At 58.5% G+C, this 46,059-nt stretch carries 40 protein-coding genes and 3 tRNA genes; 6 read left to right on the top strand and 37 right to left on the bottom strand.

Going from position 1 to position 46,059, the window contains the following annotated elements; genetic code table 11:
- Positions 1-158 precede the first annotated feature (158 nt).
- Together AO068_RS19750 and htpG are read right to left on the bottom strand one after the other, a co-directional pair.
- Positions 159-887, bottom strand: coding sequence for a dienelactone hydrolase family protein (locus tag AO068_RS19750; RefSeq protein ID WP_058409235.1), 729 nt, complete (start codon positions 885-887; stop codon positions 159-161).
- A gap of 90 nt (positions 888-977) precedes the next feature.
- On the bottom strand, positions 978-2,885 hold the full coding sequence (htpG, locus tag AO068_RS19755) for a molecular chaperone HtpG (RefSeq protein ID WP_058409236.1): 1,908 nt from the start codon (positions 2,883-2,885) through the stop codon (positions 978-980).
- Between the two features lie 313 nt (positions 2,886-3,198).
- Between htpG and AO068_RS19760 the strand changes: the two genes are divergently transcribed.
- A complete protein-coding gene (locus AO068_RS19760) occupies positions 3,199-3,459 on the top strand; it encodes a lipoprotein (RefSeq protein ID WP_002552985.1) in 261 nt (86 codons plus the stop codon).
- A 108-nt stretch (positions 3,460-3,567) separates the two neighbouring features.
- On the opposite strand, the gene brnQ is transcribed toward AO068_RS19760, so the two are convergent.
- The 10 genes from brnQ to sdhC all read right to left on the bottom strand — a co-directional run bounded on the left by brnQ (position 3,568) and on the right by sdhC (position 16,698).
- The gene (brnQ, locus tag AO068_RS19765) at positions 3,568-4,881 is read right to left on the bottom strand and encodes a branched-chain amino acid transport system II carrier protein (RefSeq protein WP_058409237.1); all 1,314 of its coding nucleotides are present in this window, start codon (positions 4,879-4,881) and stop codon (positions 3,568-3,570) included.
- A 371-nt stretch (positions 4,882-5,252) separates the two neighbouring features.
- Complete coding sequence (gene sucD, locus AO068_RS19770) at positions 5,253-6,134, bottom strand: succinate--CoA ligase subunit alpha (protein ID WP_003316562.1); 882 nt, start codon at positions 6,132-6,134, stop codon at positions 5,253-5,255.
- Complete coding sequence (gene sucC / locus AO068_RS19775) at positions 6,134-7,300, bottom strand: ADP-forming succinate--CoA ligase subunit beta (RefSeq protein ID WP_003316561.1); 1,167 nt, start codon at positions 7,298-7,300, stop codon at positions 6,134-6,136. Before sucC ends, sucD begins: the two co-directional genes overlap by 1 nt.
- Positions 7,301-7,508: 208 nt before the next feature.
- Positions 7,509-8,945, bottom strand: a complete 1,437-nt coding sequence (gene lpdA, locus AO068_RS19780; protein WP_004664698.1) for a dihydrolipoyl dehydrogenase — start codon at positions 8,943-8,945, stop codon at positions 7,509-7,511.
- A 170-nt stretch (positions 8,946-9,115) separates the two neighbouring features.
- Positions 9,116-10,336 carry a 2-oxoglutarate dehydrogenase complex dihydrolipoyllysine-residue succinyltransferase gene (gene odhB / locus AO068_RS19785; RefSeq protein WP_044323471.1) on the bottom strand — a complete coding sequence of 407 codons (1,221 nt, stop codon included), beginning with the start codon at positions 10,334-10,336 and terminating at the stop codon, positions 9,116-9,118.
- Positions 10,337-10,377: 41 nt separating this feature from the next.
- Positions 10,378-13,209, bottom strand: a complete 2,832-nt coding sequence (locus AO068_RS19790) for a 2-oxoglutarate dehydrogenase E1 component (RefSeq protein ID WP_058400463.1) — start codon at positions 13,207-13,209, stop codon at positions 10,378-10,380.
- Between the two features lie 259 nt (positions 13,210-13,468).
- Complete coding sequence (locus AO068_RS19795) at positions 13,469-14,173, bottom strand: succinate dehydrogenase iron-sulfur subunit (protein ID WP_003343563.1); 705 nt, start codon at positions 14,171-14,173, stop codon at positions 13,469-13,471.
- A gap of 12 nt (positions 14,174-14,185) precedes the next feature.
- Positions 14,186-15,958: a succinate dehydrogenase flavoprotein subunit gene (gene sdhA, locus AO068_RS19800; protein ID WP_002552976.1), complete on the bottom strand. Its 1,773-nt coding sequence runs from the start codon at positions 15,956-15,958 to the stop codon at positions 14,186-14,188.
- Positions 15,959-15,961: 3 nt separating this feature from the next.
- Positions 15,962-16,330, bottom strand: a complete 369-nt coding sequence (sdhD, locus tag AO068_RS19805; protein WP_003382006.1) for a succinate dehydrogenase, hydrophobic membrane anchor protein — start codon at positions 16,328-16,330, stop codon at positions 15,962-15,964.
- Positions 16,324-16,698: a succinate dehydrogenase, cytochrome b556 subunit gene (gene sdhC, locus AO068_RS19810; RefSeq protein ID WP_002552975.1), complete on the bottom strand. Its 375-nt coding sequence runs from the start codon at positions 16,696-16,698 to the stop codon at positions 16,324-16,326. The genes sdhD and sdhC overlap by 7 nt, the downstream gene beginning before the upstream one ends.
- Positions 16,699-17,060: 362 nt before the next feature.
- Here sdhC and gltA point away from each other — a divergent pair, with 362 nt between their 5' ends.
- Positions 17,061-18,350: a citrate synthase gene (gltA, locus tag AO068_RS19815; protein WP_002552974.1), complete on the top strand. Its 1,290-nt coding sequence runs from the start codon at positions 17,061-17,063 to the stop codon at positions 18,348-18,350.
- A gap of 67 nt (positions 18,351-18,417) precedes the next feature.
- Here the strand turns inward: gltA and AO068_RS19820 are convergent, their stop codons facing one another.
- The 9 genes from AO068_RS19820 to AO068_RS19855 all read right to left on the bottom strand — a co-directional run bounded on the left by AO068_RS19820 (position 18,418) and on the right by AO068_RS19855 (position 25,659).
- Positions 18,418-19,029, bottom strand: a complete 612-nt coding sequence (locus AO068_RS19820) for an START domain-containing protein (RefSeq protein ID WP_058409238.1) — start codon at positions 19,027-19,029, stop codon at positions 18,418-18,420.
- Between the two features lie 57 nt (positions 19,030-19,086).
- The gene (locus AO068_RS26205; protein WP_044321013.1) at positions 19,087-19,344 is read right to left on the bottom strand and encodes a YkgJ family cysteine cluster protein; all 258 of its coding nucleotides are present in this window, start codon (positions 19,342-19,344) and stop codon (positions 19,087-19,089) included.
- A 94-nt stretch (positions 19,345-19,438) separates the two neighbouring features.
- Positions 19,439-20,080 (bottom strand): translation initiation factor 2, encoded by a 642-nt coding sequence (locus AO068_RS19825; protein WP_080394997.1) that lies wholly within the window; start codon positions 20,078-20,080, stop codon positions 19,439-19,441.
- A gap of 117 nt (positions 20,081-20,197) precedes the next feature.
- Positions 20,198-21,637 (bottom strand): aminotransferase-like domain-containing protein, encoded by a 1,440-nt coding sequence (locus tag AO068_RS19830; protein WP_058409239.1) that lies wholly within the window; start codon positions 21,635-21,637, stop codon positions 20,198-20,200.
- Between the two features lie 217 nt (positions 21,638-21,854).
- On the bottom strand, positions 21,855-22,670 hold the full coding sequence (locus tag AO068_RS19835; protein ID WP_011168312.1) for an OmpA family protein: 816 nt from the start codon (positions 22,668-22,670) through the stop codon (positions 21,855-21,857).
- Positions 22,667-23,020, bottom strand: a complete 354-nt coding sequence (locus AO068_RS19840) for a DUF4398 domain-containing protein (protein ID WP_004658957.1) — start codon at positions 23,018-23,020, stop codon at positions 22,667-22,669. The genes AO068_RS19835 and AO068_RS19840 overlap by 4 nt, the downstream gene beginning before the upstream one ends.
- A 10-nt stretch (positions 23,021-23,030) precedes the next feature.
- Entirely contained in the window at positions 23,031-23,858 is an 828-nt protein-coding gene (locus tag AO068_RS19845) for a substrate-binding periplasmic protein (RefSeq protein WP_058409240.1), read from the bottom strand.
- A gap of 121 nt (positions 23,859-23,979) precedes the next feature.
- Positions 23,980-24,909 carry an electron transfer flavoprotein subunit alpha/FixB family protein gene (locus tag AO068_RS19850; RefSeq protein WP_058400456.1) on the bottom strand — a complete coding sequence of 310 codons (930 nt, stop codon included), beginning with the start codon at positions 24,907-24,909 and terminating at the stop codon, positions 23,980-23,982.
- Positions 24,910-25,659 carry an electron transfer flavoprotein subunit beta/FixA family protein gene (locus AO068_RS19855; protein ID WP_058400455.1) on the bottom strand — a complete coding sequence of 250 codons (750 nt, stop codon included), beginning with the start codon at positions 25,657-25,659 and terminating at the stop codon, positions 24,910-24,912.
- Positions 25,660-26,178: 519 nt separating this feature from the next.
- Here AO068_RS19855 and AO068_RS19860 point away from each other — a divergent pair.
- Positions 26,179-27,834: an electron transfer flavoprotein-ubiquinone oxidoreductase gene (locus tag AO068_RS19860; protein ID WP_058409241.1), complete on the top strand. Its 1,656-nt coding sequence runs from the start codon at positions 26,179-26,181 to the stop codon at positions 27,832-27,834.
- 47 nt (positions 27,835-27,881) lie between these two features.
- Here the strand turns inward: AO068_RS19860 and AO068_RS19865 are convergent, their stop codons facing one another.
- Complete coding sequence (locus tag AO068_RS19865) at positions 27,882-28,775, bottom strand: AraC family transcriptional regulator (protein WP_058400453.1); 894 nt, start codon at positions 28,773-28,775, stop codon at positions 27,882-27,884.
- 179 nt (positions 28,776-28,954) lie between these two features.
- On the opposite strand from AO068_RS19865, the gene AO068_RS19870 reads away from it, so the two are divergent.
- Positions 28,955-30,007 carry an NAD(P)-dependent alcohol dehydrogenase gene (locus AO068_RS19870; RefSeq protein WP_031594913.1) on the top strand — a complete coding sequence of 351 codons (1,053 nt, stop codon included), beginning with the start codon at positions 28,955-28,957 and terminating at the stop codon, positions 30,005-30,007.
- Between the two features lie 11 nt (positions 30,008-30,018).
- Here AO068_RS19870 and AO068_RS19875 read toward each other — a convergent pair whose 3' ends face one another.
- The 9 genes from AO068_RS19875 to leuC form a co-directional block, all read right to left on the bottom strand.
- Positions 30,019-30,828, bottom strand: a complete 810-nt coding sequence (locus AO068_RS19875; protein ID WP_058409242.1) for an IclR family transcriptional regulator — start codon at positions 30,826-30,828, stop codon at positions 30,019-30,021.
- Positions 30,829-30,904: 76 nt separating this feature from the next.
- A complete protein-coding gene (locus tag AO068_RS19880) occupies positions 30,905-32,215 on the bottom strand; it encodes an MFS transporter (RefSeq protein ID WP_002552961.1) in 1,311 nt (436 codons plus the stop codon).
- 232 nt (positions 32,216-32,447) lie between these two features.
- A complete protein-coding gene (dgoD, locus tag AO068_RS19885) occupies positions 32,448-33,626 on the bottom strand; it encodes a galactonate dehydratase (RefSeq protein WP_255872618.1) in 1,179 nt (392 codons plus the stop codon).
- A gap of 23 nt (positions 33,627-33,649) precedes the next feature.
- On the bottom strand, positions 33,650-34,285 hold the full coding sequence (locus AO068_RS19890; protein WP_058409243.1) for a 2-dehydro-3-deoxy-6-phosphogalactonate aldolase: 636 nt from the start codon (positions 34,283-34,285) through the stop codon (positions 33,650-33,652).
- Between the two features lies 1 nt (position 34,286).
- Positions 34,287-35,291: a 2-dehydro-3-deoxygalactonokinase gene (locus tag AO068_RS19895; protein ID WP_058409244.1), complete on the bottom strand. Its 1,005-nt coding sequence runs from the start codon at positions 35,289-35,291 to the stop codon at positions 34,287-34,289.
- Between the two features lie 179 nt (positions 35,292-35,470).
- Complete coding sequence (gene asd / locus AO068_RS19900) at positions 35,471-36,583, bottom strand: aspartate-semialdehyde dehydrogenase (RefSeq protein WP_002552957.1); 1,113 nt, start codon at positions 36,581-36,583, stop codon at positions 35,471-35,473.
- Positions 36,584-36,653: 70 nt separating this feature from the next.
- Positions 36,654-37,736: a 3-isopropylmalate dehydrogenase gene (gene leuB, locus AO068_RS19905; protein ID WP_004658980.1), complete on the bottom strand. Its 1,083-nt coding sequence runs from the start codon at positions 37,734-37,736 to the stop codon at positions 36,654-36,656.
- Between the two features lie 147 nt (positions 37,737-37,883).
- A complete protein-coding gene (leuD, locus tag AO068_RS19910; protein ID WP_005732380.1) occupies positions 37,884-38,525 on the bottom strand; it encodes a 3-isopropylmalate dehydratase small subunit in 642 nt (213 codons plus the stop codon).
- Positions 38,526-38,535: 10 nt separating this feature from the next.
- Entirely contained in the window at positions 38,536-39,960 is a 1,425-nt protein-coding gene (leuC, locus tag AO068_RS19915) for a 3-isopropylmalate dehydratase large subunit (protein WP_002552954.1), read from the bottom strand.
- Between the two features lie 145 nt (positions 39,961-40,105).
- Here leuC and AO068_RS19920 point away from each other — a divergent pair, with 145 nt between their 5' ends.
- Both AO068_RS19920 and AO068_RS19925 read left to right on the top strand, forming a co-directional pair.
- Positions 40,106-40,975, top strand: coding sequence for a LysR family transcriptional regulator (locus AO068_RS19920; protein WP_002552953.1), 870 nt, complete (start codon positions 40,106-40,108; stop codon positions 40,973-40,975).
- A gap of 70 nt (positions 40,976-41,045) precedes the next feature.
- Positions 41,046-43,238, top strand: coding sequence for a putative bifunctional diguanylate cyclase/phosphodiesterase (locus AO068_RS19925; RefSeq protein WP_058409245.1), 2,193 nt, complete (start codon positions 41,046-41,048; stop codon positions 43,236-43,238).
- Between the two features lie 45 nt (positions 43,239-43,283).
- On the opposite strand, the gene AO068_RS19930 is transcribed toward AO068_RS19925, so the two are convergent.
- From AO068_RS19930 to AO068_RS19955, 6 genes are all read right to left on the bottom strand, one after another.
- Complete coding sequence (locus AO068_RS19930; RefSeq protein WP_058400450.1) at positions 43,284-43,727, bottom strand: Hsp20 family protein; 444 nt, start codon at positions 43,725-43,727, stop codon at positions 43,284-43,286.
- A gap of 130 nt (positions 43,728-43,857) precedes the next feature.
- Positions 43,858-44,823: a tRNA dihydrouridine synthase gene (locus AO068_RS19935; protein WP_058409246.1), complete on the bottom strand. Its 966-nt coding sequence runs from the start codon at positions 44,821-44,823 to the stop codon at positions 43,858-43,860.
- A gap of 29 nt (positions 44,824-44,852) precedes the next feature.
- Positions 44,853-45,314, bottom strand: a complete 462-nt coding sequence (locus AO068_RS19940) for an acyl-CoA thioesterase (protein WP_054076471.1) — start codon at positions 45,312-45,314, stop codon at positions 44,853-44,855.
- 418 nt (positions 45,315-45,732) lie between these two features.
- Positions 45,733-45,808: transfer RNA gene (locus tag AO068_RS19945), tRNA-Glu, on the bottom strand.
- A gap of 46 nt (positions 45,809-45,854) precedes the next feature.
- Positions 45,855-45,930 (bottom strand) — tRNA-Ala (locus AO068_RS19950).
- Between the two features lie 52 nt (positions 45,931-45,982).
- A tRNA-Glu gene (locus tag AO068_RS19955) sits at positions 45,983-46,058 on the bottom strand.
- Between the last annotated feature and the right edge of the window lies 1 nt (position 46,059).

A 46,059-nucleotide genomic window follows, 5' to 3' on the forward strand; every position in this document is an offset into this window, starting at 1 on the left:
GAGCGTCCAGACCGGCATGCCCACGCGGAGCATGGGCACGATAGTGTTCTTCGGTACATCTGCAGGAACGATGGATCTTCAGAACACCGCTCGTTCCTCACGCTCTGCGTGGGCACGATAGTGTTCTCCGGCACGCCCTAGGCGCGATAGGTATCCATTCAGCCGAACACTTCTTTCAGCAAATCATGCATCGACTTGAACGCACGGCTCGACACTTTGGCGTCGTACATCATCATGCCCGGCACGTTGGCGTGCGGATCGGTGAAGGAATGGAATGCCCCGCCGTAACTGTGCAGTTGCCAGTCCACACCTGCGGCGTTCATTTCCTCTTCGAAAGCAGGCAATTGCTCTTTTGGCACCAGCGGGTCCGACGCACCGTGGAGAACCAGTACCGAGCCCTTGATGCTCTTCGCATCAGCCGGGTTGGGCGTGTCCAGGGTACCGTGGAACGAAATGGCAGCCTTCAGCTCGGCCCCGGTACGTGCGAGCTCCAGCGAGCAGCAGCCACCGAAGCAGAAACCGAATGTTGCGATCTTGCTTGAGTCCAGAGACACATCCGCCTGGCTCAACAACTGGTCGAGGCCTGCCTGCATACGCTTGCGCAGAAGACCGCGATCATTCTTGAGCGGCGTCATGGCAGCGCCCGCCTCGTCATTGTTACTCGGGCGAATCTGCTGACCGTAAAGATCAGCCAGCAGCACTACATAACCCTTCGCAGCGACCGCTTTGGCGATGTCTTCAGCACCCTGGCTAACACCCATCCAGTTAGGCGCCATCAACAGGCCTGGCTGTGCAGCGCTAGCTTTCGGGTCGTAGGCAAGACGGCTTTCATAAGTCTGGCCATCGATCTGATAGACCACAGAACGAATTTCGATATTGCTGCTCATTACTGACTCCTGATCGTTAGGGAGATGAAAAACGTGTCGCGGGAACTGAAACAAAAAACCCGCCGAGGCGGGTTTCTTGTCAACCGGCTATCAAACCGACAGTTCTACCAACAGCTTGTTCAGACGACGCACATACGCGGCTGGATCCTTGAGGCTGTCACCGGCGGCCAGCGCCGCCTGATCGAACAGGATGTGCGACAGATCGCCGAAGCGTTCTTCGCTCTGCTCTGCATCAAGCTTGCCGATCAGCGGGTGGGCCGGGTTGAATTCGAAGATTGGCTTGGAGTCCGGAACCTTCTGACCGCTGGCTTCCAGAATCTGACGCATCTGCAGCCCCATGTCCTGCTCGCCAATGGCCAGAATCGCAGGTGAATCGGTCAGACGATGGGAAACACGCACTTCGCTTACAGACTCACCGAGCGCCGCTTTCAGGCGCTCGATCAGGCCCTCTTTGTCCTTGGCGATCTCTTCCTGAGCCTTCTTGTCCTCTTCGGAGTCAAGACTGCCCAGATCAAGGTCGCCACGCGCCACATCCACAAAGCCCTTGCCGTCGAAATCGCTCAGGTAGCTCATCAGCCACTCGTCGATACGGTCGGTCAGCAGCAGCACTTCGATGCCTTTCTTGCGGAAGACTTCAAGGTGCGGGCTGTTCTTGACCTGCGCGTAGGATTCGCCAGTGAGGTAGTAAATCTTGTCCTGACCTTCCTTGGCACGCGCCAGGTAATCGGCCAGAGAAACACTTTGCTCGCCGCTGTCGTCGGAGGTCGATGCAAAGCGCAGCAAGCCGGCGATCTTTTCCTTGTTGGCGAAGTCTTCCGCCGGACCTTCCTTGAGCACCTGACCGAAGTTTTTCCAGAAGCCCTTGTACTGCTCGGGCTCGTTCTTCGCCAGTTTCTCGAGCATGTCCAGCACGCGCTTGGTCAGCGCCGACTTCATCGAGTCGATGATCGGGTCTTTCTGCAGGATTTCGCGGGAGACGTTCAGCGACAGGTCATTGGAGTCGACCACACCCTTGATGAAGCGCATGTACAGCGGCAGGAACGACTCGGCCTGATCCATGACGAAGACGCGCTGCACATAGAGCTTCAGGCCGCGCGGTGCTTCACGCTGATACAAATCAAACGGAGCACGCGCAGGCACGTACAGCAGCGACGTGTACTCCAGCTTGCCTTCGACCTTGTTATGGCTCCAGCTCAGCGGGTTCTCGTAGTCGTGCGCGACGTGCTTGTAGAACTCCTGATATTCCTCATCCTTCACCTCGGTGCGAGAACGGGTCCAGAGGGCGCTGGCGCGGTTGACGGTTTCCCACTCCGGTGCCGGTGCCTCCTCGCCCTCGGCTGCCGGAGCCTGCTCTTTGGGCAGCTCGATCGGCAAAGCAATGTGGTCGGAGTACTTCTTGATGATGTTACGCAGGCGGTAGCCGTCAGCGAATTCCTCTTCACCGCTTTTCAGGTGCAGAACGATACGCGTACCGCGCTCGGCCTTGTCGACGTTTGCAACTTCAAACTCGCCCTCACCTTTGGAGGACCAGTGCACACCCTCACTGGACGGCGAACCGGCACGACGGCTGAACACCTCGACCTGATCGGCGACGATGAATGCCGAATAGAAACCCACGCCGAACTGACCGATCAGGTGCGAGTCCTTCTTCTGGTCGCCCGACAGGTTTTTCATGAAGTCAGCGGTGCCGGACTTGGCGATGGTCCCCAGATGGGTGATCACATCTTCACGGCTCATACCGATGCCGTTGTCTTCAAGGGTAACGGTCTTCGCGTCCTTGTCGAAGCTCACGCGAATCTTCAGCTCGGCGCCGCCTTCCAGCAGCTCCGGCTTGGACAACGCTTCAAAACGCAATTTGTCGACCGCGTCAGACGCGTTCGAGATCAATTCGCGAAGGAAAATTTCCTTGTTGGAATACAGCGAATGGATCATGAGGTGCAGCAGTTGCTTTACCTCGGTCTGGAAGCCCAGGGTTTCCTTTTGAGTTTCCACACTCATAATCATCAAACTCCGATCTGGATGGTATAAGCCGTCACGGTCAGGCAGCAGCCTGTGTGACAGCGGGTAGTCATCAAGGTGGGGGCTGGGTCGGGGATTTCAAGAGCCAATGATGCGCGGAACGCGTTTCATGCGCCGGATAACACACGCATTGCGTTGGTGGGGGCTGGCCAGAACTGTCCGCAATCGGTACAGCGCCATCGGCCTGTAACGACCGCGAAACAACGGCTTTCAATATTGTCATCACGGGTGGAACTTAACTCACGAGCGCAGGCTCTTAGCCTCGTGAACACTCAATAAGGAGAAACACCCCATGCGTAAATCTTTAGCCTATGCCTTGATGCTTTCTGCCACCCTGGGCCTTGCCGCCTGTGACAAAAAGTCCGAAAACACTCAGCAAGATGCCAACAAGGCAGCTCAGCAGTCCCAGGAGTCGATGGAAAAGGCTCAGGAAAAAGTGAATGACGCGGCCAAGGAAAGCCAGGAAGCCGCTCAGAAGAACGCTGAAGCCGCTCAGCAGCGTACCAATGAGAACGCCAACAAAGCGCCAGAAGCAGCGCCAGCCACCAAGTAAGGCTGAAACGCTTACAGAACTAAAAAAGCCCGCTCAAAGCGGGCTTTTTCATTTAACTTGTCTTACCTGACACCTGACGTCAGTTCGACATTGCATCGTGTACCGACTTCAAGCCAGCGCCTCGCTGCGCTTGCCCATGAGCCTGTCAACGGCCACAGCGCCCGCCAGCGTGACTACCGAGGGCACCAGCCACGCCAGGCCTTGATCACTCAGCGGCAGACTGGTCAGAACACCCGGCAGATAGTCAGTAAAACCGGCACCCTTCAGCGCATCGATCAGGCCAAAGATGAGTGATACCAGCATCACCGGTGCAACAACCCGTCCCTGGCTCTGCCAGAGGCCTTTGCAGAAGCTCAGCGCCACCAGCACGATGCACGGTGGATAGATGGCGGTGAGCACCGGAATCGAAAACTGGATCAGCTTGGTCAGCCCCAGGTTGGATACCAGCAGCGAGAACACCGCCAGGATGATCACCAACGTCCGGTAGGACAGCGGCAGCACCTTGGCAAAGTACTCAGCACAGGCACAGGTCAGGCCTACCGCTGTCACCAGACACGCCAATGAAATCAGCACGGCGAGAAAACCGCTGCCCAATGAACCGAAGGTGTGCTGCACGTAGGCATGCAGAACCGCCGCGCCGTTGCTTGCGCCTGCCGCGACCGCATGGCTGCCGGAACCCAGGCGAAACAGGCTGACATACACCAGCGCCAGCCCGACACCGGCAATGAGCCCGGCAATGATCGCGTAGCGCGTGATCAGACGCGGTGACTCGACACCACGAGAGCGGATGGCATTGACGATGACAATCCCGAAGACCAGCGCCCCAAGGGTGTCCATGGTCAGATAACCATTGATGAAACCCTGGGAAAACGGCGCAGCGGCATAGGCGGGCTCAGCCTCGCCTATTCCGCCTGCGGGTAATGCGAATGCCGCGATCCCCAACACTGCCAGGGCGATAATCTTGAGCGGTGCCAGAAAGCGCCCGACCGTGTCGAGCAAGCGCCCCGGGTACAGCGAAACCCAGAACACCACCAGAAAATACACCAGGCTGTAGAGGAACAACGCGACTGGAGTGTCACCGGTCAGAGGTGCCAGGCCGACTTCAAACGAGACCGTCGCGGTACGCGGGGTCGCAAACAACGGGCCGACCGCCAGATAGCAGACTGCGGCGAGCGCCCCGCCGGCAATCTTGCCGATCGGGCTGCTCAGGGCATCCATTGCTCCCCCTACCCTGGCCAGAGCAATCACCGTAACGACCGGCAGCCCGACCGCCGTGACCAGAAAGCCCAGCGCCGCCATCCAGACATGTGGCCCGGCCTGCAGGCCGACAATAGGTGGGAAGATGATATTGCCAGCCCCGACAAACAGGGCAAATGTCATAAAACCGAGTGCCAGGATGTCCTGGCCTTTCAACACTTTCATTACGAGGGACCACACGGAATCGAAATAAGGGATGGGACGTCACCCATGAATGGGGCAGACGCAGCCCGTCGGCGTAAGACGTGGCAGTACCTTGCGAAACGCCCCTCGTGAGGGCAACGCAAAAACGGCGGACAGGGTAGCCAACTTCGACCGAAAATGCACTGTCTCAGGGCGCGACAGCCGACGACGCACCGTTTGTTGGCGGATGGAAAGCCCCAGACAGTTGGAAATGCCGGCAATGAGAGGTCCAGGTGAACCAGACCGGGTAAGGCGAACCTTTTCAGGCGCCCAAACAAAAGCCACCCGAAGGTGGCTTTTGTCGATTGCTCGAATCAGGCAAGCGAGCTTACCTGATCAGCAAACAGTGAAGCTTACTTGGTTGGCCAGCCAGTCAGCTCGGCCAGGGCCTTGCCGATGTCTGCCAGGGAGCGCACGGTTTTTACACCAGCGTCCTGCAGTGCAGCGAATTTCTCGTCTGCAGTACCTTTACCACCCGAGATGATTGCACCGGCATGGCCCATGCGCTTGCCCGGAGGAGCAGTCACACCAGCGATGTAGGAAACAACCGGCTTGGTCACGTGCGCCTTGATGTAGGCAGCGGCTTCTTCTTCAGCCGAACCGCCGATCTCGCCGATCATGACGATCGCCTCGGTCTTCGGGTCTTCCTGGAACAGCTTCAGGATATCGATGAAGTTCGAACCAGGGATCGGGTCACCACCGATACCTACACAGGTGGACTGACCGAAACCGGCGTCAGTGGTCTGCTTCACAGCTTCGTAGGTCAGGGTGCCGGAACGCGACACGATGCCTACTTTGCCTGGCAAGTGAATGTGACCTGGCATGATGCCGATCTTGCACTCGCCCGGAGTGATGACGCCTGGGCAGTTAGGGCCGATCAGGACCACACCCAGCTCGTCGCACTTGACCTTGGCTTCCAGCATGTCGATGGTCGGGATGCCTTCGGTGATGCAGACGATCAGCTTGATGCCGCCGAACGCTGCTTCAAGGATGGAATCCTTGCAGAAAGGAGCCGGAACGTAGATGACGCTGGCAGTAGCGCCAGTGGTGTCTACGGCTTCTTTCACAGTGTTGAACACTGGCAGGTTCAGGTGCGTGGTGCCGCCCTTGCCCGGAGTCACGCCGCCAACCATTTTGGTGCCGTAGGCAATGGCTTGCTCGGAGTGGAAGGTACCTTGCGAACCAGTGAAACCCTGGCAGATAACCTTGGTGTCTTTATTGATCAGGACGCTCATTACTTGCCCTCCGCGGCTTTGACAACTTGTTGAGCAGCGTCGGTCAGGCTGGTCGCAGCGATGATGTTCAAACCGCTTTCTGCCAGTACTTTAGCGCCCAGTTCAGCGTTGTTACCTTCAAGGCGAACAACAACCGGGATTTTCACGCCGACTTCTTTCACTGCACCGATGATGCCTTCGGCAATCATGTCGCAACGAACGATGCCGCCGAAGATGTTGACCAGTACTGCAGCGACGTTAGCGTCGGACAGGATGATCTTGAACGCTTCGGTAACGCGCTCCTTGGTGGCACCGCCGCCAACGTCAAGGAAGTTTGCAGGCTTGCCGCCATGCAGGTTGACGATGTCCATGGTACCCATGGCCAGGCCAGCACCGTTGACCATGCAACCGATGTTGCCTTCCAGCGCAACGTAGTTCAGTTCGAACTTGGCGGCGTGAGCTTCGCGAGGATCGTCCTGCGAAGGATCGTGGAAGCCCTTCAGCTTTGGCTGACGGTACATGGCGTTGGCGTCGATGTTGATCTTGGCGTCCAGGCAGTGCAGATCGCCGTCAGCCTTGATCACCAGCGGGTTCACTTCCAGCAGGGCCAGGTCGTGGTCCTGGAACAGCTTGGCCAGACCGGTGAAGATCTTGGCGAACTGAGTGACCTGCTTGCCTTCCAGACCCAGCTGGAATGCCAGATCGCGACCCTGGAACGGCTGAGCGCCGACCAGTGGGTCAATCGTGGCCTTGAGAATCTTTTCAGGAGTGTCGTGAGCGATCTTCTCGATGTCCACGCCACCTTCGGTGGAAGCCATGAACACGATACGACGGCTGGAACGATCGACCACAGCGCCCAGATACAGCTCTTTGGCGATGTCGGTGCACGATTCGACCAGGATCTTGGTCACTGGCTGACCATTGGCGTCAGTCTGGTAAGTCACCAGGCGCTTGCCCAACCACTGTTGGGCGAACGCTGCAGCGTCTTCCTTGCTGCGAACCAGCTTTACGCCGCCCGCTTTACCGCGACCACCTGCGTGAACCTGGGCTTTGACGACCCACTCGGTTCCGCCGATCTTGTCGCAGGCTTCTGCTGCTGCTTCCGGGGTGTCTACCGCGTAACCCTTGGATACTGGCAGGCCGTACTCAGCGAACAGCTGCTTACCCTGATACTCGTGAAGATTCATGCTTATTACCGTCTTCGTTTAGGTACTGCGCATTCGGTGCTGCACGTCGGCGTGCCGCACCACCTGTGACCGCTACTCCGGGTGGACTCCGCAAGTGCCGTGGGACACTCGTGAAGCCGCCTGAGAGGTCGAGTCCGGCGCAGATTCCGCGGTAAGCCCTGCTTGCAAGGCCAACGACGGGCACTGCGCCGTGGTTTCTCTTGTTGTCTTAGCGTTTCTTGCGATTCTGGATATGGATGGCGCCGCCATTCACAGCCAGTGCAGCTTCATGCAGCGCTTCGGACAGGGTCGGGTGCGAGAAGACCATCATGCCGATGTCTTCTGCGCTGCTACCGAATTCCATCGCGATTGCGCCCTGCTGTACCAGCTCGGCAGCGCTTGGACCAATAACGTGAACACCCAGTACGCGGTCAGTCTTGGCATCGGCAATGATCTTGACGAAGCCGCCGGTGTCGTTGGCTGCCATGGCACGGCCGCTGGCCGCGAACGGGAACGTACCGACATTGACTTCAACGCCTTCGGCCTTGAGCGTCTGCTCGGTCTTGCCGACCCAGGCGATTTCCGGGTGGGTATAGATAACCGACGGGATCAGGTTGTAGTTCATCTGAGCCTTGTGGCCCTTGATGCGCTCGACAACCATGATGCCTTCTTCCGACGCCTTGTGTGCCAGCATCAGGCCACGCACCACGTCACCGATGGCGTACACGCCAGGAACGCTGGTGGTGCAGTAGTCATCAACGTAGATGAAACCGCGCTCGTCCAGATCAACGCCGCTATCCGATGCCAGCAGGTCAGTGGTCACGGGACGACGGCCAACGGCAACGATCAGACGATCAAAGGTAATCGACTGCTCGCCAGCGGCGTCGGTGTAGCTGACCACCACTTCTTCGCCTTCGACCTTGGAACCGGTCACGCGAGCGCCCAGCTTGATGTCCAGACCTTGCTTGGTGAAGGTTTTCAGCGCTTCCTTGGAAACTGCCTCGTCGGCCGCCGGAATGAACTTGTCCAGTGCTTCCAGAACAGTGACCTGAGCGCCAAGGCGAGCCCATACAGAGCCCAGCTCCAGGCCGATCACGCCAGCGCCGATGACGCCCAGACGCTGTGGAACCTGTTGGAATTCCAGAGCACCGGTCGAGTCGACGATGACTTTCTGATCAACCGGAGCTGGCGGAATGTCGATAGGACGCGAGCCCGAAGCCAGAATCACATGGTCCGCTTCGATGATTTCAACGGTGCCGTCGGCAGCCGTCAGCTCGACCTTCTTGCCAGCCAGCAGTTTGCCGTGGCCTTGCAGAGTGGTCACGCCATTGGCTTTGAACAGGCTGGCAACGCCGCCGGTCAGGCCTTTGACGATAGTCGACTTGCGACCGATCATGGCCGGCACATCGATATTCACTTCAGATGTCGAGATGCCGTGCACGCTGAAGCCGTTCTTGGCTTCATAGAACTTCCAGGAGCTGTCGAGCAGCGCCTTGGAAGGAATGCAACCAACGTTGAGGCAGGTACCACCGAGGGCCAGTTTGCCCTCCTTGTCCTGGTACTTCTCGATGCAGGCAGTCTTGAGACCAAGTTGCGCAGCCTTGATGGCGGCAACATAACCGCCAGGGCCTGCGCCAATCACTACCACGTCGAATTTCTGGGACATAACAAAGAGTTCCTCTTTAGCTGCGAGCTTTTAGCTGCAAGCTGCAAGTCGATCCGCGATCAGGCAAAAACGACTTGCGACCTATTAATCAGGTGAAACACACCAGCCCCGGCTGCGCGCTTTTTCGCTTCTGACTTGAAGCTCGAAGCGTGCAACCCAGGACTGCCTCATCAGATATCCAGCAACAGACGAGCCGGATCTTCCAGCAGGTTCTTGATGGTCACGAGGAAGGTTACCGCTTCCTTGCCGTCAATCAAACGGTGATCGTACGACAGTGCCAGATACATCATCGGACGAATCACTACCTGACCGTTGACTGCCATCGGGCGCTGAAGAATGTTGTGCATGCCCAGAATTGCAGCCTGTGGCGGGTTGACGATCGGCGTCGACATCATCGAACCGAAAGTACCACCATTAGTGATCGTGAAGGTGCCGCCGGTCATCTCGTCGATGGACAGTTTGCCATCACGGGCCTTCTTGCCGAAGGTGGCGATGCCGCCTTCGATTTCAGCCAGGCTCATGTGCTCGGCGTTACGCAGAACCGGTACAACCAGACCACGGTCGCTGGACACTGCAACACCGACGTCGGCGTAGCCGTGGTAGACGATGTCGGAGCCGTCGATCGACGCGTTGACAGCCGGGAAGCGCTTCAGCGCCTCGGTAGCAGCCTTGACGAAGAACGACATGAAGCCCAGACGTACGCCGTTGTGCGACTTCTCGAACAGGTCCTTGTACTTCGAACGCAGTGCCATGACTTCGGTCATGTCGACTTCGTTGAACGTGGTCAGCATGGCCATGTTCGACTGGGCTTCGACCAGACGCTTGGCAACGGTTGCACGTACACGAGTCATCGGCACGCGCTTCTCGGTACGGTCGCCAGCAGCGACAACCGGTGCGGCAGCGGCAGCAGGTTTGGCGGCAGGAGCAGCGGCTGGAGCGGATTTCTTCGCTTCAACGGCAGCGACCACGTCTTCCTTGGTGATACGGCCGTCTTTACCGGTGCCCTTGACGCTCGCCAGGTTGATGCCGTTTTCCTCAGCGAGTTGACGCGCAGCAGGCGCGGCAATCGGGTCTTCTTCGCCAGCGGCAGCCGGTGCAGCGGCAGGTGCCGAGGCAGGCGCAGCAGCAGGTGCTGGAGCAGCAGATGCCGTGGCACCATCATTCAAAGTGCCAAGCACTTCGTTGGAGAGGACGATAGCGCCCTCTTCCTTGGTGATCGAGCCCATCACGCCGTCAGCTTCGGCCAATACTTCCAGGACAACCTTGTCAGTCTCGATGTCGACCAGCATCTCGTCCCGTTTTACCGCATCACCCTCTTTTTTGTACCACTTGGAAATGGTGCCATCGGCAACGGATTCCGGGAAAGAGGGGGCTTTGATCTCGATAGCCATTATCTGTAATTCCTTAATTCGGTTTCTAATGCTCGAAGGCGTTAAACAGTGAAGGCATCTTGCAACAGTTTTTCCTGCTGCTCGGCGTGCATCGAAGCGTAACCACAGGCTGGAGCGGCAGAGGCGTCACGACCGGCGTACTCGAGAACGAGTTCACGTTTGTGGTTGCCCATGCTGCGGCGCAGATGGTGCTGACTGCTGTACCAGGCACCCTGGTTCATCGGTTCTTCCTGACACCAGACCACATGCTGCAGGTTGGTGTACGGCGCGATGGTTTCCATCAGGTCGTCTTCAGGGAACGGGTACAGCTGCTCGAGACGAACGATGGCGATGTCTTCACGCCCTTCGGCACGGCGTTTTTCCAGCAGGTCGTAGTAAACCTTGCCGCTGCACAGCACCAGACGCGTGACCTTGGCCGGATCGAGGGTATCGATTTCCGGAATGACGGTCTGGAACGAGCCTTCGGCCAGATCTTCCAGGGTCGAAACAGCCAGTTTGTGACGCAGCAACGACTTGGGAGTCAGCACGATCAGCGGCTTGCGCAGCGGGCGGATGACCTGACGACGCAGCAAATGGTAGATCTGCGCCGGAGTTGTTGGTACGCACACCTGAATGTTGTGCTCGGCACACAATTGCAGGTAACGCTCAAGACGTGCCGACGAGTGCTCTGGCCCCTGCCCTTCGTAGCCGTGAGGCAACAGCATGGTCAGACCGCACAGACGGCCCCACTTGTGTTCACCGCTGGTGATGAACTGGTCGACAACCACCTGGGCACCGTTGGCGAAGTCGCCGAACTGCGCTTCCCAGATAACCAGTGCATCCGGCTGGGTGGTCGAGTAACCGTATTCGAATGCCAGCACGGCCTCTTCCGACAGGAACGAGTCGTACAGGTCGAAACGCGGCTGACCGGAGTACAGATTCTGCAGCGGGATATAGGTCCCGGCGTCTTTCTGGTTGTGCAGTACGGCGTGGCGGTGCGAGAACGTACCGCGACCGATGTCCTGACCTGTCATACGGATCGGGTGACCTTCGAACGCCAACGTGGCGTACGCCATGGTTTCGGCGTAACCCCAGTTGATCGGCAAGCCACCGGCCTGCATCTTCTGACGGTCTTCGTAGATCTTCTGAACCTGACGCTGCACGACGAAGCCTTCCGGCAGTTCCATCAGCTTGGCGGACAGTTCCTGCAGGGTCTTGAGATCGAAGCGGGTGTCGTGACGCGCAGTCCAGGCGTGGCCCAGATACGGACGCCAGTCGACGAACAATTCCTTGTTCGGCTCCTTGACCAGGCTTTTCACTACGTGCAGACCATTGTCCAGCGCGCTGCGGTAATCATCAACCTTGGCCTGAACACGGGCCTCATCGAGAATGCCGGTCTTGATCAGATGCTCGGCATACAGCTCGCGGGTGGTGCGCTGCTTGGTGATCTGCTGATACATCAGAGGCTGAGTGCCGCTAGGCTCGTCAGCTTCGTTGTGACCGCGGCGACGGTAGCAGACGAGATCGATCACGATATCGCGCTTGAACTGCATGCGGTAATCGATCGCCAGCTGGGTCACGAACATCACGGCTTCCGGATCATCACCATTTACATGGAGGATCGGCGCCTGGATCATCTTGGCAACGTCGGTGGCGTACTCGGTCGAACGCGAGTCCAGCGGGTTGCTGATGGTGAAGCCCACCTGGTTGTTGATGACGATGTGGATCGTGCCGCCCGTCTTGAAGCCGCGAGTCTGCGACATCTGGAAGGTTTCCATGACCACGCCCTGACCTGCAAAGGCCGCGTCGCCGTGGAGGGAAATCGGCAGAACCTTGTCGCCATTCGGATCGTTGCGACGATCCTGACGCGCACGCACCGACCCCTCGACCACCGGAGAAACGATCTCCAGGTGAGACGGGTTGAATGCCATGGCAAGGTGAACCTCACCGCCTGCGGTCATGACGTTGGAAGAGAAGCCCTGGTGGTATTTGACGTCACCGGAACCCAGCTCCACTTTTTTCTTGCCTTCGAACTCGTCGAACAGGTCGCGCGGGTTCTTGCCGAAGGTGTTGACCAGTACGTTCAGACGGCCGCGGTGGGCCATACCGATCACGACTTCCTTGGTGCCATAGGACCCGGAACGCTGAATCAGCTCGTCGAGCATCGGGATCAGGCTTTCGCCACCTTCCAGACCGAAGCGCTTGGTACCCGGATATTTGGTACCCAGGTACTTCTCGAGACCTTCGGCTGCGGTGACACGCTCGAGCAGATGGCTCTGGATATCAGCCGAGAACGCTGGACGGCCGCGAACACTCTCAAGACGCTGCATGAACCAGTTGCGCTGCTCGGAATCCACGATGTGGGTGAACTCGGAGCCGATGGTGCGACAATATGTCTGCTGCAACGCTTCATGAATTTCGCGTAGGCTCGCTTCCTCTTTGCCGATGAACAGGTCGCCGGCACGGAAGGTCGTATCAAGATCGGCATTGGTCAAGCCGTAATGATTGATCGACAGATCCGCAGGCGCAGGGCGCTGCCAAAGGCCCAACGGATCGAGCTGAGCAGCCTGGTGGCCACGCATCCGATACGCCTGGATCAGTCGCAGCACTTCAACCTGCTTCTTCTCGTGTTCGCTGCTCACACTGCCGGCGGACACCGGTTGAGCGCGGCGCTGGTTTTTGGCCAGCAACACGAAATGATCGCGAATAGTCGAGTGCGATACATCAGTGGCAGAGCTGCCGTCTGCTGGCAACTTCTGAAAGTAGGTGCGCCATTCTTCTGGCACAGCGTTAGGGTCGTGCAGGTAAAGCTCATAGAGCTCTTCCACATAGGCAGCGTTACCACCGGATAGGTGGGCACTGTTCCACATGCGCTGCATCACGCTTTCTTGCATGCTTGGTCACCCTCGGTAAGGGGACACCACCGGCGAAGACACCAGAGCAATCCTGAAATAGTCGTGTGCAGCGACTGTATCAAGTCACCAGGGATCACGCAGATAGTCCGGGTACCAGCCCGGATGCCCCTGCTGGTCTCATTTCTTCAAAATAAGAGCGGCAGCTTTGCGAGCTACTGCTCAGGTTAAAACTACGGCGCCGGTTGAAGCCTGCGCCGCAGCCACTTCAGTGCAACGGTGTAACAGATAAAACGATGAATCAGACGCCGTTTTGCAACAACATGTTGCGCACGTGACCGATAGCCTTGGTTGGGTTAAGGCCTTTCGGGCACACGTTGACGCAGTTCATGATGCCGCGGCAGCGGAATACGCTGAACGGATCATCAAGCGAAGCCAGACGCTCACTGGTGCGGGTGTCACGGCTGTCAGCCAGGAAACGGTAGGCTTGCAGCAGCGCAGCAGGACCCAGGAACTTGTCGGGGTTCCACCAGAAGGACGGGCAGGAAGTCGAGCAGCAAGCGCACAGAATGCACTCGTACAGACCATCGAGCTTTTCGCGCTCTTCCGGAGTTTGCAGACGTTCGATGGCCGGAGCCGGCGTGTCATTCTGCAGGAACGGCTTCACCTTCTCGTACTGCTTGTAGAAGATGCTCATATCGACGACCAGGTCACGAATAACCGGCAAACCAGGCAGCGGACGTACGATCAGCTTGTTCTTGGCAACGACAGCCGACAGCGGCGTGATGCAGGCCAGACCGTTCTTGCCGTTGATATTCATGCCGTCGGAACCGCACACGCCTTCACGGCATGAGCGACGATAAGAGAACCCTTGATCCTGTTCTTTGACCAGGGCGAGCACGTCCAGCACCATCAGGTCCTTGCCACCGGTATCGACCTGAAACTCCTGCATGAACGGCGCGGCGTCCTGCTCAGGGTTGTAACGATAAACACTGACTTGCAACATATCGGCCACCCCTTAATAAGTCCGAATCTTGGGTTCAAAAGTCGGAACAGTCTTCGGCGAGAAGTTCACGGCACGTTTGGTCACGCGCTTGTCACCCGGGAAATACAGGGTGTGGCACAACCAGTTCTCGTCATCGCGATCTTCAAAGTCTTCACGGGCGTGAGCGCCGCGGGACTCTTTACGATGCTCTGCGGCGATCGCCGTGGCTTCGGCAACTTCCAGCAGGTTTTGCAGTTCAAGCGCTTCGATACGGGCGGTATTGAATGCCTGGCTCTTGTCGTTGATCTTGACGTTGGCGATACGCACGCGCAGGTCAGCCAGCTGAGCAATACCCTTCTGCATGTATTCGCCGGTGCGGAACACACCGAAGTAGTTCTGCATGCAGCTTTGCAGCTCTTTACGCAGCGTGGCGACGTCTTCGCCGGTAGTGCGCTCGTTCAGGCCGGCAACGCGTGCCAGCGCAGCATCGATGTCGGACTCGGAGGCACGGGCGTAGTCGATACCTTCGCTCAGCGCTTTCTCCAGGTGGATACCCGCAGCGCGACCGAACACCACCAGATCGAGCAACGAGTTGCCGCCCAGACGGTTGGCACCGTGAACCGATACGCAAGCCACTTCACCTACCGCGAACAGACCCGGAATGATCTGATCGACACCGGCGGCGTCCTGAGTGATCGCCTGACCATGAATGTTGGTGGCAACGCCGCCCATCATGTAATGGCAGGTAGGAACTACCGGAATCGGCGCTGTTGCAGGGTCGACGTGAGCGAAGGTCTTGGACAACTCCATAATGCCTGGCAAACGGCTGTGCAACACTTCTTCGCCCAGGTGATCGAGCTTGAGCATTACATGGTCGCCATCCGGACCACAGCCGTTACCAGCAATGATTTCCTTGACCATGGAACGTGCCACAACGTCACGACCGGCAAGGTCCTTGGCGTTCGGAGCATAACGCTCCATGAAACGCTCGCCGTGCTTGTTGATCAGGTAACCGCCTTCACCGCGGCAGCCTTCGGTGACCAGTACACCTGCACCGGCAATGCCGGTCGGGTGGAACTGCCACATTTCGATGTCCTGAACCGGGACACCGGCGCGCAGTGCCATACCGATACCGTCACCGGTATTGATCAGGGCGTTGGTGGTCGAAGAGTAGATACGACCTGCACCGCCGGTTGCCAGCACGGTAGCGTTGGCACGGATGTAGGAAGTTTCGCCGGTTTCAATGCAGATGGCGATGATGCCGACAAAGGCACCGTCCTGATTCTTGACCAGATCCACGCCGTAGTATTCGTTGAGGAATACGGTGCCAGCCTTGAGGTTGGCCTGATACAGGGTGTGCAGCAGTGCGTGACCGGTACGGTCGGCAGCAGCACAGGTACGTGCAGCCTGACCGCCCTTGCCGAAGTCCTTGGACTGACCGCCAAACGGACGCTGGTAGATGCGACCCTGTTCGGTACGGGAGAACGGCAGACCCATGTGCTCGAGTTCGAAAACAGCTTCAGGGCCTACGGAACACATGTATTCGATAGCGTCCTGGTCACCGATATAGTCGGAACCCTTGACGGTATCGTACATGTGCCAGCGCCAGTCATCGTTCGGATCGGCAGAGGCAATTGCGCAGGTGATGCCACCTTGGGCAGAAACGGTGTGCGAGCGTGTCGGGAACACCTTGGTGACCACGGCAGTCTTGTGACCGCCCTGAGCGAGCTGCAGAGCAGCGCGCATACCGGCACCGCCACCACCAATGATGATGGCGTCGAAGGAAAGCGAATTTATGTTAGCCATGAATCAGATACCCCAAAGAATCTGCACGCCCCAGACGAAGTAGGCGAACATCAGAACGCCGCATACCGCCTGAAACAGAAAACGTACTGCAGTGGCAGACTTGCCCAGCGCCATCGGCGTCAGGTAGTCGGTCGCGATGGTCCACATGCCGACCCAGGCGTGAGCGCCAAGGGCAACGAGGGCCAGCAGACTGAAGATACGCATTCCGTTGTGTGCGAACAGATCATGCCATTGGGCGTAACTCAGACCCGGATGAAAGACCATGTATCCGATCAGGAATATGAAATAAGCCGCGAGCACGACCGCAGAAACACGCTGAGCCATCCAGTCATAGAGGCCCGAACGCGAAAGGTTGGTGACGTTGGTTACCATATCCATACTCCCGCCAGAAGAATCAGTACCACGGAAACCGCGATAACGATTTTGGAGCCCAGCTTGCCGCCTTCGAGCGTCTCGCCTACCCCGGAGTCCATGATGAGGTGACGGATACCGGCCACCATGTGATACAGCAGGGCAGACAGAAGCCCCCAGATGATCAGCTTGGCCAGCGGGCTGGTCAGACACGCCTTGACTTCACCGAACCCTTCTTCGGACGCCAGCGACTTGTCCATTGCATACAGCATGATTGCAATACCGACAAAGAGGATGACACCGGAGATGCGGTGAAGGATGGACGTGTAAGCGGTGACTGGGAGCTTGATGGTCCTTAGGTCTAGATTTACAGGTCGTTGGCTATTCACGGCTTTTTTTCACACTGAAGAGCCCCTAACAATCAGGGCAAGTTGTTGGGAAGTGCACTGGTCAGGTACCCACCACCCAGGAAGTGACGACCCCCTTGAAACAGGCCAAAAAGCCTTTGGCGGTCGGACGCCGAGTATAGACAGTTAGGTTACTAATGACAACGCGCAGACTTACCGCCAATGGCGCATTGCGTTGCCGGGACAAAAGGCGTAAACGGCAGGAAACGGTCTGAAAAAATCCACGGCGGGCCCTTGCGGAACACGACTTTAGGCAAATTGACTTTAGAATTTATCTCACTATAGTGATGCGGGCCCTGCGTGGGGGGCCTGTCTGATGATTTGAAGCATAAATAGGAGGCCACATGGCTGACAAAAAAGCGCAGTTGATCATCGAGGGCGCTGCCCCCGTCGAGCTGCCAATTCTGACCGGTACAGTGGGTCCGGACGTGATCGACGTACGCGGCCTGACCGCCACCGGCCGCTTCACATTTGACCCTGGTTTCATGTCCACGGCCTCTTGCGATTCGAAGATCACCTACATTGATGGTGACAATGGCATTCTGCTGCACCGCGGCTACCCGATCGAACAACTGGCCGAGCAGTCCGATTACCTCGAAACCTGCTACCTGCTGCTCAACGGCGAACTGCCGACCGCCGAACAGAAAGCCCAGTTCGTGGCCGTGGTCAAGAACCACACGATGGTTCACGAGCAACTCAAGACCTTCTTCAACGGCTTTCGTCGCGATGCCCACCCGATGGCCGTCATGTGCGGCGTAGTCGGCGCCCTGTCAGCGTTCTACCACGACTCGCTGGACATCAATAATCCGCAGCACCGCGAGATTTCTGCTGTACGCCTGGTCGCCAAGATGCCGACCCTGGCAGCGATGGTCTACAAGTACTCCATGGGTCAGCCCATGATGTACCCGCGCAACGACCTCAGCTACGCCGAAAACTTCCTGCACATGATGTTCAACACCCCGTGCGAGATCAAACCGATCAGCCCGGTGCTGGCCAAGGCGATGGACAAGATCTTCATCCTTCACGCCGACCACGAGCAGAACGCCTCGACGTCCACTGTACGTATGGCAGGTTCTTCGGGTGCCAACCCGTTTGCCTGTATCGCTGCCGGCATCGCCGCGCTATGGGGCCCGGCACACGGCGGCGCCAACGAAGCGGTACTGACCATGCTGGATGAAATCGGTGACGTGTCGAACATCGACAAGTTCATCGCCAAGGCCAAGGACAAGAACGATCCGTTCAAGCTCATGGGCTTCGGTCACCGCGTCTACAAGAACCGTGACCCACGCGCCACCGTAATGAAGCAGACCTGCGACGAAGTACTGAAAGAGCTGGGCATCACCAACGATCCTCAACTTGAACTGGCCATGCGCCTCGAAGAGATCGCCCTGACTGACCCATACTTCATCGAGCGCTCGCTGTACCCGAACGTCGACTTCTACTCGGGTATTATCCTCAAGGCTATCGGCATTCCGACCAGCATGTTCACCGTAATCTTCGCTCTGGCGCGGACCGTCGGCTGGATTTCGCACTGGAAAGAAATGCTCTCCAGCCCTTACAAGATCGGTCGCCCTCGCCAGCTCTACACCGGCAATGTGCAACGCGACATCGTCGCCCTGCAAGACCGCAAGTAAGCGTTACACGCAAAAACAAAGGGCTGCCACTGGCAGCCCTTTTTTGTGCGTACTGCATACTGCAAGATTATTGCGTTTGCGCGGCCCGCTCTCTGAGCGCTTTCAGCGTGTTGAACGGCGCGTCGACAACAAACTTGTTGGCCAGCATCGATGGCACGCTACCACCGGGCTCGGTGTGAACCTGATAAGTCACCTCGGTCTGGTTTGGCCCCTTGGGCACCATCTTCCAGAACCCCTTGACCTCGGTCACACGCACGAAACCCTTTTCCTCGGGAACGTACTTGGGCTGCTCCTCAAGATTCCGGGTAATACTGCCGTCAGCCCCCTCCAGAGTGGTGATCAGCAACACCGAGTCACGGGGCGTCACCGGCCAGGGCGTATTGAACTGGCTGTAGGTCCAGGTCTTGTTACCTTCGTGCTTGAGTATCTTCTGCAACTTGCACTCATGAATCCAGGCGCAGGCCCCGGCAACATCCTCTTGAAGCGCACGCAGCTTGCTCACGCTGGCATTGATCAGCGCAATGCCCTGGTAGGCCTTGTAGTCGGACCCAGGCACGTCACTCAACGAAACTTTGATGCCATCCTCGTTCTTGACCACTTTCCAGTCGTCAGCCTGCGCCGTTCCGGCAAGCATTACAGTAAAACCACAAGCAACAGCCATGCGATACAGCGGACTCATTGTTTTATTCCTTGTTTTGAAGTTCCGACAAAGCACTTGCGCCCAAAAACAGCCCTTTCATGCCACTGCAGTAGCTTTTTCCCACCAACCAATAAGGCGAATGGCATCCGCCTGATCGACTCCGCAAACATCTTCCGCCGCCTTGAACTGACTGCATACCGCAGGTCGCTCGGGCCTGCCGAACAAGGCGCACAGAAACTCGACCGACAAGTGCAGGCATCGCTCACCTGCAGGTTTTCCCTCAGGCATGCCAGGTATGGGAGACGTGATAGAAGGCGCTATGCAGCACGCACCACAATCGGAACGGCAGTCCATGACCAGACACCCTTACTGAAAAATAGAAAAAGAGGAAGGATATTAACCGTCAAAACGTCTGTTTGAAAACGCTGTATCGGACGATAGGCAGGGCTTACTGCTTGAATTTGAAATCCAGCGCAGCACCTTCCACATCGCGACGGTTTTCGTTGCGCATCTGCAATTGCATTTCGTTGGTCAGCAATCGACCTTCAAGCTCAAAGGGACCCGGATTGGCCGAAGACCCCTTGTCGCTGAACATCTGCGGCAATATCGGCTTGCGCTTGCTGGTAATCACATTGGCGGGCGGGTCCAGCTCCTTGACAAGCTCGGGCGGCAAACTCAGGTCGAGCTTTGGCGACTTGATGCGCACATCCTTGGCACTGGCCGTTTTGGCGTCTTTGGCGTTCTTGCGCTTGCTGACAGGCGCCTTGGCCGCCACTACTTTCGAAGGCGATTTTTCAGAAACTGCCGCCTTGGCCACCGGAGGCGCTGAGGGTTGTGATTTTTCCTTGCCCACCACTACCGGCACCACCGGGACACCTGGCATCAACTGATGCATGGTATCGGGTGCCTTTATCTGTTTTGCATCCGTCGCCACCGCCTCCACAGGAGCCTCGGTCTTCAAGTGCACTTCAGGCGAGACCGGAGCAGTAATAACCGCCTCGGTTTTGGGCTTGGGCACAGGGGGATCCTGAGCATCACAACCACTCAGAAGCACGACGACAAGCAATCCCAGACAGCGAAAAACATTCATAGGCAAAAAGTCAGGCAAGACAGTGGCAAATAGCCGGAAAAAGAAACACATGCTGTGCTTTTGAGGCCAACCTGACAAGCCAAGAGTTCAAAACAATTGACAAAAAATCTTTACAACTCAGTACACATGTACCGCTTCCTGACACAACTGCTTGGCCAGAATACCCAGCGTCATCAGTGCCCGCTCAGCCTCTTTGTTCCAAGGCATCCCGCAGTTGAGGCGGATGCAGTGATTGAACTGCTCGGTATTACTGAAGATCAACCCCGGCGCGATACTGATACCCTGCTCCAGCGCACGAACATGCAGCTCCTGAGTATTGACCCGGCCCGGCAGACTCACCCACAGAATGAACCCACCCGCAGGGCGACTCATCTGCGTGCCATCAGGGAAGAACTGCTGCACCGCCAATTGGAAGGCGCTGAGATTCTTGCGGTATTCCAGGCGAATGAAACGCAAGTGCCGATCGTAGCCGCCGTTTTCGAGGTATGCGGCGACCGCCATCTGCGTAACACTGCATGCAGAATGCGTGCTGAAAGTCTGCAGACGTTGAATTTCTGCCTGGTATTTGCCAGCAATGATCCAGCCGATGCGCACACCGGGCGACAGCGTCTTGGAAAAGCTGGAACAGTAAATCACCCTCCCCAGCCGATCGAACGCCTTGAGCGCCTTGGTCCTCCCGACTTCGAACATCAACTCACCGTAGACATCGTCTTCAACCACTTGAATATCGAAGTCCGAGGCCAGACGCAGCAGGTTCTTCTGCCGCTCCTCCGGCATGGTGCCGCCCAGTGGGTTGCTCAGGCGTGAAGTCAGTACCAATGCTTTGATTGACCATTGATTGGCCGCCAGTTGCAGGGCCTCCAGGCTGATGCCGGTGGCCGGATCGCTGGGGATTTCAATCACTTTCAAGCCCAGCAGATCGGCAAGTTGCAACAATCCGTAATAAGCAGGCGACTCGGCAGCAATCAGGTCACCCGGCCGGGTCAGCACACGCAGGGTCATTTGCAGTGCGTCCACGCAACCATGAGTGATCACCACCTCGGACGGGTCGACCACCACACCAGCGTCGCGCATACGGATGGCGACCTGCCTGCGCAGCGGCTCGAAACCCGGACTGAACATATAGCTGAAGGCCCGCGGGCTGTGAAAACGCGTCACTTTCGCCAATTGCTGATGCAGCGCGCGCACCGGCAGGTGGTCCACATGAGGCACAGCGGCACCCAGGGCGAACACGCCCTCGCGGCGGGATTCTTCGAGCACTTGCTGGATGATGCTGCTGCGCGTGACCAGACCAGGCCGCTCGACCCGCGCGATATCCGGGGTCGAAGCTGTCAGCGCGGGCGTTTGATGGACGTAGTAGCCGGATTGAGGACGCGCCCGGATCAGCCCCTGGTCTTCAAGGTTCGCGTAAGCCTGCAACACCGTCGCATGGCTGACGTTGAGCTGCGAACTCATTTTGCGAACGGACGGCACACGCTCGCCGGGCTGATACACACCACGGCGGATGTCTTCGGCCAACTGCTGAGCGATACGCTGGTAGAGCAAGAGATTGGTCATGACACAGCCTCGAAAAGACCGGTGATTTATTGTTTTTAAAAATACAGATACGGAATAACCGGCACAGTCCAGAAGTGTACGGGAACAGTTTACATTCAAGCCAGCGATCGCGACCTCTGCATGAAAATAAACGCGGCTGAAAACGCCATATGCAAAGCCTTTAAAGCCAAAAAAGCCCGAGGCCGTTTCCGGCGTCGGGCTTTTTGAGAGGTCTTTATCAGCGCGCTGCGCCTAACTGACCTTTTTCATCGGAAAAAACAATTTCCACACGGCGATTTTGCGCGCGCCCTCGCTCGGAGGCGTTAGCGTTCACCGGGAACTGCTGACCATAGCCCTCGACATGGATACGTTTTTCGTCGACACCCAGGTCCATCAGAACGTCTGCGACCGCTTGTGCACGATCCTTCGACAGCTTCAGATTCTCCTGACGGTCACCTGTGCTGTCGGTATACCCCTCGATCCGGACCACTCGACGCGGATTGATCTGCAAGAACTGCACAACCTTGAGAATGGTGCGACTGGCCGAGCTTTTCAGCTCGGCGTGCCCGGCGTCGAACAGCACATCTCCCAACGTCATGACCAGCCCGCGATCGGTCTCGGTGGTTGCCAGACTGAGGATCTGATCTTCCAGCCAACGCCCCTGCTGCTGGGCGCTGGCCAGCTTGGCTTCACGCAGCGCCAATTGCAGACGCTGGCGCTCCATGTCCATTTTCGCCAGGCGCTCCTGGCTCAGCATCAAATTGCTGTGCTCACGCGCGATCTCGCTATAGCGGCTGCTGAGGTAGGCGTAGTGAGCGACATCGGCACCGCTCCCCAAGTAACTGGACAGACGCTCGGCGCGAGCCAGAGATTCGCCAGCGCGAATGACATCCTTGGGCGCGCTGCGCAACACATCGGTATCTTCCTTGACCTTCTGGAAATCGGCACTGGCCTGTTGCAAGGCCTGCCCGCTGTCCTGATGACCGGCACACCCGTAAAGGCCAGCCGAACCCAGCAACAGGCACACACTCAGTACACGCGGAAGACGGTTCATTGTGCCTCTCCCAGTTGCTTGCGTAACCGGTTGAGGCGGGTATTCAACTGATTGACCTGCTCCTGACTCTTGAGGGTGAGCACTCGGGCCTCTGCCAGCCGGGCATCAAGCTCGGCCTGCTCGGCTTTCATGCGCGCGTCCTTGTAGGCGTGGGTCGCCATGGAGGCGCGAGCTTCGGCAAAGCGGGCCAGAGCGACTTCCATCTCGGGCTGATCATCACCCGCGCCAACGGCTTTGGCCTGCTCCAGCGCCTGCTCGGTCAGCTTGAACTGCTCGGTCGGTAGCGGGTCGCTGGCGCAGCCAGCCAGCGTGGCGATGGCCATGACGGCGATTGAAAAACGAATACTCACAAAAACATCCCTACTTGTCTGGTGCGCTGGCGCTGGCAGGTTGCAACAGTTGGGCTTTCCACAACTCCAGGTTGTGCCTGATGACATCACCCGCAAGGCCGGAGGCGGCCGATTCTGTCATCTTTTTCGCCAGTTGTCCGCGCAACCATGGTTCGTTGCAGGCCGAATTGAACGACAACGCCAGATAAAACCCGGGCGTATCGACCGGCAAGGGTTGCGCAGCCAGGTCTGCAGAAAGACCCAGCGTCTGCACCATGACCATCCCGGCGTAACGTCCGGCAAGCACGTAATCCACCTCACCCAGCGCCAGCTTCTGAAAAGCCGGGGTCAGGCCTGGCAGGCGTGTCAGGGTCAAATGCTGCTTGGCCGCAGCCTCGAATGAAGGCGTCAATCGGGTCTTTTCCGACATGGCGCCAGGATGATCGTGCAGCTCGGCCAGGGTATTGAACGGTACGCTGTGATCGTGACGCGTCCAGACCATGATGTCGTTCTGCACAATCGGCGGATGAATGTAATCAAGCGACTCAAGCTGCGCTGCATTGAACGGCGCGTCCGCCAGCAAGTCCATGCGCCCGGTGCGCACCTCCTCAAGTGCCTGACTGCGCTTGCCGCCGTACAGGAACTCGACCTTGATACCCAGCTCACCTGCCGCCTGTGTCAGCAGATCGGCATTGGCGCCCATCAGATGACGTGGGTCCTGAGGATCACGCCACAGATAAGGCGGCGCGTCCGGACTGCCGGTCACAATCAGACGCTCGCACTTGCTGGCAGCGAATGACAGCGTAGGCAGCATGATCAGCCCGAGAAAAAGCGAAGACAGCAGCCGGGGGTGCACCATGAAAAGTCCTTTTGATACCCGATAAAAAAACCCGCTCGATCCGGGCCTATGTACCGCAAGCAACCTGCCGGCACACAACCCCCGAACGGAACGGGTTCTCTTTATAGTGGAAGCGCGTGGCTTAAACCAGCTTCTCCAGCTCGGGAATGGCTTCGAACAAATCAGCCACCAGCCCGTAATCGGCCACCTGGAAGATCGGAGCTTCCTCATCCTTGTTGATCGCAACGATCACCTTGGAGTCTTTCATGCCGGCCAGATGCTGAATGGCACCGGAAATACCGACAGCAATATACAGCTGAGGCGCAACGATCTTGCCGGTCTGGCCGACCTGCATGTCGTTGGGCACAAAACCGGCATCGACCGCAGCACGGGAAGCCCCCACTGCAGCACCGAGCTTGTCGGCCAGCGTGTACAGGTGCTTGAAGTTGTCGCCGTTCTGCATGCCACGACCGCCGGATACGACGATCTTGGCTGCCGTCAGTTCTGGACGATCGGATTTGGCCAGTTCTTCGCCGACGAAGCTGGACTTGCCCGCATCGTGAGCAGCCGAAACCGCTTCAACAGAAGCCGAACCACCCTCGGCAGCGACCGGATCGAAACCGGTGGCACGCACGGTGATGACCTTGATCGCGGCAGTGGACTGCACGGTGGCAATGGCGTTACCGGCGTAGATCGGGCGGGTGAAGGTGTCGGCCGAGACCACCGAAACGATCTCGGAGATCTGATCGACATCCAGCTGCGCGGCAACGCGCGGCAGGATGTTCTTGCCGTTGGAGGTTGCAGCAGCCAGAACGTGACTATGACCCGCAGCCAGTTCTACGACCAGTGGCGCAACGTTTTCAGGCAATTGATGTGCGTAGGCAGCGTTGTCGGCCACCAGCACTTTCGCCACGCCGGCAATTTTGGCGGCGGCGTCGGCAACGGCGCTTACGCCTGAACCGGCAACCAGCAAGTGGATGTCACCGCCGATCTTCTGCGCGGCAGCCAGGGTATTGAGCGTAGCCGGGGCTACGGTCGCATTGTCGTGTTCAGCGATAACCAGGATCGTCATTTAGATTACCTTCGCTTCGTTTTTCAGTTTCTCGACCAGTTCAGCCACCGATTTGACCTTGATGCCCGCGCTGCGTGCAGCCGGTGCTTCAACCTTGAGGGTCTTGTTGGTCGATGCCGTGGAAACGCCCAGTGCATCCGGGGTCAGCACTTCAAGCGGCTTTTTCTTGGCTTTCATGATGTTGGGCAGCGAAGCGTAGCGCGGCTCGTTCAGACGCAGGTCCGTGGTCACGATGGCTGGCAGGGTCAGGGAAACAGTTTGCAGGCCGCCGTCGATTTCACGGGTCACGGCAACCTTGTCACCGGAGACTTCAACCTTGGAGGCGAACGTACCTTGCGGGTAGCCACTCAGCGCAGCCAGCATCTGGCCGGTCTGGTTGTTGTCGCTGTCGATAGCCTGTTTGCCAAGGATCACCAGTTGTGGCTGCTCCTTGTCGACTACTGCCTTGAGCAGCTTGGCCACGGCCAGAGAGGTCAGTTCTTCGGCAGACTCGACCAGCACGGCACGGTCTGCACCCAGCGCCAGCGCAGTACGCAGTTGCTCCTGAGCAGTGGTCGGACCAATGGTGACGACCACGATTTCCGTTGCCACGCCCTTCTCTTTCAAGCGCACCGCTTCTTCAACAGCGATTTCGCAGAACGGGTTCATGGACATTTTGACGTTGGCAAGATCGACGCCGGAGTTGTCCGCCTTGACGCGAACCTTGACGTTGTAGTCGACCACTCGTTTGACAGCTACAAGAACCTTCATGGATTCCTCACTCTCCGGTGAAAAGAAGTCGCCTGGCGATGCCAGACGATCGATATGTGTCCTCAACAAGCAATCGCAATGCGTGCAGGCCGCCCGGGCGACTTTAAAAAGCCATATAAAAGCCGGGAGTCACCCGTCAAGCAGCGGCAGGGTGTGTAAAATGCGCCGTGCGACGTTGACCTGTTGCCTGCACCGCGTCCGCCTGATGCCTTTTGAGAGACTTCCTGCAACGCAGGTGCCTCGTTTCAGCCTACGGCAAACGCAAAACCGCCCGTATATTGACCGCAACGCCTTTTCCGGTCAATACGCCAAATCGGCCAGTTCCGAGTCTGGTGTCTTTGATTTATCTGGGCTGCGGGCAATTCAAACAAACGTTTGTATTGGACCCATGCAGTGGTGTAGATATAATGCGTGCCATTAAAAGACGGGTGGTGCTCAACACCTCCTGCGTCGGCCTGCAGCGACTCATAAAGCAGTGCCCATAAAAACACCGTGAGCCTTGAACGTAGGAGATAGCCTGTGGAACGCGAATACATGGAATTCGACGTCGTCATCGTCGGAGCCGGCCCTTCCGGGCTTTCTGCCGCTTGCCGCCTTAAACAGAAGGCCGCTGAAGCCGGGCAGGAAATCAGCGTCTGCGTGGTGGAAAAAGGCTCCGAAGTCGGCGCACACATCCTGTCCGGTGCCGTGTTCGAACCGCGCGCACTGAACGAGCTGTTTCCAGACTGGCAGGAATTGGGCGCTCCGCTCAATACACCGGTCAAGCGCGATGACATCTACGTCCTGCGCGACGCCGAAAAGGCGCAGAAAATTCCGGACTTTTTCGTCCCCAAGACCATGCACAACCATGGCAACTACATCATATCCCTGGGCAACCTGTGCCGCTGGCTCGCCCAGCAGGCTGAAAACCTCGGCGTGGAAATCTATCCGGGCTTTGCCGCTCAGGAAGCACTGTTCGACGAAAACGGCGTGGTACGCGGTATCGTCACCGGCGATCTGGGTGTCGACCGCGAAGGCAACCCCAAGGAAGGCCTGTACACCCCCGGCATGGAACTGCGCGCCAAGTACACGCTGTTCGCCGAAGGCTGCCGCGGTCACATCGGCAAGCAATTGCTCAAGCGCTTCAACCTCGACGACGAAGCCGATGTGCAGCATTACGCCATCGGCCTGAAGGAAATCTGGGAAGTCGACCCGGCGAAGCATGAACAGGGCCTGGTGGTGCACACCGCAGGCTGGCCACTGGACGACGCCAATCCGGGCGGCTCGTTCCTGTACCACCTGGAGAACAATCAGGTAGTGGTCGGCCTGATCGTCGACCTGTCCTACAGCAACCCGTACCTGTCGCCGTTCGACGAATTCCAGCGCTACAAGCACCACCCGGTCATAAAACAGTATCTTGAGGGCGGCAAACGCATCAGCTACGGCGCACGCGCCATTGCCAAGGGCGGCCTGAACTCACTGCCGAAGATGGTATTCCCTGGCGGCGCGTTGATCGGTTGCGACCTGGGCACCCTGAACTTCGCCAAGATCAAGGGCAGCCACACGGCAATGAAGTCCGGCATGCTCGCAGCCGAGTCGGTTGCAGATGCGCTGTTCGCCGGCAAGGAAGGCGGAGACGTGCTGACCTCCTACGTCGATGCCTTCAAGGCCAGCTGGCTGCATGCAGAGCTGTTCGCCAGCCGCAACTTCGGCGTGGCGATCCACAAATACGGCGCGATCAAGGGTGGCGCCTTCAACTTCATCGATCAGAACATCTTTGGCGGCAAGCTGCCGTTCACGCTGCACGACACCACGCCGGACTACGCCCGCCTCAAGCTGGCAGCGGACTCAAAGAAAATCGATTACCCGAAACCCGACGGCAAGCTCAGCTTCGACAAGCTCAGCTCGGTATTCCTCTCCAGCACCAACCATGAAGAGGAACAACCTTGCCACCTGAAGCTGACCGACCCGAGCATCCCGATCAGCAAGAACCTGCCGCTGTACGACGAGCCTGCCCAGCGCTATTGCCCGGCTGGCGTGTATGAAGTCATCACTAAAGAAGATGGCGAGAAGCGCTTTCAGATCAACGCGCAGAACTGCGTGCACTGCAAGACCTGCGACATCAAGGACCCTTCGCAGAACATCACATGGGTTGCACCGGAAGGCGCTGGCGGGCCGACTTATCCGAATATGTAAGGCAGCGGCAAGTTACAGGCGCTGATCTTGCCGCTTGTAGCTTGCCGTTAAACCCTGCAGCCCTCTTCTCCCGGACTGCGCTCAAAGTAACGTTTGTATTCACGGCTGAATTGCGACGCACTCTGATAGCCGACCCTGAGCGCGACCTGCGACACATTCAGCCCGTCGGCCACCAGCAGTTGCTGGGCCTTGAGCAGGCGCAGACGTTTGAGGTACTGCACCGGTGACAACAAGGTGCTGCGTTTGAAGTGCTCGTGAAAGGTCGAGGTACTCATGTTTGCGCAACTGGCCAGCGTGTCGACGTTCAGCGCGTGATCATAGTGCTCATGCAGATAGGTTACCGCCGAAGCAATACGTGCGAATTGCCCCTGCTGTTCGACCAGCGCACGCAAAACCCCTGATTGCGGTCCACGCAGCGCGCTGTACAGCACCTCACGAATCCTTGATTGCCCCATCGCCTGACACTCCAGCGGATCGTGCAGACAACGCAGCAGGCGTTCGACGCTGTCACGCATCGCAGAGTCGATGCGCACCGAGGTCATCGACTCCGGGGTCTGCATCTGGCTTTCCTGGCCGCTGGCCGGGCCCATCGCTTGCACCAACTCGCCAAGCAGCACGCGGTCGATGGCTACCGATACGCCATACAGCGGTTTGTCTGGAGTGGCAAAAGTTTCGCATTTGAACGGCACAGAAAGCGCCTGAATCAGGTAATGCCCGGTGCCGTACTCAAACGTGCGTGGCCCCAGGCAGGCGACCTTGCTGCCCTGCACGACGATCATCAGGCTCGGCTCGTAAATCTGCGGGCTGCTGGCGACATAGCCAAACGCCGAAAGCACGCGAACCTCGGGCAAATGCGTCGCTACAAAGCCGGGACGCACTGCCAGCGGCTGGATCAAGGAGACAAGCGTGGCATTGCCATCAATAACAACAGGTAACGTCATGGGAGCAGCCTGACAGAGAAACAGACAGCTGTATCATCGCAGATTTGCGCTTCATAGCCGACCCTGAAACGTCAGACCGGAGGAATAGGCATGAAACACGTAGGATTCACCATAGCCACGAAGGGCACGTATCAGGACAATTGACCGCCTCTATTCCGTAACACCTTGCGAGGTCAAACATGTACACAGCAATAGGTTATGCCGCACAGTCAGCTACCGCCCCCCTCGCCCCGATGACCTTCGAACGTCGCGCTCCGCGTGCCGACGACGTTGCCATCGAAATCCTCTACTGCGGCGTCTGCCACTCCGACATTCACCAGGCGCGCAACGAATGGGGCATCGCTGTTTACCCGCTGATGCCTGGCCATGAAATTGTCGGTCGCGTGACCGCCACTGGCGCCAACGCCAGCAAATACAAGGTCGGCGATCTGGTCGGTGTTGGCTGCATGGTCGATTCGTGCCGCGAATGTTCGGCCTGTAAATCGGATCTCGAGCAGTATTGCCTGGAAGGTCCGACCATGACCTACGCCACGCCTGACCGCGTGGACGGCAGCAACACCATGGGTGGCTACTCCAACAGCATCGTGGTCGCCGAGCATTTCGTTGTGCGCATTCCAGAGAAACTCGACCCGGCCGCTGCTGCGCCAATCCTTTGCGCAGGCATCACCACTTATTCACCGCTCAAGCACTACGGTGTGAAGGCTGGCGACAAGGTCGGTATTCTGGGCATGGGTGGTCTGGGCCACATGGGCATCAAGTTCGCCAAGGCAATGGGCGCTGAAGTGACCCTGTTCACCCGCTCCGCAGCCAAGGCTCAGGAAGCACGTCGTCAGGGTGCAGATCATGTGATCGTGTCCACCGACGCTGAACAGATGAAAGCCGCTGCCGGTCATTTCGACTTTCTGCTCGACACCATTCCGGTTCAGCATGACCTGAACCCCTACCTGGAGACGCTGCGCTTTGACGGCGTGCACATTCTGGTCGGTCTGATCGAACCGGTCGAGCCGCCAGTCCATGCAGCCCACCTGGTGATGAGCCGTCGCGTATTGGCCGGTTCGCTGATCGGTGGTATCGCTGAAACTCAGGAAGTGCTGGATTTCTGCGCCGAGAACGACATCACCTGCGACATCGAAATGCTCGATATCCGCAACATCAACGAAGCCTACGAGCGCATGCTGGCCGGTGACGTGAAATACCGCTTCGTGATCGACATGGCCACGCTGCAGGCCTGATTCACTGCGAATCAGCCGCCGAGATCGGCCGAGAGTTCCGCTGCTATCTGCTTGATCAGCGGGACCAGCTCGGCCATCTTCTCCAGCGGCATGTAGGGCACGGTACTGGCGACACTGATGCCGGCAACGATCTGTTTGCTGGCATCACGTACCGGCGCTGCAACGCAACGGATCGACGGTTCGTTGTCCTCCAGATCGAACGCATACCCTCCCTGCACGTATTCTTCCCTTCGCACCTGCAACTGCTCCCAGGTTTGCTGCTCATGAGCAGGCCATAGCGGATTCCTGCCACTGCTCGGCATGCTGGCGTCATATAAGCGCTGCCACTCCGGCAACCCGCTGTCCAGCAGCAACGCCTTGCCGATACCGGTTCGCACCAGCGGCATGCGATGCCCGACCCGTGAGCGCATTTCCGGGCCATTGCGACCAGGGTTCTTGTGCAGATAAAGCACGTCGTCACCTTCCCGCACCGCCAGATGCACCGTATCGCCCGTCAGCTCCGACAGCCGATCCAGATATGGCCGGGCGAGCATTGCCAGTGGCACTTCTTCGCGCGCCTGAAACCCCAGCTCGATCAGTTTCGGCCCAAGCAGATAACCCACTTGAGGCACCACCCGAAGGTAGCGCTCCTCGACCAGGCAACTGGCCAGACGGTGAGTGGTGCTGCGTGTGGTGCCGATCAGCCGGGCGATTTCCTTCAGGTCCCGTGCGCCACCGGCCACCGCCTGCACCACGCCAAGCCCGCGCAGCAGAGTCTGAGTCCCTGTCGGCGCCGGTTCTTTGTCGGTAATTTTTTCAGGGATGATCGAATCGTTGTGCATGACAGGCCATTTTCATAAAAGGGGCGGATCGAAAAGCTGACGGCATTATCGCCGCCAGCATCCAGATACGTCGACATCAGAGCTCGATACGCTCTACTTTGCCTACCAGCAGGATGTAAGACAGCGCGCCCAGCAATGCCAGTACCGAAATGTAAGTGATGGCCGGCGCAAACGAGTCACCCGTTGCCAGAAAGCCGATCACGATCGGCGTGGCGATGGCGGCGAGGTTGCCGATGAAGTTGAACGTGCCGCCAGTCAGGCCCAGCAAGCGCGCCGGGGCCAGGGTCGATACCAGCGACCAGGTGATCGACGCCAGACCGTTGCCGAAGAATGCCAGCGCCAGAAAGGTGATGACCAACGGGGTGGAGTCAACGAAGTTGGCACCGATGATCGAGGTCGAGATCAGCAGCCCGGCAATGATTGGCAACTTGCGCGCAAAGCCCACGCTATGCCCGCGACGGATCAGCCAGTCGGAAAAGAACCCCGAACACAGCACGCCGACAAACGCCGCAAGAAACGGCAACGACGCCAGCAGCCCGGACTTGATGAAATCCATGCCGCGGTATTTCACCAGATAGGTCGGGAACCAGGTCAGGAAGAACCATAGCGTGGAGTTCAGGCAGAACTGCCCCAGATAGATCCCCCACAGCTTGCGCTTGCTCAACACAATGCCCAGGTCCAGCCAGCTGAAACCCTGCTTCTGTTTTTCGACATCCTTCTGGATGTCTACCAGACCGCCGCCCTCTTTGATCAGGTCGATTTCCTGCTGATTGACACCTTTGAAGTCACGCGGCTCGCGATAGACCGTATACCAGATCAACGCCCACAGCACACCGACACCACCTGTAGCGACAAACACCATGTGCCAGCCATAGTGCGCCTGTAACCAGGCCAGCACCGGGGTTAGAAACGCCAGGCCGACGAACTGCCCCGAGGTATAGACGCCAATGGCGGTAGCCCGCTCGCGCTCGGGAAACCAGGTGGTCACGACACGGCTGTTGATCGGATAGGCAGGTGCTTCCAGCGCACCGACCGCCATGCGCAGTACGAACAGCGCAATAAAGCTGGCCGCAAAACCAAGCATGATGGTCGCGATGGACCACAGCAGCAGCGCCGCGGTGTAAAGGATACGCGGCGGCACACGGTCCACCAGCCAGCCACCAGGCAATTGCATGGCGGCATAGGTCCAGCCGAACGCGGAGAAGATCAGCCCGATGTGAACCGTATCAAGGCCCAGCTCGGCGGTCAGCGCAGGAGCGGCAATCGACAGGTTGCTGCGGTCCAGGTAGTTGATCACCACCGTAATGAACAGCAGCACCATGATGAAGAAACGTTTGCGGGACGGCGTCACCAGGGATGCCGCACCCTCAAGAGTTCGAGTGCGCATGGAATGTAGCCTCTTGTTGGATTTATTGAGGTCTGTGTTTCGATTGGCGAGCTCTCGTTCCCACGCTCCGCGTGGTAATGCATTTCGTGACGCTCTGCGTCACATACCTGCGCCGCACCGCGCTCTCAAAATCGTACGCAGAGCGTCCAGAACGGCATTCCCATGCAGAGCATGGGAACGATGATTACAAGTGCCGTATGCGGGAACGATGGTTACGGGGATTTACTGTGCTCTACCACTCGGCAAAACTGCCATCGGCATGGCGCCAGATCGGGTTGCGCCAGCGGTGGCCGATGGCCGCGCGTTCGATGACATATTCTTCGTTGATCTCGATGCCCAGGCCCGGCCCGTTGGGAATCTTGACCATGCCCTTGTCGTAGTCGAAGACTTCCGGGTGCTTCACGTAATCGAGCAGATCGTTGCTTTCGTTGTAGTGAATGCCCAGGCTCTGTTCCTGAATGAAGGCGTTGTAACAAACCGCGTCCAGTTGCAGGCATGCCGCCAGCGCGATAGGCCCGAGCGGACAATGCAGCGCCAGCGCGACGTCATACGCTTCGGCCATATTGGCGATCTTGCGGGTTTCAGTGATGCCACCGGCGTGGGACGCATCAGGCTGGATAATGTCGACATAACCTTCGCTCAACACGCGCTTGAAGTCCCAGCGTGAGAACAGCCGCTCACCCAGGGCAATCGGCGTGCTGGTCAGCGGTGCCAGCTCCTTCAGTGCTTCATAGTTCTCGCTGAGCACCGGCTCTTCGATGAACATCAGCTTGTAGGCGTCCAGCTCCTTCATCAGCACCTTGGCCATGGGCTTGTGAACCCGGCCATGGAAGTCCACACCGATGCCGACATTCGGCCCGACGGCATCGCGCACGGCAGCCACGTTGGCCAGCGCCAGGTCGACCTTGTCGAAGGTATCGAGAAATTGCAGCTCTTCGGTGCCGTTCATTTTCACCGCAGTAAAACCACGTCCGACCGCTTCTTTCGCAGCCCGCGCCGTGTCTGCAGGGCGGTCACCGCCGATCCACGAATAGACGCGAATCTTGTCACGCACCTGACCACCGAGCAGGTCGCTGACGGAAACGCCCAGGGCCTTGCCCTTGATGTCCCACAACGCCTGATCGATGCCTGCCAGGGCGCTCATGTGGATCGCCCCACCCCGGTAGAAGCCGCCGCGGTACAGCACCGTCCAGATGTCTTCGATGTTGCGCGGGTCCTTGCCGATCAGGTAATCGGAGAGTTCTTCCACAGCAGCGGCCACGGTGTGCGCGCGGCCTTCGACCACTGGCTCGCCCCAGCCGACAACGCCCTCGTCGGTCTCGACCTTGAGGAAGCACCAGCGCGGCGGAACGATGAACGTGGTGAGTTTGGTGATTTTCATGGGTGCGGTTTCTCTTGTTGATTCTCTTATTGGATAACGACTACCGGCGCCGGTCAGTCTGCAAGCGCTGCGCTGTGCTGCTTCCAGGCAGCCACATAGGCCTGGGCGCGCCCGGTAACGTCAGAGGTGCTCATGCCTGGCTTGAACAGCCCGGAGCCCAGGCCAAAGCCTTTCACGCCGGCATCGAGGAACACCTTCATGTTGTCCGGCGAGATCCCCCCGACCGGCAGCAGAATCGTGCCCTTGGGCAATACCGCCAGCCACGCCTTGACCACCGCGGGCGACATCTGCTCGGCAGGAAACAGCTTCAGCACATCAGCCCCTTCGGCCAGCGCGGCAAAGGCTTCGGTCGGCGTCGCCACGCCTGGTGAGAGGAACAGCCCGGCAGCCTTGGCTGCACGCAGCACCTTCGCATCGCTGTGCGGCATGACAATCACCTGGCCTCCGGCATCCTTGACCTGAGTCACCTGCTCCGGGGTCAGCACCGTTCCCGCACCGATCAGGCAATCGGCTGGCAGTTGCTGGCGCAACAAACGGATGCTGTCGAACGGCTGTGGAGAGTTGAGCGGCACTTCGATGACCCGAAACCCGGCCTCGTACAACACATCGCCAATCGCAGGCGCTTCTTCGGGACGCAGGCCGCGCAGAATTGCGACCAGACCGTTTTCCTTCAATGCTTGCTTGAGCATGTCACACCTCTTGAATGTGTTGGGACGAGCGGCGCGCGATCAGGCCGGCTTGAACGGCGACCTGCCAGAGGCCGCGCTCGGTCGCCTGCTCGGCCAATGTCACGCCGGGAAAGCCACAAACGGCCAGCCCGCGTGCATAGCGCGTGCACAGCGAATCGCTGCCGATGAGGACCACCGCAGGCAATTGTTCGTGGTTGTGCAGATGCAGCCTGGCGATGGCGCCCAGTTCATGGCCAATCAACAGGCCGGAAAGATAGTCAGGTTGCGCACTGGCAGCCAAATGCCCGGTAAGGCCGAGCGTTCGTGTGCTGAAAATCGTCGATAGCGGCCCGGCAGAGCCCGCGTCGGACAGGGCAATCGACAAGCCGCGGTCAAACGCCTGCTCGTCGAACGCATCCGAAGGCTGCATGGTGCGTCCCAGAATAGTGTGCGCGCAGAGCGCGGCGTAGACCTCGCCGGTCATGAAGGTGTCGAAGTGAACGATGCGACCCCGTTCTACCTGCACCCATTTGGAGTGGCTGCCGGGCAGACCGATCAGCAACTGCTGGCTGCCCTGCCCGTCTTCGCGCCCTGCCAGCACACCCAACACCTGGGTTTCTTCGCCACGCATGACGTTGGGCAGGGTCGAGCGCTGCAGGACGCCGGGGATGATGTGCACCGTAACGCCGCGCACGCTGCGCACCGTCTGCAGCGCTGCGCTCAGCTCATTGACGCTGGCCGGCGTTTCCCGGTAAGCCGCCTCGCGCCAGCCCTGTGCGCTGCCGACCATGCCACAGGCAATCACCGGCAGGTCCGGTTGGGCATCGAGCCAGTCGCCGCACGCCTGGTCAAAGGCCAGTTCGAAACCGTCACTGCAGAACTGCCCCGCGATCAGCCGCGGCGTGGTCGGCAACTGCATGATGCCCGCGCTCAATGCGCGCTGTTCCAGTACCTGCCCATGTTCGCCAAGTCGATAAGCACGAAGTGAGGTTGTCCCCCAATCGAGCGCGATTAATTGCGCCTGCATTGCGTCACCTGTTGTTTTTTTGGAAGTGAGTGCAGGACGACTATAAACCCGTTGTCACACTTATCTCAATATGTAAATTTCAATCCCATATATAGGGAAAAAAGACAGTCAATCAAAAGTATCAGGCATTAAAAAACCCGCCTTCCTTTCGGAAAGCGGGTTTGCTGTAAAACCGAGCCTCAACGCTCCAGCAGGATTCTCAGCATGCGGCGCAGCGGTTCTGCCGCGCCCCACAACAACTGGTCACCCACGGTGAAAGCGCCCAGGTACTGCGAACCCATGTTCAGTTTGCGCAAACGGCCCACCGGAATACTCATGGTGCCGGTCACGGCAGTCGGGCTCAGCTCGTGCATGCTGGCTTCGCGGTTGTTCGGCACCAGCTTGACCCACGGGTTGTGCTGGCTGATCAAGCCTTCGATGTCCGCAATCGGCACATCCTTGTTCAGCTTGATGGTCAGCGCCTGACTGTGGCAACGCATGGCGCCGATGCGCACGCAAATGCCGTCGACCGGGATCGGGCTCTTGAAGCGACCGAGAATCTTGTTGGTCTCGGCCTGACCTTTCCACTCTTCGCGGCTCTGGCCGTTCGGCAACGCCTTGTCGATCCACGGGATCAGGCTACCCGCCAGTGGCACGCCGAAGTTCTCGGTAGGGAACGACTCGCTGCGCATGGCTTCAGCCACCTTGCGGTCGATGTCCAGAATGGCGCTGGCCGGGTTGGCCAGATCATCGGCCACCGAGGCATGCACGGCACCCATCTGCCTGATCAGCTCACGCATGTTCTGCGCGCCGGCGCCGGAGGCCGCCTGATAGGTCATGACGTTCATCCACTCGACCAGCCCGGCGTCGAACAGACCGCCCAGGCCCATCAGCATCAGACTGACCGTGCAGTTACCGCCGATATAGTTTTTGGTGCCCGCATCCAGCTGCTGATCGATGACCTTGCGGTTCACAGGGTCAAGCACGATAACGGCGTCATCCTGCATGCGCAGACTGGAGGCGGCATCGATCCAGTAACCCTGCCAGCCGGCTTCGCGCAGCTTGGGGAACACCTCATTGGTGTAGTCGCCACCCTGACAGGTCAGCACTACGTCCAGGGTTTTCAGCTCGTCGATGCTGTAGGCGTCTTTCAGCGGCGCAACATCCTTGCCCACCGAAGGCGCCTGGCCACCGACATTGGAAGTAGTGAAGAACACCGGCTCAATGAGATCGAAGTCCTGCTCTTCCCGCATCCGCTGCATGAGCACGGAACCGACCATGCCACGCCAACCGATCAGACCTACACGTTTCATCGCAACTACACCTTGAATAAAAGTGGGACCACCGCTCTGCGCATGCACAGCAGGCGGCGGGCCAGAGAGATTACAGATTCCGCAGCGCGGCGACTACTGCATCGCCCATTTCCTGCGTACCGACTTTGACTTTGCCTTCCGACCAGATGTCGCCGGTGCGAATGCCCTGATCCAGTACCACGCTGACCGCCTTCTCGATGGCATCAGCCGCATCGGTCAGGTTGAAGCTGTAACGCAGCATCATCGACACCGACAGAATGGTCGCCAGCGGGTTGGCAATGCCTTTGCCGGCGATGTCCGGCGCCGAACCATGACAAGGCTCGTACATGCCCTTGTTGGCGGTGTCCAGCGAAGCCGAAGGCAGCATGCCGATGGAACCGGTGAGCATCGACGCCTGATCGGACAGAATGTCGCCGAACAGGTTGTCGGTCACGATTACATCGAACTGCTTGGGCGCACGAACCAGCTGCATGGCGGCGTTATCGACGTACATGTGGCTGAGTTCGACTTCAGGGTAATCCTTGGCCACCTGTTCGACGATTTCGCGCCACAGCTGGCTGGACGCCAGCACGTTGGCCTTGTCCACCGAGCAGAGCTTTTTGCCACGCACCATGGCCATGTCGAAACCGACCTTGGCGATGCGGCGGATCTCGCTTTCGCTGTAAGGCAGCGTGTCGTAGGCCTGACGCTCGCCATTATCCAGCACGCGAGTGCCGCGTGGCGCGCCGAAGTAGATGCCACCGGTCAGTTCGCGGACGATAAGGATATCCAGACCGGCAACGATTTCCGGCTTGAGGCTCGACGCATCCGCCAGTTGCGGGTAGAGGATCGCCGGACGCAGGTTGCCGAACAGGCCCAGTTGCGAACGAATTTTCAGCAGACCGCGTTCAGGACGAATGTCGCGCTCGATGGTGTCCCATTTCGGGCCGCCGACTGCGCCCAGCAGTACGGCATCGGCCGCACGGGCACGATCCAGGGTCTCGTCTGCCAGCGGCACGCCGTGTTTGTCGATGGCTGCGCCGCCGATCACGTCGTGGGTCAATTCAAAACCCAGCTGATACTTTTCGTTGGCCAGTTCCAGCACCTTGACCGCTTCGGTCATGATTTCCGGACCAATACCATCACCTGGGAGAATCAGAATCTGCTTGCTCATAACATCCTCGATTTTGTGCATCGGCGTCGTGAACAACGCCTGTTTATAACGCTCGCAGCGGCGAAAAATTTATCACCTGTCTTAAACACTTTTGCCAGCAAGGCGCAGAGCCCCTTGCTGGCAAACAGACAGGTTGCGATGAATCAATCAGTCGCGGAACAGCCACGGCTGGCTGGCGCGGTGCCGGCTTTCGAAACTGGCAATGGCGTCAGCGTCCATCAGCGTCAGGCCGATGTCGTCCAGGCCATTGAGCAGACAGTGTTTGCGGAACGCATCGATTTCAAAGCTCAGCACCTTGCCGTCGGGGCGGGTCACGGTCTGTGCCTGCAGATCGATGCTCAACTGGTAGCCGGGGCTGGCCTCGACCTGCTTGAACAGCTCGTCGACCTCGGCTTCAGACAGAATGATCGGCAGCAGGCCGTTCTTGAAGCTGTTGTTGAAGAAGATGTCGGCATAACTCGGCGCAATAATCGCGCAGAAACCATACTCTTCCAGGGCCCACGGCGCGTGCTCGCGGCTGGAGCCACAACCGAAGTTTTCCCGGGCCAGCAGCACGCTTGCACCCTGATAACGCTCGTGGTTGAGCACGAAGTCATGGTTCAGCGGACGCTTGGAGTTGTCCTGATACGGCTGCCCCACATCCAGATAACGCCACTCATCGAACAGGTTCGGGCCAAAACCCGTGCGCTTGATCGACTTGAGAAACTGCTTGGGGATGATCTGGTCGGTGTCGACATTGGCACGATCCAGAGGAGCGACCAGGCCATTGTGCTGGGTAAAGGCTTTCATGCTGGATTCCTCAGAGCTGGATCAAGTCGCGAACGTCAATGAAACGGCCATTGACCGCCGCCGCGGCAGCCATCGCAGGGCTTACCAGATGCGTGCGGCCGCCAGCGCCCTGACGGCCTTCGAAGTTGCGGTTGGACGTGGATGCGCAATGCTCGCCGGAACCCAGGCGGTCCGGGTTCATCGCCAGGCACATCGAGCAGCCCGGCTCACGCCATTCAAAACCGGCTTCGATGAACACCTTGTCCAGCCCTTCCTTCTCGGCCTGTTCCTTGATCAGGCCCGAACCCGGCACCACGATGGCCTGCTTGATGGTCGCGGCCACCTTGCGGCCCTTGGCGACGTCGGCAGCCGCGCGCAGGTCTTCGATCCGCGAGTTGGTGCAGGAACCGATGAACACCCGGTCCAGCTGGATATCGGTGATCGGCTGATTGGCTTTCAGGCCCATGTACTTCAAGGCGCGCTCGATGGAGCCACGCTTGACCAGATCCGGCTCTTGCGCAGGGTCCGGCACGTTCTGATCGACGGCAAGCACCATTTCCGGCGAAGTGCCCCAGCTGACCTGTGGCTTGATCTGCGCGGCGTCCAGCCTGACCACGGTGTCGAATACAGCGTCAGCGTCGGAAACCAGATCCTTCCAGGCCTCGACTGCCAGGTCCCATTCCGCACCTTTAGGGGCAAACGGACGACCCTTGACGTACTCGACGGTCTTCTCGTCGGTGGCAACCATGCCGACCCGGGCACCGGCTTCGATGGACATGTTGCAGATAGTCATGCGGCCTTCGATCGACAGGTCGCGAATCGCGCTGCCGGCGAACTCGATGGCGTAACCGTTACCGCCTGCCGTACCGATCTTGCCGATAACGGCCAGCACGATGTCTTTTGCTGTCACGCCGAACGGCAGTTGCCCTTCGACCGAGACCAGCATGTTTTTCATTTTCTTGGCAACCAGGCACTGAGTCGCGAGCACGTGCTCGACCTCGGAAGTGCCGATACCGTGCGCCAGCGCACCAAATGCGCCGTGGGTCGAGGTGTGCGAGTCACCGCAGACCACGCTCATGCCTGGCAGGGTTGCGCCCTGCTCCGGGCCGATCACGTGAACGATGCCCTGACGCGGGTCGTTCATCTTGAATTCGGTAATTCCGTACTCGTCGCAGTTGTCATCGAGGGTCTGCACCTGCAGCCGCGACACCTGATCTTCAATGGCGTCGATACCCCCCTTGCGTTCCGATGTGGTCGGCACGTTATGGTCAGGCGTGGCGATGATCGAGTCGATCCGCCATGGCTTGCGCTTTGCCAGCCGCAGGCCTTCGAACGCTTGCGGCGAGGTCACTTCGTGGATGATATGGCGGTCAATGTAGATCAGCGCCGAACCGTCGTCGCGCTGCTTGACCAAATGCGAATCCCAGAGCTTGTCGTAGAGCGTTTTCCCGGCCATCGGACGTACTTCCTCATCAGCTTGTTTCTATGCCTTGGGCAATCGTGACGATGACCCTTTGGCTTGTGCGGTCATCCTATGGAATATGCTTAAATAACTCAAATTCATAATTTTCATACTTTGGATAACCAAATGGAATCCGACCATGGATCTCGCCAACCTTAATGCTTTTATTGCCATCGCCGAGACCGGTAGCTTTTCCGGGGCAGGCGAACGCCTCTACCTGACTCAACCGGCCATCAGCAAGCGCATTGCCGGTCTGGAGCAACAATTGAATGTGCGCCTGTTCGACCGCCTGGGTCGGGAAGTCAGCCTCACCGAGGCCGGGCGCGCCCTGCTGCCGCGTGCCTATCAGATTCTCAACGTGCTGGATGACACTCGCCGCGCGCTGACCAACCTGACCGGCGAAGTCACCGGACGGCTGACTCTGGCGACCAGTCATCACATCGGTCTGCATCGCCTGCCCCCGGTATTACGGGCATTTACCCGTACCTATCCAAAGGTCGCACTGGACATTCAGTTCCTGGACTCGGAAATTGCCTATGAGGAAATTCTTCACGGGCGCGCCGAACTGGCAGTCATTACACTCGCACCCGAACCGCATACGCTGATCCGCGCCGTGCCCGTGTGGGACGACCCGCTGGACTTCGTCGCGGCACCGGAACATCCGCTGGCCAACAGCGGCCCCATGAAACTGGAGGATGTCGTGCGCTATCCGGCAGTATTTCCGGGCGGTAACACGTTTACCCATCACATTGTCAGCGGCTTGTGCGAAGCCCAGGGCCTCAAGCCCAACATCGCGATGAGTACCAATTATATGGAGACCATCAAGATGATGGTGTCCATCGGCCTTGCCTGGAGCGTTCTGCCACGCACCATGCTTGACGAACAAGTGGCGCGCATTCCATTACCGGGCGTGCAACTCAATCGCCAGCTAGGCTACATCCTGCATACCGAACGCACGCTATCGAATGCAGCAAGAGCATTCATGAAACTGCTCGATGCGCAGACATAGTGGGTAGACCATGCTGCAAACCGCAGACTGATCGCTCTATCGGTTCTTTCGATTAAAGGCTCGTGATCACATGTCCAACCCACCGGATAACTCCGTGCTGAAAGTCCCTGCACAGGCAGCCGCCCCCAGTCTGCCGCCGACAGGCGCGGAGCGCGTCCTCCAGCAAACCCGGGACCGTCTGGAACTGGCGCTGGAACTGGCGCAGATGGGCACCTGGGATCTGGACATCACCGGCAACCGGCTGCAAGCCTCGGCCCGTGCGTCTGCGCTGCACGGCATGGCGGCACTGCCCTTCGACGAGGATGGCCGGCAGTTCTTCGGCAGCCTGCCCGCTGAAGAGCGCCGGCGCATGCGCGCAGTTTATGCTGCAGCACTGGAAAACCAGCAGGACTGCCTCCAGGTGACCTACCGGTTTCAATTGCAAAACGGCACATCGCGACTGCTTGAAAGCCGTGCACGAATCTATCGCAATGAACATGGCCAGGCCGTGAAGCTGTCCGGAACCGTGCTGGACATCACTCAACAGTGCGTCCAGTCGGCGCTGGAGGCCAGCGAGGAGAAGTTTGCCAAGGCATTTCACTCAAGCCCGGACTCGATCACCATCACTGAAATCGAGTCAGGCCGCTATGTAGAGGTCAATGACGGCTTCTGTCGCCTGACCGGCTTCAGCGCCCAGGAAGTCGTGGGGCGCACCGCCCACGAAATCGGTATCTGGTCCGACACCGTGCAGCGCGAATACATGATTGACGAGCTACGCCAGAAAGGCCGCGTGCATCATCGCGAAATGAATGGCCAGGACAAGCACGGCGCGCCTCTGGTGCTGGACATCTCGGTCGAGTTCATCACCCTGAACAATACCGCCTGCCTGCTGATGAACGCCCGAGACATCGGCCAGCTGAAAACCGCCCAGGCACAGGTTCAGCATCTGGCTTATCACGACCCGCTCACCGGGCTGCCCAACCGCGCGCTGCTGATGGACCGCCTCAGCCAGCAAGTCTCGCTGCTCCAGCACCAGAATTTGCGCGGTGCCCTACTGTTTCTCGACCTGGACCATTTCAAGCACATCAATGACTCACTCGGCCACCCGGTGGGCGACAGCGTGCTGAGCATCATCGCCGCGCGCCTGGAGGCCAGCGTACGCCAGGAGGACACCGTGGCACGCCTGGGCGGTGACGAGTTCGTGGTGCTGATCTGCGGGCTGGACGGCACCCGCGATGAAGTCACTCAGCAGGTCCGCGTGCTCGCCGACAACCTTCGCGAGCTGCTGGCCGAGCCGATGTTCCTCGACGGTCATCGCCTGCAGGTCACGCCGAGCATCGGCATCGTTCTGATTCCGGACGATGGCCTGGCCCCTGCCGATTTGCTCAAACGGGCCGATATTGCGCTGTATCGCGCCAAGGATTCCGGACGCAATGCGTCACAGTTTTTCCATGTGTCCATGCAGCAGGCCGTCAGCCAGCGCCTGCGTCTTGAAAACGACTTGCGACTGGCGCTGACCCGCAACGAATTCCAGCTGCACTTCCAGGCCCAGATCGATTGCCGGGACCAGTACATCACCGGCGCAGAGGCGCTGCTGCGCTGGGACCACCCCGAATACGGGTTGCTGTCGCCTGATCAGTTTGTCCAGATACTTGAAGAAAGCGGGATGATTCTGGAGGTCGGCAGCCACATTCTGGACGAAGCCTGCAAAACCGGCGGCCTGCTTTTAAAGCAGGGGCTGATCTCGAAAAACAAATTCCTGATGGGCGTCAATATCAGCCCGCGTCAGTTCCGCCAGAACGATTTTATCGAGCGTGTGCAACACAGCCTCAAGTTGCACCAGTTGCCTGCCTCCATGCTCAAGCTGGAAATCACCGAGGGCATTGTCATCCAGAACCTTGATGACACCATCCTAAAAATGCGCAGCCTGAAGGAATTGGGCGTGAGCTTTGCGATGGACGACTTCGGCACCGGCTATTCCTCACTGACTTACCTCAAGCGCTTACCGGTGGATACGCTGAAGATTGACCAGTCTTTCGTTCAGGACGCCACCAGCGACCCCAACGATGCAGAAATCATTCGCGCCATCGTGGCCATGGCCCAGAGCCTCAACCTTAACGTCATCGCTGAAGGCGTCGAAACGCCGGAGCAACTGGCGTTCCTGGAAAGAGTGGGCTGTTACAACTATCAAGGCTACCTGTTCAGCGAACCGCTGCCTGGGCCGCAGTTCGAGAACCTGCTGCAGCTCAAGCGGCAGTTACAGGAAAGTGCGTCTCTGGAGTGAAGACAGAAAAGGCGCCCGAAGGCGCCTCTTCTATAGAACAACTGATTAACTGCCCAGTACTTTCTGGGTATTGAGCGGAATGCGCTTTGGTTTTGCCTCTTCCGGCACGTTGCGCACCAGGTCGATGCTCAACAGGCCATGAGACAGGTCGGCACCCTTGACCTCGATATTGTCGGCCAGCCTGAACGACAGCTTGAATTCACGCCGGGCAATACCCTGATGCAGATAGGTCACGTTGTCGGCTTCCTGCTCGCGCTTGTTGCCGATCACGGTCAATACGCCCTTCTCGACTTGTAGTTCAAGGTCCTGCTCTTGCATGCCTGCTGCAGCAATCACGATCCGGTAATGATCATCGGTATGCCGCTCCACGTTGTAGGGAGGGTAACCGCTGGCTGTCTCATTTCGTGCCGCCGACTCGAAAAGGTCGTTGAAGCGGTCGAAACCCACGGAATGACGAAAGAGTGGGGCCAGTGAAAATGCAGTCGCCATGATAAGTTCTCCTGTTTGTCAGCGAGTGGTTTACGCGACCCGTATTCGGCATCGCTTGATCACCAAAATAGGGATACCCATTCACTTTTCAAGAGACTTTTTTCAGGTTTTTTTCGACCGTTCGTCGGGGTTAGCTTTGGGGTAAGCCGCTGGGCAGGCAGCCCAACATTACACCGATTCGATCACAGTCGGTTTCGCGGCGTAGCGCATTGAACATCAGGGTCGCCTCAGGGTAGCTCTTGGTCAGCAACACCAACCATTGCTTGAGACGACCCGGTGCCTGAATGAGCGTCATCTTGATCAAACAGGCCTGCCAGAAAGCGCGCAGCATCGGCTGCAACTCGTCCCAGGTCATCGGCACGACCTCCTCCCCCCTCTGTGCCGCAGCAATCTGCCGGGCCAGATCAGGGCGCGCCACCAAGCCGCGACCAATCATGATGTCGCGTGCGCCGCATATTTCCCGGCAACGACGCCAATCGTCAACGGTCCAGATTTCACCGTTGGCCACCACTGGGACCTTGACCACTTCCTGAATGCGCGCAATCCACTCCCAGTGCGCGGGCGGCTTGTAGCCGTCGACCTTGGTGCGTGCGTGAACGACTATTTGCTCTGCCCCACCATCGGCCAGTGCCCGGGCGCAGTCCAGCGCGCCATCGGTGTTTTCGTAACCCAGACGCATCTTGGCTGTTACAGGAATATGTTTGGGCACGGCACGGCGTACCTGGCTGACGATGGAATGCAGCAGTTCCGGCTCTTTGAGCAGAATTGCGCCGCCACGCGAGCGGTTGACGGTCTTGGCCGGGCAGCCGAAGTTGAGGTCCAGTACCGGTGCGCCCAACTCACAGGCGAACGCGGCGTTCTCGGCCAGACACACTGGGTCGGAGCCCAACAGCTGGAGCCGCAAAGGCGTGCCTGCGTCGGTCTTCGCGCCTTTGTGGAATTCCGAAGCGTATTTGTAAAAGTAGTGTGCAGGCATCAAACGCTCGGACACCCGAATGAATTCGGTCACGCACCAATCGATACCACCTACTTTCGTCAGGGCATCGCGCAGGATGTCGTCGACCAACCCCTCCATGGGCGCCAGAGCAATTTGCATGGGTCACACTCGAAAAAAAGTCCGGCAGTTTACTGCCCGGCGTGCGGATTGGGAACGGTGCCGTCAGGGATGGCTGCGCCGTAGCCGTCAATGAACTCGGCAGGCATGCGCTTGGGCCGACCGCTGGACAGCTCGATACAGACAAAGGTGGTTTGCGCGCGCAGCAACGTCAGGTTGTCGGCGGGCCGCTTGAGCTGAAAGCAACGGGTCATTTTCAGGCGGCGATCCCAATCGACGATCCAGGTCGCGAGTTGCAGTTCATCGTTCTCATAGGCACTGGCCAGGTAGTCGATCTCGTGCCTGACCACCGCCATGGCCCGGTCCAGACGCCGGTACTCGGTCAGGTCCAGGCCCAGATACTGCGAATGCCGCCAGGCGCAGCGCTCCAGCCAGGAGACGTACACGGCATTATTGGCATGCCCCAGCCCGTCGATGTCTTCAGCGCCGACATTCAGATCAATGACGAAAGGCGTTGCCCGATCCCAGACCATGCGTGCTCCTGCTTGAGTGAATTTGGTGTGCGGAGAGTGTAGCGGTTCATTAACCTCGTTCACACGACGGTCTGCAATGCCCGTAATGTTGACTATCGTGCCGATGCTCCGCGTCGGCATGCAGTTCTGGACGCTCTGCGTCCTCTTTGTGGCGCTACGCGTCACACTTGGGGTTCTGCGAGTGCCATCGTGGCGAAAAAAGCGTTTTTATGTGCAGTAACTTCGGCGAGGCATGATGCAGTACAGACGTGACGCCTTGCGTCATCTGATGCAGGCCACCGAAGCATTGGCGCGAGGGTCAGTTGGATTTGTGTATGGAAACAGCAAGAATCTGAAAGGAAGGATTTTTCAAACCCTGAAAAAACAAAAGGGCCATTCAATAATCGAATGACCCTTGGTCCCGCAGAGCGGGAAATCGTGGCGTCCCCTAGGGGACTCGAACCCCTGTTACCGCCGTGAAAGGGCGGTGTCCTAGGCCACTAGACGAAGGGGACGCAAAACCTTCAGTCAGACTCATCGAACGATGAACCCTGGCAAATTTGGTGGAGCTTAGCGGGATCGAACCGCTGACCTCCTGCATGCCATGCAGGCGCTCTCCCAGCTGAGCTAAAGCCCCGGATTTATCGCCTCGCGGCGGAGATCAACGTTGAAGTATCACTCGATGAAACTGGCGTCCCCTAGGGGACTCGAACCCCTGTTACCGCCGTGAAAGGGCGGTGTCCTAGGCCACTAGACGAAGGGGACA

Source organism: Pseudomonas sp. ICMP 3272, assembly GCF_001466905.1.
Taxonomy (GTDB): Bacteria; Pseudomonadota; Gammaproteobacteria; order Pseudomonadales; family Pseudomonadaceae; genus Aquipseudomonas; species Aquipseudomonas amygdali.

Excerpts from the sequence above, each read along its gene's own strand:
- AO068_RS19940 (WP_054076471.1), bottom strand. The coding sequence starts at position 45,314 with ATGGTCTGGGATCGGGCAACGCCTTTCGTCATTGATCTGAATGTCGGC.
- leuD (WP_005732380.1), bottom strand. The coding sequence starts at position 38,525 with ATGAAAGCCTTTACCCAGCACAATGGCCTGGTCGCTCCTCTGGATCGT.
- AO068_RS19820 (WP_058409238.1), bottom strand. The coding sequence starts at position 19,029 with ATGAGTCCGCTGTATCGCATGGCTGTTGCTTGTGGTTTTACTGTAATG.
- AO068_RS19760 (WP_002552985.1), top strand. The coding sequence starts at position 3,199 with ATGCGTAAATCTTTAGCCTATGCCTTGATGCTTTCTGCCACCCTGGGC.
- AO068_RS19920 (WP_002552953.1), top strand. The coding sequence starts at position 40,106 with ATGGATCTCGCCAACCTTAATGCTTTTATTGCCATCGCCGAGACCGGT.
- brnQ (WP_058409237.1), bottom strand. The coding sequence starts at position 4,881 with ATGAAAGTGTTGAAAGGCCAGGACATCCTGGCACTCGGTTTTATGACA.
- AO068_RS19830 (WP_058409239.1), bottom strand. The coding sequence starts at position 21,637 with ATGACCAATCTCTTGCTCTACCAGCGTATCGCTCAGCAGTTGGCCGAA.
- AO068_RS19825 (WP_080394997.1), bottom strand. The coding sequence starts at position 20,080 with ATGAATGTTTTTCGCTGTCTGGGATTGCTTGTCGTCGTGCTTCTGAGT.
- AO068_RS26205 (WP_044321013.1), bottom strand. The coding sequence starts at position 19,344 with ATGGACTGCCGTTCCGATTGTGGTGCGTGCTGCATAGCGCCTTCTATC.
- sucC (WP_003316561.1), bottom strand. The coding sequence starts at position 7,300 with ATGAATCTTCACGAGTATCAGGGTAAGCAGCTGTTCGCTGAGTACGGC.
- AO068_RS19925 (WP_058409245.1), top strand. The coding sequence starts at position 41,046 with ATGTCCAACCCACCGGATAACTCCGTGCTGAAAGTCCCTGCACAGGCA.
- odhB (WP_044323471.1), bottom strand. The coding sequence starts at position 10,336 with ATGGCTATCGAGATCAAAGCCCCCTCTTTCCCGGAATCCGTTGCCGAT.
- gltA (WP_002552974.1), top strand. The coding sequence starts at position 17,061 with ATGGCTGACAAAAAAGCGCAGTTGATCATCGAGGGCGCTGCCCCCGTC.
- AO068_RS19880 (WP_002552961.1), bottom strand. The coding sequence starts at position 32,215 with ATGCGCACTCGAACTCTTGAGGGTGCGGCATCCCTGGTGACGCCGTCC.
- AO068_RS19750 (WP_058409235.1), bottom strand. The coding sequence starts at position 887 with ATGAGCAGCAATATCGAAATTCGTTCTGTGGTCTATCAGATCGATGGC.
- AO068_RS19875 (WP_058409242.1), bottom strand. The coding sequence starts at position 30,828 with ATGCACAACGATTCGATCATCCCTGAAAAAATTACCGACAAAGAACCG.
- AO068_RS19895 (WP_058409244.1), bottom strand. The coding sequence starts at position 35,291 with ATGCAGGCGCAATTAATCGCGCTCGATTGGGGGACAACCTCACTTCGT.
- lpdA (WP_004664698.1), bottom strand. The coding sequence starts at position 8,945 with ATGTCCCAGAAATTCGACGTGGTAGTGATTGGCGCAGGCCCTGGCGGT.
- sucD (WP_003316562.1), bottom strand. The coding sequence starts at position 6,134 with ATGAGCGTCCTGATCAATAAAGACACCAAGGTTATCTGCCAGGGTTTC.
- AO068_RS19865 (WP_058400453.1), bottom strand. The coding sequence starts at position 28,775 with ATGACGTTACCTGTTGTTATTGATGGCAATGCCACGCTTGTCTCCTTG.
- AO068_RS19795 (WP_003343563.1), bottom strand. The coding sequence starts at position 14,173 with ATGTTGCAAGTCAGTGTTTATCGTTACAACCCTGAGCAGGACGCCGCG.
- sdhD (WP_003382006.1), bottom strand. The coding sequence starts at position 16,330 with ATGGTAACCAACGTCACCAACCTTTCGCGTTCGGGCCTCTATGACTGG.
- AO068_RS19850 (WP_058400456.1), bottom strand. The coding sequence starts at position 24,909 with ATGACGATCCTGGTTATCGCTGAACACGACAATGCGACCGTAGCCCCG.
- AO068_RS19790 (WP_058400463.1), bottom strand. The coding sequence starts at position 13,209 with ATGCAAGAAAGCGTGATGCAGCGCATGTGGAACAGTGCCCACCTATCC.
- htpG (WP_058409236.1), bottom strand. The coding sequence starts at position 2,885 with ATGAGTGTGGAAACTCAAAAGGAAACCCTGGGCTTCCAGACCGAGGTA.
- asd (WP_002552957.1), bottom strand. The coding sequence starts at position 36,583 with ATGAAACGTGTAGGTCTGATCGGTTGGCGTGGCATGGTCGGTTCCGTG.
- AO068_RS19930 (WP_058400450.1), bottom strand. The coding sequence starts at position 43,727 with ATGGCGACTGCATTTTCACTGGCCCCACTCTTTCGTCATTCCGTGGGT.
- AO068_RS19855 (WP_058400455.1), bottom strand. The coding sequence starts at position 25,659 with ATGAAGGTTCTTGTAGCTGTCAAACGAGTGGTCGACTACAACGTCAAG.
- AO068_RS19935 (WP_058409246.1), bottom strand. The coding sequence starts at position 44,823 with ATGCAAATTGCTCTGGCGCCCATGGAGGGGTTGGTCGACGACATCCTG.
- sdhA (WP_002552976.1), bottom strand. The coding sequence starts at position 15,958 with ATGGCTAACATAAATTCGCTTTCCTTCGACGCCATCATCATTGGTGGT.
- AO068_RS19870 (WP_031594913.1), top strand. The coding sequence starts at position 28,955 with ATGTACACAGCAATAGGTTATGCCGCACAGTCAGCTACCGCCCCCCTC.
- AO068_RS19835 (WP_011168312.1), bottom strand. The coding sequence starts at position 22,670 with ATGAACCGTCTTCCGCGTGTACTGAGTGTGTGCCTGTTGCTGGGTTCG.
- leuC (WP_002552954.1), bottom strand. The coding sequence starts at position 39,960 with ATGGCCGGGAAAACGCTCTACGACAAGCTCTGGGATTCGCATTTGGTC.
- AO068_RS19890 (WP_058409243.1), bottom strand. The coding sequence starts at position 34,285 with ATGCTCAAGCAAGCATTGAAGGAAAACGGTCTGGTCGCAATTCTGCGC.
- AO068_RS19845 (WP_058409240.1), bottom strand. The coding sequence starts at position 23,858 with ATGGTGCACCCCCGGCTGCTGTCTTCGCTTTTTCTCGGGCTGATCATG.
- leuB (WP_004658980.1), bottom strand. The coding sequence starts at position 37,736 with ATGAGCAAGCAGATTCTGATTCTCCCAGGTGATGGTATTGGTCCGGAA.